General features: G+C 64.6%; 55 protein-coding genes and 1 pseudogene (1 of these 56 only partly in view). 36 read left to right on the top strand and 20 right to left on the bottom strand.

The annotated features are described in order from the left end of the window. Together AC5ZFO_RS38245 and AC5ZFO_RS38250 are read left to right on the top strand one after the other, a co-directional pair. Positions 1 to 261: UDP binding domain-containing protein (locus AC5ZFO_RS38245; protein WP_496123472.1), on the top strand; the 261-nt coding region annotated here is incomplete at its 5' end. Positions 262 to 385: 124 nt separating this feature from the next. Beyond that, positions 386 to 1,270, top strand: a complete 885-nt coding sequence (locus AC5ZFO_RS38250; protein WP_282524461.1) for an aldose 1-epimerase family protein — start codon at positions 386 to 388, stop codon at positions 1,268 to 1,270. A 26-nt stretch (positions 1,271 to 1,296) separates the two neighbouring features. On the opposite strand, the gene AC5ZFO_RS38255 is transcribed toward AC5ZFO_RS38250, so the two are convergent. Together AC5ZFO_RS38255 and AC5ZFO_RS38260 are read right to left on the bottom strand one after the other, a co-directional pair. Further along, positions 1,297 to 2,145: an MBL fold metallo-hydrolase gene (locus tag AC5ZFO_RS38255; protein ID WP_063979729.1), complete on the bottom strand. Its 849-nt coding sequence runs from the start codon at positions 2,143 to 2,145 to the stop codon at positions 1,297 to 1,299. Positions 2,146 to 2,256: 111 nt separating this feature from the next. Beyond that, entirely contained in the window at positions 2,257 to 3,414 is a 1,158-nt protein-coding gene (locus AC5ZFO_RS38260; protein WP_282524460.1) for an acyltransferase family protein, read from the bottom strand. 297 nt (positions 3,415 to 3,711) lie between these two features. Here AC5ZFO_RS38260 and AC5ZFO_RS38265 point away from each other — a divergent pair, with 297 nt between their 5' ends. Continuing rightward, positions 3,712 to 4,527: a response regulator gene (locus tag AC5ZFO_RS38265; protein WP_282524459.1), complete on the top strand. Its 816-nt coding sequence runs from the start codon at positions 3,712 to 3,714 to the stop codon at positions 4,525 to 4,527. Here the strand turns inward: AC5ZFO_RS38265 and AC5ZFO_RS38270 are convergent. Next, positions 4,511 to 5,629 (bottom strand): annotated as a pseudogene (locus AC5ZFO_RS38270) (alpha/beta hydrolase family protein). The gene AC5ZFO_RS38265 and the pseudogene AC5ZFO_RS38270 overlap by 17 nt on opposite strands. 146 nt (positions 5,630 to 5,775) lie before the next feature. On the opposite strand from AC5ZFO_RS38270, the gene pgm reads away from it, so the two are divergent. From pgm to AC5ZFO_RS38295, 5 genes are all read left to right on the top strand, one after another. Then, complete coding sequence (gene pgm / locus AC5ZFO_RS38275) at positions 5,776 to 7,422, top strand: phosphoglucomutase (alpha-D-glucose-1,6-bisphosphate-dependent) (protein WP_496123473.1); 1,647 nt, start codon at positions 5,776 to 5,778, stop codon at positions 7,420 to 7,422. A gap of 289 nt (positions 7,423 to 7,711) precedes the next feature. Then, positions 7,712 to 8,761, top strand: coding sequence for an aromatic ring-hydroxylating dioxygenase subunit alpha (locus tag AC5ZFO_RS38280; RefSeq protein WP_282524456.1), 1,050 nt, complete (start codon positions 7,712 to 7,714; stop codon positions 8,759 to 8,761). 5 nt (positions 8,762 to 8,766) lie between these two features. Further along, a complete protein-coding gene (locus tag AC5ZFO_RS38285; protein WP_282524455.1) occupies positions 8,767 to 9,528 on the top strand; it encodes a GntR family transcriptional regulator in 762 nt (253 codons plus the stop codon). A gap of 10 nt (positions 9,529 to 9,538) precedes the next feature. Then, positions 9,539 to 10,519 (top strand): PDR/VanB family oxidoreductase, encoded by a 981-nt coding sequence (locus AC5ZFO_RS38290; protein ID WP_282524454.1) that lies wholly within the window; start codon positions 9,539 to 9,541, stop codon positions 10,517 to 10,519. Between the two features lie 78 nt (positions 10,520 to 10,597). After that, entirely contained in the window at positions 10,598 to 11,209 is a 612-nt protein-coding gene (locus AC5ZFO_RS38295; protein WP_282524453.1) for a DoxX family protein, read from the top strand. A gap of 6 nt (positions 11,210 to 11,215) precedes the next feature. Here the strand turns inward: AC5ZFO_RS38295 and AC5ZFO_RS38300 are convergent, their stop codons facing one another. The 3 genes from AC5ZFO_RS38300 to AC5ZFO_RS38310 form a co-directional block, all read right to left on the bottom strand. Continuing rightward, on the bottom strand, positions 11,216 to 11,365 hold the full coding sequence (locus AC5ZFO_RS38300) for a hypothetical protein (RefSeq protein ID WP_282524452.1): 150 nt from the start codon (positions 11,363 to 11,365) through the stop codon (positions 11,216 to 11,218). Positions 11,366 to 11,598: 233 nt separating this feature from the next. Beyond that, the gene (locus AC5ZFO_RS38305) at positions 11,599 to 13,560 is read right to left on the bottom strand and encodes a putative bifunctional diguanylate cyclase/phosphodiesterase (protein ID WP_282524451.1); all 1,962 of its coding nucleotides are present in this window, start codon (positions 13,558 to 13,560) and stop codon (positions 11,599 to 11,601) included. Positions 13,561 to 13,766: 206 nt separating this feature from the next. After that, on the bottom strand, positions 13,767 to 14,735 hold the full coding sequence (locus tag AC5ZFO_RS38310) for a GlxA family transcriptional regulator (protein ID WP_282524450.1): 969 nt from the start codon (positions 14,733 to 14,735) through the stop codon (positions 13,767 to 13,769). Positions 14,736 to 14,859: 124 nt separating this feature from the next. Between AC5ZFO_RS38310 and AC5ZFO_RS38315 the strand changes: the two genes are divergently transcribed. Beyond that, positions 14,860 to 15,672, top strand: a complete 813-nt coding sequence (locus AC5ZFO_RS38315; RefSeq protein WP_282524449.1) for an SDR family NAD(P)-dependent oxidoreductase — start codon at positions 14,860 to 14,862, stop codon at positions 15,670 to 15,672. 57 nt (positions 15,673 to 15,729) lie between these two features. Here AC5ZFO_RS38315 and AC5ZFO_RS38320 read toward each other — a convergent pair whose 3' ends face one another. Beyond that, positions 15,730 to 16,095: a nuclear transport factor 2 family protein gene (locus AC5ZFO_RS38320; RefSeq protein ID WP_282524448.1), complete on the bottom strand. Its 366-nt coding sequence runs from the start codon at positions 16,093 to 16,095 to the stop codon at positions 15,730 to 15,732. 100 nt (positions 16,096 to 16,195) lie between these two features. On the opposite strand from AC5ZFO_RS38320, the gene AC5ZFO_RS38325 reads away from it, so the two are divergent. The 3 genes from AC5ZFO_RS38325 to hemC are packed head-to-tail and all read left to right on the top strand — an operon-like array spanning position 16,196 to position 19,470. Next, entirely contained in the window at positions 16,196 to 16,786 is a 591-nt protein-coding gene (locus tag AC5ZFO_RS38325; protein ID WP_282524447.1) for a TetR/AcrR family transcriptional regulator, read from the top strand. Between the two features lie 53 nt (positions 16,787 to 16,839). Then, positions 16,840 to 18,465 carry a GMC family oxidoreductase gene (locus AC5ZFO_RS38330; protein ID WP_282524446.1) on the top strand — a complete coding sequence of 542 codons (1,626 nt, stop codon included), beginning with the start codon at positions 16,840 to 16,842 and terminating at the stop codon, positions 18,463 to 18,465. A gap of 24 nt (positions 18,466 to 18,489) precedes the next feature. Further along, a complete protein-coding gene (gene hemC / locus AC5ZFO_RS38335; RefSeq protein WP_282524445.1) occupies positions 18,490 to 19,470 on the top strand; it encodes a hydroxymethylbilane synthase in 981 nt (326 codons plus the stop codon). Positions 19,471 to 19,588: 118 nt separating this feature from the next. On the opposite strand, the gene hemE is transcribed toward hemC, so the two are convergent. Further along, positions 19,589 to 20,623 (bottom strand): uroporphyrinogen decarboxylase, encoded by a 1,035-nt coding sequence (gene hemE / locus AC5ZFO_RS38340; RefSeq protein WP_282524444.1) that lies wholly within the window; start codon positions 20,621 to 20,623, stop codon positions 19,589 to 19,591. A gap of 108 nt (positions 20,624 to 20,731) precedes the next feature. Between hemE and AC5ZFO_RS38345 the strand changes: the two genes are divergently transcribed. Further along, positions 20,732 to 20,947, top strand: coding sequence for a hypothetical protein (locus tag AC5ZFO_RS38345; protein ID WP_282524443.1), 216 nt, complete (start codon positions 20,732 to 20,734; stop codon positions 20,945 to 20,947). A 187-nt stretch (positions 20,948 to 21,134) separates the two neighbouring features. Next, a complete protein-coding gene (locus AC5ZFO_RS38350; RefSeq protein ID WP_282524442.1) occupies positions 21,135 to 23,039 on the top strand; it encodes a diguanylate cyclase domain-containing protein in 1,905 nt (634 codons plus the stop codon). Between the two features lie 10 nt (positions 23,040 to 23,049). Here the strand turns inward: AC5ZFO_RS38350 and AC5ZFO_RS38355 are convergent, their stop codons facing one another. Both AC5ZFO_RS38355 and trhO read right to left on the bottom strand, forming a co-directional pair. Then, positions 23,050 to 23,268, bottom strand: coding sequence for a SlyX family protein (locus AC5ZFO_RS38355; RefSeq protein ID WP_063985210.1), 219 nt, complete (start codon positions 23,266 to 23,268; stop codon positions 23,050 to 23,052). Then, positions 23,258 to 24,025, bottom strand: a complete 768-nt coding sequence (trhO, locus tag AC5ZFO_RS38360) for an oxygen-dependent tRNA uridine(34) hydroxylase TrhO (protein WP_282524441.1) — start codon at positions 24,023 to 24,025, stop codon at positions 23,258 to 23,260. The genes AC5ZFO_RS38355 and trhO overlap by 11 nt, the downstream gene beginning before the upstream one ends. A gap of 220 nt (positions 24,026 to 24,245) precedes the next feature. Between trhO and ggt the strand changes: the two genes are divergently transcribed. Continuing rightward, positions 24,246 to 25,832 (top strand): gamma-glutamyltransferase, encoded by a 1,587-nt coding sequence (ggt, locus tag AC5ZFO_RS38365; protein WP_282524440.1) that lies wholly within the window; start codon positions 24,246 to 24,248, stop codon positions 25,830 to 25,832. A gap of 71 nt (positions 25,833 to 25,903) precedes the next feature. Beyond that, a complete protein-coding gene (locus tag AC5ZFO_RS38370; protein ID WP_282524439.1) occupies positions 25,904 to 26,368 on the top strand; it encodes an FKBP-type peptidyl-prolyl cis-trans isomerase in 465 nt (154 codons plus the stop codon). A gap of 114 nt (positions 26,369 to 26,482) precedes the next feature. On the opposite strand, the gene AC5ZFO_RS38375 is transcribed toward AC5ZFO_RS38370, so the two are convergent. Further along, complete coding sequence (locus AC5ZFO_RS38375) at positions 26,483 to 26,701, bottom strand: CsbD family protein (RefSeq protein WP_282524438.1); 219 nt, start codon at positions 26,699 to 26,701, stop codon at positions 26,483 to 26,485. A 128-nt stretch (positions 26,702 to 26,829) separates the two neighbouring features. On the opposite strand from AC5ZFO_RS38375, the gene AC5ZFO_RS38380 reads away from it, so the two are divergent. The 3 genes from AC5ZFO_RS38380 to AC5ZFO_RS38390 all read left to right on the top strand — a co-directional run bounded on the left by AC5ZFO_RS38380 (position 26,830) and on the right by AC5ZFO_RS38390 (position 28,436). Next, complete coding sequence (locus tag AC5ZFO_RS38380) at positions 26,830 to 27,342, top strand: cupin domain-containing protein (RefSeq protein ID WP_496123474.1); 513 nt, start codon at positions 26,830 to 26,832, stop codon at positions 27,340 to 27,342. A gap of 133 nt (positions 27,343 to 27,475) precedes the next feature. Then, complete coding sequence (locus tag AC5ZFO_RS38385; protein WP_282524436.1) at positions 27,476 to 27,904, top strand: VOC family protein; 429 nt, start codon at positions 27,476 to 27,478, stop codon at positions 27,902 to 27,904. Positions 27,905 to 27,947: 43 nt separating this feature from the next. Next, entirely contained in the window at positions 27,948 to 28,436 is a 489-nt protein-coding gene (locus tag AC5ZFO_RS38390) for a VOC family protein (protein WP_282524435.1), read from the top strand. 129 nt (positions 28,437 to 28,565) lie between these two features. Here the strand turns inward: AC5ZFO_RS38390 and AC5ZFO_RS38395 are convergent, their stop codons facing one another. Then, positions 28,566 to 29,723 (bottom strand): hypothetical protein, encoded by a 1,158-nt coding sequence (locus tag AC5ZFO_RS38395; protein ID WP_282524434.1) that lies wholly within the window; start codon positions 29,721 to 29,723, stop codon positions 28,566 to 28,568. 2 nt (positions 29,724 to 29,725) lie between these two features. Next, on the bottom strand, positions 29,726 to 30,427 hold the full coding sequence (locus tag AC5ZFO_RS38400) for a FecR family protein (RefSeq protein ID WP_063985207.1): 702 nt from the start codon (positions 30,425 to 30,427) through the stop codon (positions 29,726 to 29,728). 51 nt (positions 30,428 to 30,478) lie between these two features. Between AC5ZFO_RS38400 and AC5ZFO_RS38405 the strand changes: the two genes are divergently transcribed. Continuing rightward, positions 30,479 to 31,909 carry a phospholipid carrier-dependent glycosyltransferase gene (locus AC5ZFO_RS38405; RefSeq protein ID WP_282524433.1) on the top strand — a complete coding sequence of 477 codons (1,431 nt, stop codon included), beginning with the start codon at positions 30,479 to 30,481 and terminating at the stop codon, positions 31,907 to 31,909. Positions 31,910 to 31,966: 57 nt separating this feature from the next. Here AC5ZFO_RS38405 and AC5ZFO_RS38410 read toward each other — a convergent pair whose 3' ends face one another. Next, positions 31,967 to 32,608, bottom strand: a complete 642-nt coding sequence (locus AC5ZFO_RS38410; protein WP_282524432.1) for an OmpA family protein — start codon at positions 32,606 to 32,608, stop codon at positions 31,967 to 31,969. A 467-nt stretch (positions 32,609 to 33,075) separates the two neighbouring features. On the opposite strand from AC5ZFO_RS38410, the gene AC5ZFO_RS38415 reads away from it, so the two are divergent. From AC5ZFO_RS38415 to AC5ZFO_RS38425, 3 genes are all read left to right on the top strand, one after another. Next, positions 33,076 to 34,488, top strand: a complete 1,413-nt coding sequence (locus AC5ZFO_RS38415; RefSeq protein WP_496123475.1) for a caspase family protein — start codon at positions 33,076 to 33,078, stop codon at positions 34,486 to 34,488. 251 nt (positions 34,489 to 34,739) lie between these two features. Further along, a complete protein-coding gene (locus AC5ZFO_RS38420; RefSeq protein ID WP_282524431.1) occupies positions 34,740 to 34,985 on the top strand; it encodes a hypothetical protein in 246 nt (81 codons plus the stop codon). Positions 34,986 to 35,203: 218 nt separating this feature from the next. Then, entirely contained in the window at positions 35,204 to 36,367 is a 1,164-nt protein-coding gene (locus AC5ZFO_RS38425) for a winged helix-turn-helix domain-containing protein (RefSeq protein ID WP_282524430.1), read from the top strand. A 127-nt stretch (positions 36,368 to 36,494) separates the two neighbouring features. Here the strand turns inward: AC5ZFO_RS38425 and AC5ZFO_RS38430 are convergent, their stop codons facing one another. Further along, a complete protein-coding gene (locus AC5ZFO_RS38430; RefSeq protein WP_282524465.1) occupies positions 36,495 to 36,923 on the bottom strand; it encodes a ribosomal maturation YjgA family protein in 429 nt (142 codons plus the stop codon). Between the two features lie 77 nt (positions 36,924 to 37,000). On the opposite strand from AC5ZFO_RS38430, the gene AC5ZFO_RS38435 reads away from it, so the two are divergent. After that, positions 37,001 to 38,332 carry an MFS transporter gene (locus tag AC5ZFO_RS38435; RefSeq protein WP_282524429.1) on the top strand — a complete coding sequence of 444 codons (1,332 nt, stop codon included), beginning with the start codon at positions 37,001 to 37,003 and terminating at the stop codon, positions 38,330 to 38,332. Positions 38,333 to 38,432: 100 nt separating this feature from the next. Here AC5ZFO_RS38435 and AC5ZFO_RS38440 read toward each other — a convergent pair whose 3' ends face one another. Next, positions 38,433 to 38,786 carry a type II toxin-antitoxin system PemK/MazF family toxin gene (locus tag AC5ZFO_RS38440; protein ID WP_282524428.1) on the bottom strand — a complete coding sequence of 118 codons (354 nt, stop codon included), beginning with the start codon at positions 38,784 to 38,786 and terminating at the stop codon, positions 38,433 to 38,435. Next, positions 38,783 to 38,974 (bottom strand): antitoxin MazE family protein, encoded by a 192-nt coding sequence (locus tag AC5ZFO_RS38445; protein ID WP_282524427.1) that lies wholly within the window; start codon positions 38,972 to 38,974, stop codon positions 38,783 to 38,785. The genes AC5ZFO_RS38440 and AC5ZFO_RS38445 overlap by 4 nt, the downstream gene beginning before the upstream one ends. Positions 38,975 to 39,183: 209 nt before the next feature. Here AC5ZFO_RS38445 and AC5ZFO_RS38450 point away from each other — a divergent pair, with 209 nt between their 5' ends. The 9 genes from AC5ZFO_RS38450 (at position 39,184) to AC5ZFO_RS38490 (ending at position 51,789) form a co-directional block, all read left to right on the top strand. After that, entirely contained in the window at positions 39,184 to 40,290 is a 1,107-nt protein-coding gene (locus tag AC5ZFO_RS38450; RefSeq protein WP_282524426.1) for an efflux RND transporter periplasmic adaptor subunit, read from the top strand. A gap of 176 nt (positions 40,291 to 40,466) precedes the next feature. Next, positions 40,467 to 43,604, top strand: coding sequence for an efflux RND transporter permease subunit (locus AC5ZFO_RS38455; protein WP_282524425.1), 3,138 nt, complete (start codon positions 40,467 to 40,469; stop codon positions 43,602 to 43,604). 33 nt (positions 43,605 to 43,637) lie between these two features. Next, a complete protein-coding gene (locus tag AC5ZFO_RS38460; protein WP_282524424.1) occupies positions 43,638 to 44,237 on the top strand; it encodes a TetR/AcrR family transcriptional regulator in 600 nt (199 codons plus the stop codon). A 144-nt stretch (positions 44,238 to 44,381) separates the two neighbouring features. Next, positions 44,382 to 45,005 carry a flavin reductase family protein gene (locus AC5ZFO_RS38465; protein WP_496123476.1) on the top strand — a complete coding sequence of 208 codons (624 nt, stop codon included), beginning with the start codon at positions 44,382 to 44,384 and terminating at the stop codon, positions 45,003 to 45,005. Positions 45,006 to 45,308: 303 nt separating this feature from the next. Beyond that, complete coding sequence (locus tag AC5ZFO_RS38470) at positions 45,309 to 47,576, top strand: acyl-CoA dehydrogenase (protein ID WP_282524422.1); 2,268 nt, start codon at positions 45,309 to 45,311, stop codon at positions 47,574 to 47,576. Continuing rightward, a complete protein-coding gene (locus AC5ZFO_RS38475) occupies positions 47,576 to 48,859 on the top strand; it encodes an acetyl-CoA C-acetyltransferase (protein ID WP_282524421.1) in 1,284 nt (427 codons plus the stop codon). The genes AC5ZFO_RS38470 and AC5ZFO_RS38475 overlap by 1 nt, the downstream gene beginning before the upstream one ends. Before the next feature lie 2 nt (positions 48,860 to 48,861). Beyond that, positions 48,862 to 50,958 (top strand): 3-hydroxyacyl-CoA dehydrogenase NAD-binding domain-containing protein, encoded by a 2,097-nt coding sequence (locus AC5ZFO_RS38480; RefSeq protein WP_282524420.1) that lies wholly within the window; start codon positions 48,862 to 48,864, stop codon positions 50,956 to 50,958. Between the two features lie 7 nt (positions 50,959 to 50,965). Beyond that, on the top strand, positions 50,966 to 51,376 hold the full coding sequence (locus AC5ZFO_RS38485; protein WP_085398536.1) for an acyl-CoA thioesterase: 411 nt from the start codon (positions 50,966 to 50,968) through the stop codon (positions 51,374 to 51,376). Between the two features lie 221 nt (positions 51,377 to 51,597). After that, positions 51,598 to 51,789, top strand: a complete 192-nt coding sequence (locus AC5ZFO_RS38490) for a hypothetical protein (protein WP_282524419.1) — start codon at positions 51,598 to 51,600, stop codon at positions 51,787 to 51,789. 142 nt (positions 51,790 to 51,931) lie between these two features. Here the strand turns inward: AC5ZFO_RS38490 and AC5ZFO_RS38495 are convergent, their stop codons facing one another. Further along, positions 51,932 to 52,396: a nuclear transport factor 2 family protein gene (locus tag AC5ZFO_RS38495; protein WP_282524418.1), complete on the bottom strand. Its 465-nt coding sequence runs from the start codon at positions 52,394 to 52,396 to the stop codon at positions 51,932 to 51,934. 154 nt (positions 52,397 to 52,550) lie between these two features. Here AC5ZFO_RS38495 and AC5ZFO_RS38500 point away from each other — a divergent pair, with 154 nt between their 5' ends. Next, positions 52,551 to 53,249 carry an HAD family hydrolase gene (locus AC5ZFO_RS38500; protein WP_282524417.1) on the top strand — a complete coding sequence of 233 codons (699 nt, stop codon included), beginning with the start codon at positions 52,551 to 52,553 and terminating at the stop codon, positions 53,247 to 53,249. Between the two features lie 91 nt (positions 53,250 to 53,340). After that, positions 53,341 to 54,186: a DeoR/GlpR family DNA-binding transcription regulator gene (locus AC5ZFO_RS38505; protein WP_014497447.1), complete on the top strand. Its 846-nt coding sequence runs from the start codon at positions 53,341 to 53,343 to the stop codon at positions 54,184 to 54,186. A gap of 4 nt (positions 54,187 to 54,190) precedes the next feature. On the opposite strand, the gene AC5ZFO_RS38510 is transcribed toward AC5ZFO_RS38505, so the two are convergent. Then, complete coding sequence (locus AC5ZFO_RS38510) at positions 54,191 to 54,607, bottom strand: type II toxin-antitoxin system VapC family toxin (RefSeq protein ID WP_282524416.1); 417 nt, start codon at positions 54,605 to 54,607, stop codon at positions 54,191 to 54,193. Then, positions 54,607 to 54,855: a type II toxin-antitoxin system prevent-host-death family antitoxin gene (locus AC5ZFO_RS38515; RefSeq protein WP_282524415.1), complete on the bottom strand. Its 249-nt coding sequence runs from the start codon at positions 54,853 to 54,855 to the stop codon at positions 54,607 to 54,609. The genes AC5ZFO_RS38510 and AC5ZFO_RS38515 overlap by 1 nt, the downstream gene beginning before the upstream one ends. Positions 54,856 to 55,118: 263 nt before the next feature. Between AC5ZFO_RS38515 and glpD the strand changes: the two genes are divergently transcribed. Further along, on the top strand, positions 55,119 to 55,302 hold the start of the coding sequence (glpD, locus tag AC5ZFO_RS38520; RefSeq protein ID WP_282524414.1) for a glycerol-3-phosphate dehydrogenase. 1,367 nt of this gene lie beyond the right edge of the window; only the first 184 of its 1,551 coding nucleotides appear in the window; its start codon is at positions 55,119 to 55,121; the stop codon falls past the right edge of the window.

The raw sequence follows: 55,302 nt of genomic DNA on the forward strand, positions 1-55,302 counted from the left end.
TTCGATCCCGTCGGCATGGAGCAGGCCAAGGGCGAGCTGCCGAACATCACCTATTGCGAGGACGCCTATTCCTGCGCGCAAGGCGCCGATGCGCTCGTCATCGTCACCGAATGGGTGCAGTTCCGCGCGCTCGATCTCGGCCGGCTGAAGGCGGCCATGACCCAGCCCGTCGTGGTCGATCTCCGCAACATCTACCCGCCCGAAGAGATGCAAGCCGCCGGCTTCACCTACGAGAGCATCGGGCGATCGTCCCAGGCTTAAGCTAGTCGTTTGAAGTTCGGGTTCGCCCGCCTCATCCTGGGGCGGGCGGAATCGTTTTTGATGCGATATGATCCGGTCGCATCAGGTCGCCGCGTTTGGCCTCGTTGCCGCGATGGAGATTGTCATGACCGACGACACGCACACGATCCGCAGTGGCGGGCTCACCGCGACCATCAAGGCACACGGCGCCGAGCTGTGCTCGCTGAAGGACGACGGCGGTGTCGAATTTGTCTGGCAGGCGGGGCCGGCCTGGCCACGCCACGCGCCGCTGCTGTTTCCGATCGTCGGACGTCTCGCCAATGACGAAATGCGGCACCGGGGCAAGACCTACCGGATGACCCAGCACGGTTTTGCGCGCGACAGCCGGTTCGCGTGGGTAGAGCGCGGCGAGAACCGTTGCACGCTAGCGCTCGAAGACAGCGAGACAACGCGCGCACTCTATCCGTTCGCATTTCGCCTGACGGCCACCTATGCGATCGACGACGCCGGTCTCGATCTCTCGCTCACGGTGGTGAACACCGGCAAGGAGACATTGCCGGTGTCGCTCGGCGGCCATCCCGCCTTCAACTGGCCGCTTCAGCCTGGAATGTCGAAAGAGAGCTACGCGCTGACGTTCACGAACGAGGAGCCGTCTCCGGTTCGCCGTGTCGAGGGCGGACTCCTGCTCGCGGCAACGGATCCGAGCCCCGTCCGAGGCACCGTGCTTCCCTTGTCGGAATCCCTGTTCACCAATGACGCCGTCATCCTCGATCCCGTCAACAGCCATGCGGTCCGCTATGCGGCCGGGCAGGGGGCCGGGCCCTGGCTCAAAATGTCGTGGCGCGGCTTTCGCGAACTCGGCGTCTGGTCGAAACCGACAGGTGCGCCGTTCCTCTGCATCGAGCCCTGGCGCGGCTATGCCAGTCCCGTCGGTTTCGATGGCGAGTTCAGCGACAAGCCGGGTCTGATGCACATCGCGGCCGGCGCGAACGAAGACCTGTCGTACCGGATCGAGGTCGGGTCGTCCTGAAGCCGGCCTTCGCGTGCCTGTGGCTCTCAGACCTCGATCCGCGTGAGGTCCTCGCCGAGCACGACGGGACCCGCGTAGTCTCGGCGGACGTCCGCGAGAAGTGCGTTCAGCATGGAATCGTCAGTGCGCGGCCGGTGATGGGTCAGCGCGAGCTTCTTGACGCCGGCCTTGGCGGCGACCTTGCCGACCGTATCGCCGCAGGCGAGCGTGTATTTCGCGAGCCGGCGGAAGTGATCGTTGGTGATCTCAGGCGTCGCGAGAAAGCAGCACTGGACCAGCAGGTCGGCTCCCTGTGCCAGCCGCTCGAGACCGGGGCAGGGGACCGTGTCGCCGGAGATCGCTATGACCTTGCCCTCGGCTTCGAAGCGGAAGCCGAGACACATCCAGCGCGCGAGAAATGCCGGCGACATGTCGAGACCGTCGCCATGTGAGACGAGCTCGGCGCTGATCTTCCAGCGACCGGTGTCGAGGACGGGGCCGGGAATGATGTCCGTCGCGACGACCGGTTTCCAGCCGCCAAAAGTCGGCTCGCCCTGATCCCGCCAGGCGATGTCCTTGTCGTAGACCTGTGTGATCAGCGTGTTGACGAGCCGTTCGGTGTCGGGCGGACCGTATATGCGCAGATCGTCCTTGCGCCCATGCATCCATGAATTCAACATCACATCGTAGAGGTCGCCGATGTGGTCGAAGTGGTGATGGGTGAGAAAGACCGTGTTGATGGCGCCGAGCGGCACGCCGGCTTTGTGGAGCTGCACCATGACGCCGCGGCCCGCGTCGAACAGGATATTCTCCTCGCCGAGCCTGATCAGCGTGGTCGTCGCCATGCGGCGCGGGTCCGGGCGTGGGCCGCCGGTGCCGAGCAGTATGACTTCCATGGCGCCTACTCCAGCGTGAAGCCGGTCGACCTGATCACGCCGCCCCGGCGTGTCTGAAGATCTTTCGTGGCGTATTTTAGATTCGAAGGCGACAGCTAGACAAGTCGCGCGTTAGGGCAGACCGGCCGCAGTGGCAGCGATGGTCGGCCGGATCGGCGAGCGGTCCGATCCCGCGGACGTCAGGCGATGCGCAAGATCCTGCGCGCGCCGCTCGACCAGATGCCAGGTCGCGCGCGCGACGAGATAGCTGAGCGCGGCGGTGACGGCATAGGCGATCAGCAGCGAGACCAGTCCGTCCGCAAGCGGCCAGACCTGGCGCAGGCCGTAGATCACCGCGAAGTGCGACAGGTACATCGAATAGGAGTTGCGACCGAGCGTCTCGATCGGCCGGCAGCGGATCGCGAGGCGGATGCAACCGGCAACCAGCGCGCCGAGCACGAGGTTGATCATCAGGTAGTTGAATTCATGCGAGCCGGTCGCGCGGTCGGCGATGAAGGCGAGCGCGATGAAGACGGCGAAGATCGCGGCGTCCGACTTCGCAAAGCCGTCGCGCAGCGAGAAGAACAGCGCGCATCCCACGAGGAAGACCGGCAACTGGTTCAGGAAGCTGATGTGCAGCGCATTCCAGACAAAGGCCTCGTGGCCGGGCCCGTAATAGGCCGAGAACAGCGCGAACGCCCACGGCTTGAACAGGCAGACATTGACGAGATGCAGCACGATCGCGAGCGCAAGATAGAGATGGCGGCGCGATCCGAAGGCCGTGATCACCAAGGGGAAGACGAGATAGAACGTCATTTCCGCCGCGATCGACCAGTCGCCCGGCACGACGCTGTTGACGCTGTCCGGCCAGAAGCCGTGCAGGAACGTCGCGGTCAGGATCACCTGGAGCGGCCCGATGCCGTGGGGCGCGTTGTAGCTCGGCCCCGTGCCGTTGACGAGCAGGTAGAGCGGGATCGCGAGCCAGAACAGCGGCGCGATTCGCAAGGCACGCCGGATGTAGAATTTGCGCGTCGGGTCGGTTTCGGTGCGCTGCGTCCACATCAGGCACATCGTCATGGCGCTGACGAAGTAGAATACGTTGACGCCGGTCCAGCCGCACATGAAGGCGAAGTCGATGGCGTGGATCCTTGATGGAAAAGACTGTGAGACGTGGATCGCCATCACGCCGACGATGGCCATGCCGCGCAGGACGTCGAGCGTGTGCGAACGACCGAAAGGCGTTGTACCTTGCTCGGGTCGTTCGGCGGCCAACCGGGCCTGCCCCTGCATCACGCCTGCTCCGTGGTTTCGCATCTGCAAGCGGAGACCATAGAGACGCGACCGGCTTTTCCGAAGCAGAAGCCTTTCTTTACGTTAACCAGCGGTTGAGTCCGATGCCGAATTTACGGGATCGGCGGCGTCGAGGGGGCCGGCCGGCGCTTGCACGAGCCACGCCGGCACAATGATGCGCGCGATGAGAATTGTGGGCCAATTCATACTTAATACGCCAATACCATGACCAATATTGTTCGGGCAGCACAACACGCCTAGTATTCCAGCAGGCAATTTCGGGGGCTCGAATAAGTCGTGAATGGTCGTTCACAGGACAGTGCGCTGCGCGACGACTTGAACTTTCAAGCCGCGCCACAAGCACACAGGACATCCAACAACGTGGTTGATTCCGCACGTCAGGAATTGAGGCCTGCCGGCCGCGAGCGGCTGATCGTCGTCGAAGACGATCCCGTGACGCGGACGATGCTGGTCGGCTATTTCAACGAGAACAATTTCGACGTGGTCGGCGCCGGCTCCTGCGCGGAATGCCGCCAGGCGCTGCGCTCGCGCACCGATCTCGTCTTCCTCGACGTGCAGTTGCCTGACGGCGACGGCTTCGAGCTCGCCAAGGAGATCCAGGCGACCAGCAACGCGGGCATCATCTTCGTGACGCGCCGCGACACCGACGTCGATCGCATCCTCGGCCTCGAGATCGCCGGCGACCATTACGTCACCAAGCCGATCAATCTGCGCGACCTGCTCGCGCGCGCGCGCAGCGTGCTGCGGCGGCGCTCGATCGACCGCAAGGCGGCGCGCAACCACAATTCGATCGCCTTCGGCGACTGGATCATCGACCTGACCCGGCGCGAGCTGCTCGGCAGTGACGGCAAGCCGGTGGCGTTGACGCGCGCCGAGTTCGACCTGCTGGCGGCGCTGGTCGGCGCCGACGGCCGGCCGCTCAGCCGCGATTATCTGATCGAGGTCGTCAGCAACCGCCAGGCCGAGGTCGATATCCGCACGGTCGATGCGCTGGTGGCGCGGCTGCGCCGCAAGCTCGTCGGCAGCGGCACGCCCGTGATCGCGACCGTCACCGGCGTCGGCTACAAGCTCGCGCTCAGCGAGCGGCTCTAGTCGTTCCGGCCAGCTGGTCATCGACCGCATACAGCGTGCAAGTCGGTGACCATTTCATGCAGGCGCCAAGCGAATCGCGCCGGGCCTCGTCGGCGGTGGTGCGCCCCGAGCGCCAGCCGTAACCGCCGTTCGGCGACACCGCAAAAGCCTTGTGCGGCATGGTGCTGGCGAGATAGCGCGAGAATTCGGCGCGCGCGGCCTCGTTGAGCTGGCCCGGCGGCGGCAGCGGATCGGGAAGGCTCAGGATGTCATGGCCGAGCCCGCGCTCGCGTAGGAAGGCGTCGAGATAGGGCGTCCATTGCGGCCGGCCCACCACCGAATAGAGATAGTGGCCGTCGTCGCCGTAAGGCGGCGCCGCAATGAATTTCGCGTGACCGCCATTGCCGCGAAATCCGTCATAGAGGCGGCGCGCGAGATCGGGACCGAAGAACGAGTCGTTGGCCGCATAGACCCACAGCATCGGCACGCGCGAGGTCTTGCCGAACGTGGCGAAGGCCTGCGCCAGCCCATCCTCGTTGCAGACGTCGTCGTCATCCCGCGAGCCGCGGCCGCCGGCAAAGCTGATCGCGGCGACGAGACCACTCGGTGCCTGCGCGGTCAGCGCGACGGTGGCGAGCCCGCCGGCGGAATGGCCGGCTGCGATCATGCCCGATGTCGTGACGTCGGCCCTGCGCCCCATCGCGTCGATCGCGGCGCGCAAGTCCGCGACCGCAACCGCCGCCGCCGGCAGATAGGCGGCATTCGCGCAACCGCCGACGCTGTCGACGCGTCCGCCGGGCGAGGTGCCGTAGCCGCGCCGCATCACGATCAGCGCGGCAAAGCCGCGCCGGGCATATTCGAGCGCGATCCCGTAATATTTGTGCGCCGACATGGTCGCGCGGTCGTCGAAACTGCGCGGCGAGCCGTGGCTGAGCAGCGCGAGCGGATAGCGCTTCGTTCCGGCCGGCCGGACCAGAAAGGCCTCCAGCCCCTACGGCCCGGCCTCCGTCATCGGAATGCGCAGGTCTTCCGTGTAGAACTCCGCGGCCATCGCATCGGGCACGATACCAGCCGTCGCAAGCCAGGCCATCAGAACAACCAAGAGCCTGTGAAACAGCGTCATGCCCCGACTCGAAAAAGCCCCGATCTGAAAGACCATAGCATGATCTCAGGAACGGCCAGCCCGCCGCGGGTGTTGTGCCCTTGGCGGGGGCCCGGCCGATGCTATGGTATTCCACAAACTCTGCACGACAGGACGAGGATATTTCAGTGGCTGATGTTGATCCCGCGGCGGGCAAGCTGGTCTCGCCGGACGCGCTCACCAACGTTCCGCGGCTGGTGACGGCCTATTTCGCCGGCAAGCCCGATGTCGGCGATCCCGCGCAGCGGGTGGCGTTCGGAACCTCCGGCCATCGCGGCACGTCGTTCAAGAACAGCTTCAACGAGGGCCACATCCTCGCGACCACGCAGGCGATTTGTGACTACCGAACAGAAAAGGGCCTGACCGGTCCGCTCTTCATCGGCATCGACACCCATGCGCTGGCCGAGCCGGCGCTGGTCAGCGCCGTCGAGGTGTTCGCCGCCAACGGCGTCGACATCATGATCGACAAGGACGGCGGCTACAGCCCGACGCCTGTCATCTCGCACGCGATCCTGACCTACAACAAGGGCCGGACTAGCGGCCTTGCCGACGGCGTCGTCGTCACGCCCTCGCACAATCCCCCCGAGGACGGCGGCTACAAATACAATCCGCCGCATGGCGGCCCGGCCGACACCGACGCGACCTCCGTCATCGAGAAGCGTGCCAACGCCTATCTCGCCGACGGCCTGAAGGGCGTGAAGCGCATCGACTACGCCAAGGCGCGCAAATCCGCGAACGTGCACGCCTACGACTTCATCACGCCCTACGTCGCCGATCTCGGCAATGTCGTCGATCTCGATCTCGTCAAATCCGCCGGCATCAATATCGGCATCGATCCGCTCGGCGGTGCCGCCGTGCATTACTGGCATCCGATCATCGAGCGCTACGGCCTGAAGGCCACCGTCGTGAAGGAGGCGATCGATCCGACCTTCCGCTTCATGACGGTCGACTGGGACGGCAAGATACGCATGGATTGCTCCTCGCCCTACGCGATGGCGAGCCTGATCGCGATGCGCGACCGCTTCGACGTCGCCTTTGCCAACGACACCGATGCCGACCGCCACGGCATCGTGACGCGCACCGGCGGCCTGATGAATCCGAACCATTACCTTGCGACCGCGATCGCCTATTTGTTCGCGAACCGCCCGAACTGGAGCAAGGATGCCGCGATCGGCAAGACCGTGGTGTCGAGCTCGATCATCGACCGTGTCGCGAAAAAACTCGGCCGCAAGCTGGTCGAAACGCCGGTCGGCTTCAAATGGTTCGTCGACGGCCTCCTCACGGGCGGCTTCGGCTTCGGCGGCGAGGAGAGTGCAGGGGCCTCGTTCCTGCGCCGCGACGGCGGGGTGTGGACCACCGACAAGGACGGCATCATCCTCGGCCTGCTTGCAGCCGAGATCATGGCCAAGACCGGCCGCGATCCCAGCCAGCTCTTCAACGACCTCACCGCGGAGCTCGGCGTGCCGCACTATGCGCGCATCGACGTCGCCGCCACCGTGCCCCAGAAGAACATCCTCAAATCCGTCACGCCCGAGCAGCTCGGCCTCAAGGACCTCGCCGGTGATCCCGTCCGCGCCACGCTGAGCAAGGCGCCGGGCAACGGCCAGCCGTTCGGCGGCATCAAGGTCGAAACCGATTTCGGCTGGTTCGCCGCAAGGCCGTCGGGGACCGAGGACGTCTACAAGATCTACGCGGAAAGTTTCCGCAGCACCGAGCGCCTGAAGCGGATCCAGGAAGAAGCCCAGGCGGGCCTGAAGAAGGTGTTCGGGGTGTAGGGGCCGACGCAGCGCCGTCACGGCCTCTCCAAGGAAGGGCTCGCCGCATCAACAGGTGTCATCACCCGCGAAAGCGGGTGATCCAGTACGCCGCAGCCGAAGTTGTGTGAACCCAATATCTGCCGCGGAGTACTGGATTCCCCGCTTTCGCGGGGAATGACGAGTGGTTAAATCTGTATACATAAATTGATTTGGAGGTAATTAGATACGCAATATTCGGCCTTGAACGATTCTATCCCTTTGCTATTGTATACATAACGTATTCATAAAGCCTTTGGGAGAGCGACCCGTGACAAAACCCTTCCCGATGAACGCCTGGTACGCCGCGGCCTGGGACGCGGACGTCAAGCCGGCGCTGTTGCCGCGGACGATCTGCGGCAAGCACGTCGTGATGTACCGCAAGGCCGACGGCTCGGTGGCCGCGCTGGAGGATGCCTGCTGGCACCGGCTGGTGCCGCTGTCCAAGGGCCGGCTGGAAGGCGACACCGTCGTCTGCGGCTATCACGGCCTGAAATACAATTCGCAGGGGCGCTGCACCTTCATGCCCTCGCAGGAGACCATCAATCCGTCGGCCTGCGTCCGCGCCTATCCCGTGGTCGAGCGTCACCGCTACATCTGGCTCTGGATGGGCGACCCCGCGCTCGCCGATCCCGCGCTCGTTCCTGACATGCACTGGAATCACGATCCGGCCTGGGCCGGCGATGGCAAGACCATCCACGTCAATTGCGACTACCGCCTCGTGCTCGACAATCTCATGGACCTCACCCACGAGACCTTCGTCCATGGTTCCTCGATCGGCAACGATGCGGTCGCCGAGGCGCCGTTCGACGTCACCCATGGCGAGAAGACGGTGACGGTGACGCGCTGGATGCGCGGCATCGAGGCGCCGCCGTTCTGGGCCAAACAGCTCGGCAAGCCCGGCCTCGTCGACCGCTGGCAGATCATCCGCTTCGAAGCCCCGTGCACGATCGCGATCGATGTCGGCGTGGCGCCGACAGGCACCGGCGCGCCGGAAGGCGACCGCTCGCAGGGCGTCAACGGTTTCGTGCTCAACACCATCACGCCGGAGACCGAGAAGACCTGCCACTATTTCTGGGCGTTCGTCCGCAACTATCAGATCGGCGAGCAGCGCATCACCACCGAGATCCGCGACGGTGTCTCCGGCATCTTCCACGAGGATGAGCTGATCCTCGAGGCGCAGCAGCGCGCCATGGACGAGAACCCCGATCGCATCTTCTACAACCTCAACATCGACGCCGGTGCGATGTGGACGCGCAAGCTGATCGACAGGATGGTGGCGAAGGAAAACCCGCCGCAGCAGCTCCAGGCCGCGGAGTAGGCCAGGTGAAAGCAGCGCCCGAGCGAGAGGTCGACCGCTCCGTCTCGCAGACCGTGAAGGCGCAGCTCGCGCTGCGCGACCAGATCCTGTCGGGTCGCTTACGGCCCGGCGAGCGCATCTCCGAGCTCCAGGCGGTGGAGACAACCGGCGCCTCGCGCACCCCGGTGCGCATGGCGCTGGTGCGGCTCGAGGAGGAAGGCTTGCTGGAGGCGATTCCCTCCGGCGGCTTCATGGTGAAGGCGTTTTCCGAGCGCGACATCTCCGATTCCATCGAGCTGCGCGGAACGCTGGAAGGGCTCGCCGCGCGCTTCGCCGCCGAGCGCGGCGTTTCCGCGCGTGAGCTCGAACCGCTCAAGGAATGTCTTGGCGCGATCGACGAATTACTCCGCCAGGTGCCGATCTCGGTCGATGCCTTCTCGTCCTATGTCACGCTGAACGCGCGCTTCCACGCGGTGCTCACGGAATTGTCGCGCAGCCCGCCGCTGATCCGGCAGATCGACCGCGCCTCGGCCCTACCGTTCGCCTCGCCCAGCGGTTTCGTGATGGCGCAATCGGCGCTGCCCGAGGCACAGCAGATTCTGATCATCGGGCAGGAGCACCATCGCGTCGTGATCGACGCCATCGAGAATCGCGAAGGCGCCCGCGCCGAAGCCGTGATGCGCGAGCATGCGCGGCTCGCGGTGCGAAACTTGCGGCTTGCGCTGCGCAACCGCACCCATCTCGACCTCTTGCCGGCGCTCGCGCTGATCAAGACCGCAACCGACTAAGGCCGTCACCATGCGCTTCATCGAAACCTGGATTCCCGCAACGCTCGTCGCGACGCGCGATCTTGCGCCGGGCATCCGCGAATTCCTGATCCTGCCGGATCAGTTCGACGGCACAGCCTATCCGGTCGGCAGCCACATCAATATCAGCGTGACCATCGACGGCCTGCCGGAGACGCGATCCTATTCGCTGGTCGGCGAGGCGTCCTCGCGCGGTTTCAAGATCGCGGTGCGCCGCGCCGATGATTCCCGCGGCGGCTCGCGCTATATGTGGCAGCTCACGCCAGGCGCCCGGCTCGACATCACGCGGCCGGCTTCGCTGCTCGCGGTCGACTGGGCCCGCGAAAACTACTGCCTGGTCGCCGGCGGCATCGGTATCACGCCGATCCTCGGCGCCGCGCAGGCGCTGGCGCGCCGTGGGGCCGATGTCACGCTGCATTATGCCGTGCGCTCGCGCGCTGATGCAGCCTATCTCGACGATCTCGCCAAAATGCTCGGTGAGCGCCTGGTCGTTCACGCGAGCGACGAGGGCCGGCGGCTCGACCTCGATGCGCTGTTCGGATCATTGCCGCAAGGTGCGCTGGCGTTGTTCTGCGGCCCGATGCGGATGCTGGATGCCGCGCGCCACGCCTGGATCGGCGCCGGCCATCCGCTTCCCGATCTTCGCTACGAGACCTTCGGCTCCAGCGGCACGCTGCCGACCGAGACGTTTCGCGTGCGCCTGAAGGGAACCGATGTCGAGCTCGAAATCCCGCGCGAGCGCTCGATGCTTGATGTGCTCAATGCCAGCGGGCATGACGTGATGTACGACTGCAAGCGCGGCGAATGCGGCCTGTGCGCCATCGACGTGGTCGAGGTCGACGGCGAGATCGACCATCGCGACGTCTTCTTCAGCGATCACCAGAAGCAAAGCAACCAGAAGATCTGCGCCTGCGTCTCCCGCGCCCGCGGCACCATCACCGTGGACACGCTGCTGCGGGCGGATGCGGTCTGACCGGGGCTGGAAGGCATACTCGGAAAACGCGATCAGCCTGAGCGCATGCGTATCCGCTCTCCTCTCGGGAGTAGACGGGTGCAGGTCGTCCTGGCGAGGCAGCTAAGGGCGGTGACGAAGCGGGCTTCGTTTGCAGCGTCAACGGGCCGGTTAGAGCGCTTCGTGCGGTCCACCAATCATGATAGGTTTGCTCTCGGCAATAAAAATGTTCAGCCGGTCTTGGACAGCAAGGGTGGAGGTTCTGCCATGAAATCCAATTCTGTCTCGCTGGCAGTCGATGAGTTCGCCACAGGGCAAGCTGACGCGCTGATCTTGATCGGCCGAATTCTCCTCGCGTGGGTATTCGTCGGAAGCGCGTATGGAGCAATATCCAACTTCAACGGCTCTGTGGGTTATTTCAGGTCCCTGAACCTTCCAGCGCCTGAGCTGTTCACGATGACGAACATCGTACTGGAAGTATTGATATCCGTTGGTTTGATATTGGGCGTCGGTACGCGCTACTGCGCAATTCTGACGTTTGTGTTCGTATTGGCGGCAACGGCTATTGCGCACCGCTACTGGGAGTATCCCGCGGGTGCGCAGCAGATCGGTCAATACAACCACTTCTTGAAGAATGTCTCGATCATGGGAGGCGCGATGTTGATCTTCGTCACCGGGGCAGGCCGGTTCAGTTTCGATCGGGCATCGTAGCCGACATCACTCCAAGTCGGGCTTGAAAGCTTCCTCTATCACGCGGCGGATGCCCTTTAAGAGCTGCTTCAGGGTCTTGCTCACGAGGGCGAAGAGAAGCATCAGCCATGTCGCAAGCGCGGCACACCACAGCACGACTTCCAATATCTCAGGCATAATGATGCCCCTCAAAAAATAATTACTCTGAAATGCGGCAAGTGTTGCTTAATGGAGCCGACACGGCAAGTCGTCTTGAGAGTGGTGGCGCGCCGAAACACTCGGAAAACGCACTCAGAACAGCGGGTGGCTTTAGGTCAGGGAAGCAGACCAACCCTATGACCGCGAAGACTGGCGCGGGGTGCAGAACCTGCCTGGCCGCGATGACCGCCTCACATTTGCGAGTATATGCCCTACGCCGCGTAGGTCGCCCGCAGCTTCTTCGTGGTCAACAGCGCCAGAACGCCATCGGCCGACACCGGCCGGCTGATCAGATAGCCCTGCGCTTCGTCGCAACCGAACTGGCGCAGAAACTCGAGCTGGTCGGCGGTCTCGACGCCTTCCGCAACCACGCCGATGCGCAGGTCGCGCGCCAGCGAGATCACAGACTTCACGATCGCGGCGCAGTCGGGCTGCACCAGCATGTCGCGGATGAAGGACTGGTCGATCTTGATCCGGCTGAACGGCAGCTTGCGCAGATAGGTCAGCGAGGAGAAGCCGGTGCCGAAATCGTCCAGGGCCACCGTGATGCCGAGCTCGAGCAGCGCGTTCAGGATTGATGCCGCCGAGCCGTATTTCGACAGCAGCATCGATTCCGTGATCTCGACCTCGAGCCGGTGCGGGGCGACCTTCGCGTCCGCGAGCGCCTGCACGATGGTCTGGAGGATACCGGTGCTGTGAAACTGCGCGGCAGAGAAGTTCACGGCGACCCTGATGTCTTCCGGCCAGTCCGAAAGCGTCGCGCAGGCGCGCCGGATCACCCATTCGCCGATCTCGTGGATCAGCCCGGTCTCCTCGGCGATCGGAATGAATTCGCTCGGCGGCACCAGTCCACGCCGGGGATGCTGCCAGCGCAGCAGCGCCTCGAAGCCGGTGATGCGGTTCGCTGCCAGGTCGAGGAACGGCTGGAACACCAGGAACAGCTCGCCCCTGGCGATGGCGCCTTCGAGGTCCGCTTGCAGCGCCTTGCGATCGCGTGACACCCTGTCATCGGCTTCCTCGAAGAAGCAGACCGTGCCGGGACCCGCCTTCTTGGCGCGATACAGCGCGGCGTCGGCATTCTTCATGATGTCGAGTTGCGTGGTGCCGTCGCGCGGCGCCAGCACGATGCCGACGCTGGTCGCGCCGACGATCTGGCGGCCCTCGATCTGGAACGGTTCGTCGAAGGCCGCGACGAAGCGTTCGGCGATCTCGAGCGCATCCTCGGGCCGCGCCAGATTGGCCATCACCAGCGCGAACTCGTCGCCGCCAATTCGTGCGGCGTGCTCGGCGGCGCGCGTGCAACGTTGCAGCCGGCTTGCGACCTGGACCAGGAATTCGTCGCCGGCGGGGTGGCCGAACTTGTCGTTGACCTCCTTGAAGCGGTCGAGATCGAGCAGGAGCACCGCGAACTCCTCGCCGGACAGGGCCATCCGCCTGAGTGCTGCTTCGAGCGTCTCGTTAAAGGCGAAGCGGTTGGGCAACAGCGTGAGGGGATCCTGCCGGACCGTGCGCTCGGCCTCGATCTGGCGGATCACGCGCCGCGCGAACGCGAATGAATTGACGAACACCGCGCGCAGCAGCACGCTGCCGTAAACCACCACCAGGATGGCCATCAGCACATAGGCGGGATCGCCGTCGCGGCCGAGGCAGATGGCGATGCCGACGAAGATCGGGCTGGTGAAGGCGATGGCCGCAATCGGGATCGTGGCGAAGGCCAGCGCGCCGCCGGCCAGCATTCCCGAGCAAAGGCAGGTGATGACGAGCTGGCCGCCGGTCGCGGCATTCGCGAAGAAGGCGACCGGGACGATGCCCCAGGCAACGCCGAGCACGAAGGCGTTGCGCACCAGCCGATGCATCGCGCGGCGCGAAACGAATTGCGGCTTTGTGATCCGGCGCGAGGCGTGGGATTGCAAGCCGAATGCAATCGCGGCGCCGGCCACGATCGCGGCCCAGGCCAACGCAAACTTCCAGTCCGGCGAATGCCAGAGCGCGATGGCGAGCACGGCTGCGTTGCAGGCATTGGCAAGCATGATGCCGACGGAGTAGCCGAGCACCAGTGACATCTGATCGGCGCGGATATGTCCGGCGACGGCTTCATCGGTTGCTGGACCGCCAAAGGCCGACAGATCGCCGGCGAACAGCCGCGCGAAATAGCTGGTCATTTGAGTCCGCATTCGAGGGCCTAGCAGCATGGGCCGTTTGTCCGGCTCGATCAGGAGGATTCGCTGCAAACCTTTGACGAAATATGAATTATCCCCGCTGGCCACGATCGCCGTGGCCACTTCTGCGTGTTCAAGCGAGGGTATCGATAACAAATCGATACAAATGCGGCGCCCCACGTTACGGCTGTAACGGAAGGCCTGTTGCCAGGGCCCGCGTGCTATCCAATTTCGGCAGGCCGCGGATCAGCGATCGCCTCCAGCCGCGCGTGACGCCGCAGCACCTGTGGTGGCTGTCCGAACGCTCTCAGGAAGGCGCGGCGCATGTGGTCGCGGTCACTGAAACCGGTCTGGCGAGCGACGATTTCGATCGAATGACGACTCTGCTCCATCAGGTCGCGCGCGGCCTCGACCCTCAAATTTTCGATCGCCTTGGCGGGCGACTGACCGGTCTCGGCGTGGAATGCCCGGCTGAATTGGCGTGGGCTGAGATGAGCCGCATTGGCGAGCTCGGGGACCGTCAGCGGCTTGTGCAAATTTTCCCGCGCGTAGGCGAGTGCCGTTTGAATGCGATCCGACTTCGGCGACAGTTCGAGCAGCGCGGAAAATTGCGACTGTCCGCCGCCACGGCGATGATAGACGACCAGCTTGCGAGCCACGGATTTCGCGAGTTCCGCTCCAAGGTCGTTCTCGATCAGCGCGAGGCCGAGGTCGATGCCGGCTGTCATCCCTGCCGACGTCCAGATCGCCCCGTCGTTGATGAAGATCCGGTCCTCATCCATCTTCACGTCCGGAAATCGCTTTTGCAGATCCCGCGCATGCATCCAGTGCGTCGTGGCGCGCCGTCCGTTGAGCAGGCCGGCTTCCGCGAGCACGAATGCTCCGGTGCAGACCGCGGCGATGCGGCGGTGCCGCTTGGGCGCGTCTTTCGTGAACGCGACCAGACCCGGTGTCGACGGCACCGAGGTGTCGCCACCGCCGATCACGAGCGTGTCGAACGGCTTGTCGGTAAAGGGCTCGCTGTCGAGCATCAAGCCGGCCGAGGTTCTGACCTTTCCCCCGTGCTCGGAGACGAAGTGGAGGTCGTAAAGCGGCTCGTCCGCCAGCATGTTGGCGACCTCGAAACCCGTGACCACGGCCAGCGCCATCACGGAATAGCCGGGGTACACAACGAACGCGATGTCACGCATGGGGCGGCGATGTCCGAATTGGATGTCCTAAATCGCCGCTTATATGACATTTGAGACGCGAAGATTCAACCGTATCTGTCCTCCCGAGCGCTCGATCCTGAGCGGCTACGGAAGGAAGACATCCATGAGCAGTCCCAAAGGTACCGCCCTGATCACCGGGGCATCGTCCGGCATCGGCGCGGTCTATGCCGATCGCCTCGCCAGGCGCGGCTACGACCTGATCCTGGTCGCGCGCAACCAGCAGCGGCTGAATGCGGTCGCCGACAAGCTTCGCGGCGAGACCGGCCGCCAGATTGCGGTGTTGCCGGCTGATTTGAACGAGAAGGCCGGCCTCGCCAAGGTCGAGGCGGTGCTGCGCGACGACCCCGGCATCACCATGCTCGTCAACAATGCCGGCATCGGCTCCGTCGCGTCGATCCTGCAGGCCAACGTCGACACGATGGAGGCGATGATCGATCTGAACGTCACTGCGCTCACCCGCCTGACCTATGCAGCCGCCCCGGCATTCGTCGCGCGCGGCACAGGCACGATCATCAACATCTCCTCGGTGGTCGGCATCGCGGTCGAGGCGCTCAACGGCGTCTACAGCGCGTCGAAATCGTACGTCCTCAGCTTCGGTCATTCGCTGCAGAAGGATCTGGCAGAGAAGGGCGTGCGCGTGCAGACGGTGCTGCCCGGCGCGACCGCGACCGAGTTCTGGGACATCGCCGGCTATGCGCCGCAGAAGACGTCCGAGATCACCATGTCGGCCGAAGACTGCGTCGATGCGGCGCTGGTCGGCCTCGACGCCGGCGAGCTCGTGACCATTCCCGGCCTGCACGAGGAGGCGTTGTGGACCCGCTGGGAAGCGGACCGTCGGGACATCTCCCCGAAATTCCGGAATGCGAAACCCGCGCCGCGTTATGGCCTTGCATCGCGCAGTGCCAGCGCCCGCTAACGTTTGCGGAGAGTTGGCCCGCAAGCAATTGCGGGCCAGCATCATCAATTACCCGGCTCACCGCCCCAGCTGCTTCGGATCGTAATAGAACCTCTCTTCGATCAACTGATCGCCCCGCCAGGTCTGCCACGCGATCTCATCCAGCGTTCGGATGACGCCTTCCGCGTTGGTGAAGCTGAACGTCCAGCGCGTCGCGACATTGTCACCCTCGATCAGGCTCGGCCCGATGCGGACCGCCTTCACCTCCCTGGAGGCCGCCAGCACGCCGCGCTCCTTGGCGACGAGCTTGTCGCGGCCGATCGTCGGGGCGGCGTTGTTCTCATAGGTCGCGGCATCCGGCGTGTAGTACTGCTCGATCGCTTCGACAAACTCCCCATCTTCCAGCCGCTTGGCAAAGGCTTCGACGACGTCACGGCTCGGCATGGCGCACCTCACGATTAAAACCGACTGATAGTCGGTAAATACCGACCGGTAGTCGAAAAGTCAACTGGCCGCCAGTTCCCGATTGGATTAGACGAGGGACATGGCGAAGCAGGCGGAACGGCGGGCGGCAACGACGGAGGCGATCCTGACGGCGGCGCGCCGCCTGTTCGGGACGCAAGGATTTTCCGCCACCACCATGGACGAGATCGCGGAGGCAGCCCTCATCGCCAAGGGCGCGGTCTATCACCACTTCAAGACCAAGGAGGCGGTGTTCGAAGCCGTGTTCGATCAGGTCTCGCGTGACCTCGTTGCCGAGATCGATGGCGCAGCGCGTGCCGAGAAGGACGTGCTGGCCGCGATGGTCGCCGGCACGCAGCACTATTTTGCCGCGACCGCCAAGGGTCCGACCGGCCAGATCATCTTGCGCGATGGACCCGCCGTGCTCGGCTGGGAGCGGTGGCGCGAAATCGACGCAAAACACTTTGGCGGCAAGATGCCGCGCGCACTCGCGGTGGCCATGGAGGCGGGGCTGATCGCAAAGCAGCCGGTCGAGCCGCTGGCGCGGCTGCTGCTCGGCGCGGTGACGGAGGCTGCGGTCGCCTGCGCCGGGCGCGCGGATATCGCAAGGGCTGGGGCGGAATATGCCCGTGCGTTCAAGTCGCTGGTCGAGGCGCTGCGTCTGCGCGCATGATTGTGCTAAGTCACGACAACGGAAACGCTCACCAACAAAAAGAATCGTAGCGCATGAACGCAAATTCCTCCCTCGCTCCGTCCGATCCAGAATTCGATTACATCATCGTCGGCGCCGGCTCCGCCGGTTGCGTGCTCGCCAACCGGCTCTCCGCGAACGGCAAGCACAGCGTGCTGCTGCTCGAGGCGGGCCCAAAAGATTCCAACATCTGGATCCACGTGCCGCTCGGCTACGGAAAGCTGTTCAAGGAAAAGACTGTCAACTGGATGTATCAGACCGAGCCGGAGCCCGAGCTGAAGGGCCGGCAGGTGTTTCAGCCGCGCGGAAAAACGTTGGGCGGTTCGAGCTCGATCAACGGCCTGCTCTATGTCCGCGGCCAGCACGAGGATTACGATCGCTGGCGTCAGCACGGCAATGCCGGCTGGGGCTATGACGACGTGCTGCCTTATTTCAAGAAGGCCGAGAACCAGACGCGCGGCGCCGATCAATATCACGGCAGCGGGGGACCGCTGCCGGTCTCCAACATGGTCGTGACCGATCCGCTGTCGAAGGCGTTCATGGACGCCGCGGTCGAGACCGGTCTGCCCTACAATCCCGATTTCAACGGCGCCACGCAGGAGGGCGTCGGCCTGTTCCAGACCACGACGCGCAACGGCCGGCGTGCCTCGACGGCGGTGGCCTATCTCGGACCCGCGAAGACGCGCGGCAATCTCAAGGTCGAGACCGAGGCGCTCGGCCAGCGCGTGCTGTTCGAGGGACGCCGCGCGGTCGGCGTCGAATACCGGCAAGGCGCAACCGTGCGCCGCGCCCGCGCGCGCAAGGAGGTCGTGCTGTCGAGCGGTGCCTACAACTCGCCGCAGCTTCTTCAGCTCTCCGGCGTCGGCCCGGCCGATCTCTTGCGCAAGCACGGCATCGATGTCGTGCTGGACGCGCCGGGCGTCGGCCACGATCTCCAGGACCACATGCAGGTCCGCATCGTGATGCGCTGCTCGCAGAAGATCACGCTCAACGACACCGTCAATAATCCGTTCCGCCGCACGCTGGCCGGCGCGCGCTATGCGCTGTTCCGGAAGGGGTGGCTGACGATCGCGGCCGGCACGGCCGGCGCCTTCTTCAAGACGAACCCGCGCCTCGCTTCGCCCGACATCCAGGTGCACTTCCTGCCGTTCTCGACCGACAAGATGGGGGAGAAGCTGCATGATTTTTCCGGCTTCACGGCGTCGGTGTGCCAGCTCCGGCCCGAAAGCCGCGGGACCTTGCGCATCAAAAGTGCGGATCCGACCGTGCCGCCGGAGATCCGCATCAACTACATGTCCTCCGAGACCGATCGCACCACCAACGTCGAAGGCCTGAAGATCCTGCGCAAGATCCTGAACGCGCCGGCGCTGAAGCCGTTCGTTGTCAACGAGTACGATCCCGGGGCGAAGGTATCCACGGACGGAGAGCTGCTCGATTATTGCCGCGACCGCGGCAGCACCATCTACCATCCGACCTCGACCTGTCGTATGGGCAATGACGCGCTCGCGGTGGTGGACCAGCGGCTGAAGGTGAGGGGGATCGAAGGCCTTCGCATCGTCGACGGTTCGATCATGCCGGACCTCGTGTCGGGGAACACCAACGCGCCGATCATCATGATCGCCGAAAAGGCCTCCGACATGATATTGGAGGATGCGCGCTAAATCCGCGCGAGAAGGAGCAGACGGTTGGCTACGCGACTGAAGATCGGCACACGCAAGAGCGCGATGGCGCTGGCGCAGACGGAAGAGATCGCGCGCCGCCTGACCGCCGCCATGCCCGATCTCGAAGTCGAGATCGTCAAGTTCGACACCACGGGCGATCTCGACCAGACCAGCAAGCTGCTGCCGCATGGCGGCAAGGGCGGCGCCTTCGTGGCGCAGATCCGCGCTGCCGTGTTGTCGGGCGAATTGCAGGCGGCGATGCATTCGCTGAAGGACATGCCCGGCAACGAGGACACGCCCGGCCTCGTCATCGGCGCTACGCTATCGCGCGATCCCCCGAGTGACGCACTGGTGCTGCGCGATGGCGTGACGCTGGAAGCGCTGCGGCAGTCGCGCGGCAAGGGTTTCAAGATCGGCACCAACGCCGTGCGCCGCGCCGCCTATGCGCGGAGATTATTCCCCGAGATCGAGGTGATCCACTTCCGCGGCGCCGCCGATACGCGCGTGCGCAAGCTGGACAATGGCGAGATGCAGCGCCTGCCGGATGGCGGCGCGGTGGGACCGGCAGATGCGCTGATCATGGCGCGCTCGGGTCTCGATCGCGTTGGCCTTTCCAGTCGCATGGCCTACGAGTTCACCGCAGCGGAAATGCTGCCTGCCGCAGGGCAGGGCATCGTCGCCGTGGAATGCGCCGCGCAGGACTGGCAGACACGGCAGATCCTGGCATCGATCGACGATCCCTCTGCGCACGCTTCTGCCGATGCCGAGCGCGAGGTGCTGTGGGTGCTCAACGGCCATTGCAATTCGCCGGTGGCGGGTTTTTCGACCATCGCAGGCGATCAGATGTCGCTGACGGCGTCCGTACTCGACCTCTCCGGCAACACCATCATCGAAGCCTCGCGCACCGGCCCCGCCAACCACCCGCGCGAGCTCGGCCGTGCGGTAGGATTGGATCTGCTGACGAAGGGCGCCGCCGAGATCATCGAGCGCAGCCGGCCGTGCTAAATTTTGAGAGCGCAGTACCTGCAGCACCCGTCATTGCGAGCGTAGCGAAGCAATCCAGGCTGTCACCGCGGAGAGATTCTGGATTGCTTCGCTGCGCTCGCAATGACGGCGCGGAGCCTCAGCCCCGCACGCGCTTCAGCATCTGCTCGACATGGGCGATCGGCGTTTCCGGCTGGATGCCGTGGCCGAGATTGAAGATGAAGCGCCCTTGCGCAAAGTTCGCCAGCACGTTGTCCACCGCGCGATCGAGCGCGGCGCCGCCTGTGATCAGCACCAGCGGATCGAGATTGCCCTGCACGGCGACGCGGCTCTGCACACGCTCGCGGATGAAGGCCGACTCGGCGGTCCAGTCGATGCTGACGGCATTCACGCCGGTCGCCTCGACGTAACCGGGCAATTGCGCGCCGGCCCCGCGCGGGAAGCCGATGATCTTCGCATCGGGCACTTTGGCGCGCACGCCCTCCACGATCCGCCGGGTCGGCTCGACCGACCAGCGCGCGAACTCGGCCGGCGGCAGCACGCCGGCCCAGGTGTCGAAGATCTGCAACGCATCGGCACCAGCTGCGAGCTGCGCCAGCAGATATTCGATCGAGTTGTCCACGAGCACGTCGATGATTTGCGCAAACGCCTCCGGATGCCGGTAAGCCATCATCCGCGCCGGCGCCTGGTCGGGCGTGCCCTGGCCGGCGACCATGTAGGTCGCCACCGTCCACGGCGCACCGCAGAAGCCGATCAGTGCGGTCTGGGGATCGAGCGCGCCGCGCACGAGCCTGAGCGCCTCGAACACCGGTTTGAGCTTGCTGAAGTCGCCGTGTGCGGCGAGCGTCGCGACTTTTGCGGGATCATCCAGCGGCTCCAGCCGCGGACCCTCGCCCACCTCGAACCGCACGGAACGGCCGAGCGCATAGGGGATCACCAGGATGTCGGAGAAGATGATCGCCGCATCGAAGCCGAACCTGCGGATCGGTTGAAGCGTCACTTCGGCGGCAAGCTCCGGATTGAAGCAGAGATCGAGGAAGCCGCCGGCCTTGGCGCGCACCTCGCGATATTCCGGCAGATATCGCCCGGCCTGCCGCATCATCCACATGGGCGGGGTAGCCTGGCGCTGGCCGGAGAGCACGTCGATGAAGGGCTTTGTCGCAGACTGGGGCACGGACGGTCCTATCAAGATTGAAGTTCCTGATACACTGCCGAGGGCCTGAGCGGAACAGTGGAACCAGCGCAAATGCGCCGCGTTGACCTCCCAATCGAGGAGGACTCCATGGCTGAGACATTCAATCCCGCGCCGCACGACAAGCACGCCGATGATCTTGGCAAGGCGCTGGCCGCCGATCGCCATACCAAGCTTGAAGCCGGGCTGGAGGACAGTTTCCCTGCGTCCGATCCCGTCAGCGCTGCACAGCCGACACCATCGAAGGCCGATGCGGATGCCGACAATCCTTCGCTCTGGGACAAGGTTAAGTCGATCTTCAGCTAAGGCCGATGTTCGGCGAGCGCAGCGGCGCCGGTTTCCGATAGGGTCGCTAACGCATTTTTAGCGATCCAGCGACGCTCCAGTCCGTAGGAGTACGGGAAAACCCGCATAACGCTGCGAATGTCGGCAAGCGTTTCAGGGTTCAATAACAGAAGCGGTGGAAGTTCCGGCGATCGGAGATTTCTGCCGCATGACCGTCGCCTCACAAAGAGCCGGATGGAGCCGCCTGCCGTTGCGCGCGGCGGCGTTCGTCGTGCTCACTTGCGCGACCATCCTCGGCGTCAGCGGCTGGCGCGAGTGGGCCGCGCGCGATGCCGTGCTCAAGGGCGCCGAGACCGAGATGGCGAATGTTGCGCGCTCGTTGACGCAGCATGCGGAGGACAGCCTCGACCTGCTGGATTCCGGCGTCGTCGGCGTCGTCAGCCGGCTGGAGATGGACGGCGCCGAACCCGCCACGATCGCCAAGCTCAGGAATTTGCTGGAGGCACGCAAGAAGGCGATCGCGCGCATTCACAGCCTTGCCATCATCGACGACCAGGGCAACTGGTTGACCTCGCCGGGCACGATCGGCTCGACGCTCAGCGACGACGCTTTCTTCCGTCATCACCAGCTGTCCCCGAAACGGGAGCCTCATGTCGGCCATCCGGTGCGGAGCCAGCTCGATGGCGAATGGGTCGTCACCCTGTCGCGCCGCTTCAACAAGCAGGACGGCAGCTTCGGCGGCGTCGTGCTTGCGACCATCAGCGCGAACTATCTCGCGCATTTCTACGAGCAGTTCGAGCTCGGCCGCAACAGCTCCGTGGCGCTCGTGCATGGCGACGGCATGATCATCGCGCGCAATCCAAGCAACGACAGGTTCGTCGGCCGCAGCGTCGCCGACACCCCGCTATTCCGCGACGCGAGCCTGCAGCAGCCGGGCGGCGCATACCATTTCAGGTCGCCGCTGGACGGCGCCGAGCGCGTCAGCTTCTTCAAGCGCTCTGGCCGTTATCCGCTCGTCCTGCTTGCCATGGTCGACAAGGCCGAGCTGCTGGCGCCCTGGCGCGCCGCGGCGATCTCCCGCATGCTCTACGTGCTCGCGCTGGTCGTGCTGATCGCGGTCATCGGCGCGGTGCTGGTGCGGCATTTGCAGCGGGGCCAGCGCATGGCCGCGGCCCTGGTCGAGAAAGAGGCGCATTTCCGTCTGCTCGCGGAAGGCTCCAGCGACATGGTGACCCGCATCGGGCTCGACGAGCGGCTGCGCTATGTCTCGCCCTCGTCGGTCCGCGTCGTCGGCTGGCGGCCCAATCAGCTGATCGGAACGCCGGCGCTCGCCGGCATCCATGCGGATGATCGCCCGCAGGTCCAGGCGCTCGTCGATGCCTTGAAGCGTGGCGAAAAGGACGAGGCGCGCGTCACCTATCGCAACGCGCACCGGCAAAACTCGGAAGTCTGGCTCGAATCGACCATGCGGGTGACGCGCAAGGAAAATGGCAACGTCGACGGCGTGGTCGCGATCTCGCGCGACATCACCGAGCAGAAGAAGCTGGAGACCAGGCTCGAGACGCTCGCGATCGAGGACAGCCTCACCGGGCTCGCCAACCGCCGCCGCTTCGACGAACGGTTGAAGGAGGAATGGGCGCGCGCCTATCGCGACCGCTCCAGCCTCGCTTTGCTGATGATCGACGTCGACCACTTCAAGGCCTACAACGACGAATACGGTCACCCTGCGGGCGATGCCTGTCTGCGCGTGGTGGCGAAGGTCATCGCGGCCGAGATGCAGCGCGCCGGAGATCTGGCTGCGCGCTATGGCGGTGAGGAATTCGCCATGCTGCTGCCGAACACCGATGCCGCCGGCTGCGCGCGGATCGGCGAGCGGATCCGCCGGGCGATCCGCGAGGCGGGCCTCGTCCACAGCACCAATCACGCGTCGGGCTGCGTCACCGCTTCGCTCGGCGGCGCGGCCTGCCGGCCCGCGCTGGAACGCACCGCCGGTGTGGGCTCGCTCATCGAGGCTGCCGATCAGGCGCTCTACGCGGCGAAGCAGGGTGGGCGCGACCGCCTGATGATGTCGGTCGAGGTGGCGAGCCTGCTGCCGAAGGCGGCAGGGCTGTAGCTCATCATCCTCAATAATGCGGCGGCGGCTCGTTGGCGGGGCCCGGCGCATTCGTCTCGGCTTCCTGAAGTCGCTCGCCGAGCTCTGCGATCTTCCGCGTCAGCGCGTCGATTTGCTTCCACTGCGCGGTGATCGTCTGGTTGAGCGTCTCGATCGTATCGTCCTGATAGGCGATGCGTGTCTCCAGCGTGTCGATCCGCTCGCCCAGCGTCTTGATGTCACTCGTCACGGCCGTGCCCCAATGCTTGTTCGCGGTGGCCCCGTTCGCGCAAGCCATGACCGAGTGCGACGCGCTCGTCGAATACAAAACATTCACCGCGCCAGCGGCTCTGCGCCTCCGGCACCTCTTCCAGATATTTGAGAATACCGCCCTTGAGGTGATAGACCTCGGCAAAGCCGCGCGCGAGCAGATGCGCGCTCGCCTTCTCGCAGCGGATGCCGCCGGTGCAGAACATCGCGATCCTGCGGTGCTTTGCCGGATCGAGCTGCTCGGCGGCAAAATCCTTGAACTGGCCAAAGCTCTTGATTTCAGGGTCGACCGCACCCTCGAACGTGCCCATCGCGACCTCGAAGGCGTTGCGCGTGTCGAGCACCAGCGTGTCGGGTGCTGCGATCAGCGCGTTCCATTCGGAGGCCTCGACGTAGGTGCCGACCTGCCGCGTCGGATCGGCGGCCTCGTCGCCGAGCGTGACGATCTCCTTCTTCAGCCGCACCTTGAGCCGGCCGAACGGCATCGCCTCGGCGGTCGAGAATTTCAGCTCGAGATTGTTCAGCCGGCCGCCGAACAAGGCGCCGTGCGCGAGCTCGTGGACGAAGGCGTCGATCGCCTCGGGCGCACCCGCAATCGTGCCGTTGATACCTTCCTGGGCGAGCAGCACGCTGCCCTTGAGCGCGAGGCCCGCGCAGAACGCGCGCAACGGCTCGCGCAACGCGCGGTAATCGGGCAGGGCGGCGAATTGGTAAAAGGCGGCGACCTTGTGGATCATGGCGGCTCGTTTAGCAGGCGGCCGCCGCCCAGAAAACCCGCATGGCCCCGGACAGCCAAAGGTCTATACGCCCAGCGGATGGCAGCCATTTCGCTGGTATGCCAGCATTGCCCCGGCGGGCCGGAATGTGTCATGTAGGCCCGGTTTTTCCGAGACGGCGCGACCTCCCCGTCGACGGCCCAAGAGCGCCTTGAGCGAGCCCTGAGAAAGCAAAACTTCGATGAGAAACTTCCATTTCCCCGGCAGGTCCACCGTCCACGCCACCAACGCGATGGTCGCGACCTCGCATCCGCAGGCCTCCCTGGCCGCGATCGAGGTGCTGCGCGAGGGTGGCACGGCGGTGGACGCGGCGGTGGCGGGTTCGGCGCTGCTCGGCGTGATCGAGCCGCAATCGACCGGCATCGGCGGCGACTGCTTTGCGCTGATCCAGCCGCGCGGCGAGGGCAAGATCATCGCCTATAACGGCTCCGGCCGGGCGCCGAAGGCGGCGAACGCCGACTGGTATCTCGAGCGCAAGATCAACTCCGTGCCGCTGACCTCGGCGCATGCGGTCTCGATCCCCGGCGTGATCGACGCCTTCGCGACCGTGCTGCGCGATCACGGCAAGTTCGGCTTCGACCGCCTGCTCCAGCCCGCGATCAAGGCCGCGGAAGAGGGCTACGTCGTCGCCCCCCGCATCGCCTTCGACTGGAAGAACCAGTTCGAGAAGCTGAAGGGTGGCACCAACACCGTGCGTTACCTGTTGCCGGGCGGCAAGCCGCCCGTCGCCGGCGACGTCATCCGCCAGGCCGAGCTCGGCAAGACGCTGCGCGCGATCGCCAAGGACGGCCGCGATGCCTTCTACAAGGGCGCGATCGCGGAGGACATGGTCGAGACCCTCAGGGGGATCGGCGGCCTGCACACACTCGACGATTTCGCCGCCCACACCACCGAGACGACGACGCCGATCGGCACCAATTACAAGGGCTATGACGTCTGGCAGTGCCCGCCGAACGGCCCGGGCGTCACCGCGCTCTTGATGCTCAACATCCTGTCGCGATTCGACCTGACCAAGTACGCGCCGCTCAGCATCGAGCGCTTCCATCTCGAAGCCGAGGCCGCGCGCATCGCCTACATGAATCGCGAGATGCATGTCGCCGATCCCGAGCATATGAAGATCGACATCGCCGAAATGCTCGCGAAGGGCTTTGCCGACGAATACATCAGCAAGATCCGCATGGACGGCATGCTCGACCTGCCGAACGTCGCGCCGCCGATGAATCCCTCGACCATCTACATCACGGTCGTGGACAAGGACCGCAACGTCTGCTCGTTCATCAATTCGATCGCGCATTCCTTCGGCTCGGCGATCGTCTCGAACAAGACCGGCGTGCTGTTGCAGAACCGCGCCGGCGGCTTCCGCATCCAGCCCGGCCATCCCAATTGCATCGCCGGCGGCAAGCGTCCGCTGCACACGATCATGCCGAGCCTCCTCAGCAAGGGCGGCCGCTCCGTGATGCCGTTCGCGGTGATGGGCGGACAATATCAGCCAGTCGGCCAGACCCACGTCGTGACCAACATCCTCGACTATGGCTGCGACGTGCAGGAGGCGATCGACATGCCGCGCGGTCTGCACTACGAGGGCCAGTACCAGCTCGAGGACAGCGTGCCTGCCGATATCGTCGAAGGCCTGAAGAAGCTCGGCCACAAGACCACCAGCGTGGTCGGCCCGCTCGGCGGCGCGCAGGCGATCTGGATCGACTGGGACAAGGGCACGCTCACCGGCGGTTCCGATCCGCGCAAGGACGGCTGCGCGCTGGGCTATTGAGCGGGGTCTGAGGGCTGGAAACGATTGCTTCGTTGCGCTAGACACCTTCCGCCTCAAACGGAAGGTCTCTTATGCAGCGTTTCCAGCGCGCACTCCTCGCCATCATGTCGGCACTTGCGATCACCGTGATCGGCAGCGTGTCGACATTCGTTTCCACCACGGCCTCGGCCCAGACCGCAGGAAAGACCATGACCACAGCTTCAGGCTTGCAGACCATTGATAGCGTTGTCGGCACCGGCGCCTCGCCGAAACCCGGCCAGATCTGCGTGATGCACTACACCGGCTGGCTCTACGAGAACGGCCAGAAGGGCAAGAAATTCGACTCGTCGGTCGACCGTAACGAGCCGTTCGAGTTTCCGATCGGCAAGGGCCGCGTCATCGCCGGCTGGGACGAGGGCGTTGGCACGATGAAGGTCGGCGGCAAGCGCACGCTGATCATCCCGCCGCAGCTGGGCTACGGCGCCCGCGGCGCCGGTGGCGTGATCCCGCCGAACGCGACTTTGATGTTCGACGTGGAATTGCTCGCGGTGAAGTGAGCGAAGGTGATTCCGGGTCTGGTGCTTACGCACCATCCCGGAATGACGGTGCGAATGGACAAAACAAAAAGACCGGCCTTGCGGCCGGTCTTTTCGCTTTCAGATTGACGTGCGTCACTCCGCCGCGCGCTTTGCCGCAGCGGCGGCGCGATCGACTGCTTCCTTCGCAGCGTCCTTGGCGTCGCCCATGGCCTGCTGGCCCTTGCCCTTCACTTCCTGGACCGCACCTTCGCCCTTCAGGCGATCGGAACCGGTGGCTTCACCGATGCCCTGCTTGGCCTTGCCGATGGCCTCGTTGGCGTTGCCCTTGATCTTGTCGCTCGTGCTTCCCATGAAACTCTCCTTCCAGTTGGCTCGCGAAAACAACGCCTGCCGACTACGAGAGTTCCGATTTTGGGTATGGCTTGATTGGCCCGCTTTGGTTAGCTTGCCGCGCACGGAACCAACAGAAAGCAAGTCCCATGACCGGCCATGACCAGACGCATTCCCACCATGACCACGATCATGAGGATCGCTGGAAACATGACGGCGTGCGCGTCATTCCCGGCAATCAGCTCGATACCAACGTGCCGTCGACGGCTGGCATGGACCGCGCGGCCGCGATCAATTTCGCGCGCGTCGGCGCGCAGAAATTGTGGGCGGGCACGGTCAGCATCAAGCCGGACGCCAAGACCGGTGCGCATCACCACGGCCATCTCGAAAGCATCATCTACGTGGTGAAGGGCAAGGCGCGAATGCGCTGGGGCGAGAGCCTGCAATTCACCGCGGAGGCCGGCCCCGGCGATTTCATTTTCGTCCCGCCCTACGTGCCGCATCAGGAGATCAATGCCAGCCCGGACGAGGTGCTGGAATGCGTGCTGGTGCGCAGCGACGGCGAGGCGGTCGCGATCAATCTCGACATCGAGCCGGTCGAGAAGCCCGAGACCGTGCTGTGGATCGACCCCGTGCACCGGGATCCCAACGAGAAGAAGTAAAGCTGCCCGGGGCCACCACGGGGTTCGGTGCGACAGAACCTCGCAGATCAGGGTCTGAAAAATATCCGGAAGCCGTGTCGGATGGCCGCCGGGCCATCCGTCCTTGGGCAGAACCCGCCCCAAGGAGCTTTCGATGCCCAGGATGATCTTCCTCAATCTGCCGGTGACCGACCTCAAGCGCGCGACTGCCTTCTACGAGGCGATCGGTGCCGTCAGGAACCCGCAATTCAGCGACGACACGGCGAGCTGCATGGTCTTCTCCGAGACCATCTTCGCCATGCTGACGACCCACGACAAGTTCCGGCAGTTCACGCCGAAGCCGATCGCGGATGCAAAGATCTCGAACCAGGCGCTGTTCTGCCTGTCCGCGGACAGCCGCGACGAGGTCGACGATATCGTCGGCAAGGCCGAAATGGCGGGCGGGGTGGCCGATCCCAGCCCGAAGGATGAGTACAGCTTCATGTACGGCCGCAGCTTCGAGGATCCGGATGGTCACATGTGGGGTGTGAACTGGATGGACATGGCAGCCTTTGCCGCGCAGTCCGACATGGCGAACGCCTGATCGAAGCCCCCGAACATCGACAATCTGAAGAGGAGCATTCACGATGTCCAAGCTCGTGCCCTGCATGTGGTTCAACGGCGATGCCGAGGAAGCCGCGAAGTTCTACGTCTCGCTCGTTCCGAACTCGGAGATCTCCCACGTCCAGCGCAACGTTTCGGACGGCCCGTCCGGCAAGGAGGGCTCCGTGCTCGTCGTCGAGTTCACGGTGGCCGGGCAGCCGCTGGTCGCGCTCAACGGCGGCATGAAGATGGAGTACACCCACGCGCTCTCGCTGATGATCCATTGCGACGATCAGGCCCAGGTCGACAGCGTCTGGAGCGCGTTCCTTGCTCATGGCGGCAAGGAGCAGCAGTGCGGCTGGATCAGTGATCGCTGGGGCGTATCCTGGCAGGTGGTGCCGAAGGTGATGTTCGAATTCCTGTCGAGCCCAGACAAGGCTGCGGCTGCGCGCGCGATGCAGGCCATGATGAAGATGGTCAAGCTCGATGTGGATGTCTTGCGTCGCGCGTTCGAGGGCAAGTCGGCGGCGTGACGTCAACACAGGTGCCGTAGGGTGGGCAAAGGCGCGTAGCGCCGTGCCCACCATCTTGCGATACCGAGAGAATAGGTGGGCACGCTGTCGCTTTGCCCACCCTACGAGACTGTGTCTCGTCGAGGCGTCTTAGTAATTAATCCTTAGCCCCACGCCGCCATGGATGGTGTTCCCCACCGGCTGCGGGCCCAGCGTGCCGTTGGCGAACAGGTCGACGATCCAGCCCTTCTGCACGCGGAAGCCGAGGCGGCCGCCATATTCGAACCAGCCCTGGTCGCCCATGGTCGGCACCACCACGCCGTCGCCGGTCACGGTGGCGACGATGCCGCTATGGCTGGCGAAGGACTGCACCCAGCCGCCATTGATGTTGGTCTCGATGTTGCTGCCGAAGAGGTGCGTCCACTGGCCGCCGATCTTGACCAGGCTGGTACGGTCGGTGCCGGTCGCAATGGTGGCGTCGAACGGATTGAACGCCACGGCGCTGTCCGAATAGCCGGAGACGCGCTGCCAGAGCTGCCAGACTTCGATCGAGGCCGCGAATTCGTCGCGCGGGGACACGCGGCTCATCCAGCCGGCACGGCCAAAGACGGCGTAGTTCGACGCGTTGGTCGAGCCCGTGACGCTCACCGGCCCGAGGCTGGTGTTGTAGCTGCGGGTGTAGCGCGCCTTCTCCCACGGCGTCAGGATGGTGCCGACGTCGAAGAACGGACGCGACGAGCCCCAGTCGGTGAAGTCATAACGCAGAGCGAAGGCGCCGATCGGCGCGCTGGTGATGTTGTAGCCGCCCTCGCTGTATTGCGTGTAGGCGATGCCGGCGAGCAGCGACAGGTTGTTGGTCAGCTCCTTGCGGCCGTGAATGCCGGCCGAGAACGAGCCGGCCGAGCCGAATGCGCTGATGCAGTCGCTGCAATTGACCTGCTCGTTGACGCCGAGCAGCACCGTGCCGAGCACCCGGTTGGTGATCATCTGGTTGAAGCGCTGGTTGGCGAGGCCGCCGATCGAATTGCCGCTGGAGTCCGCGCCGGTCGGGCCCGACGGTGGAGGCGGTGGATAGGGGCTCGGCGAGGACGACGGATAGGGGCTTGGCGAAGGCGAGGGGGTCGGTGTGGGTGTCGGCGACGGCGACGGTGAATAGGTCGGGGACGGAGAGGGCGTCGGCTCACCGCACGCGGACTCGCAAGTCGCCTGCGCTGCCGCCGCTCGCGCATTGAACGCGAAGAACGCAAACGCAGCGGTTGCGGTCAGCGCGGCGGCGAGGACGAGACGTCTGACGTTTAGTTTCGCCATCATCACCGCCCGCACAGCATGCCGTCGTCGTGGACGGCAGGCGTGATGGTCGGCGAGGCGTCCGCGTACTGGTTGACCGAGCACAGCCCGGCGCTTGCGGCGCAGTTGGCGGCAAAGGTCCAGGGCGGCGTGTTGGTCTTGGTGATGCTGACCTTGCCGCCGGCCGAGGTGATGATTGCGGTGTCGCCGGGCTGGGTGAGCTGCACGCACTGGGAGCTCGTCGTGCAGACGCTGGCGGCGCCGTCCTGGAGCACGACGACGGAGCGGCCGCGCTGGGAGAGAATGTCGAGCGTGGTGCCGCGCACGCCGATGGTCGCGAGCGGTGTCGTGATCTTGTAGGCGGTCTTTTCCGAATGTCCGGTGACGAAACGGAATGCGCCTGTGGTCATGCGGATCGCGACGTCGCGATAGCTGTGCTCGTCGTTGAAGACGGTGCGGTCGAGCTTCAGCGTCGCGCTGGGACCGAGCGAGAGGTTGGTGCTGTCGGCCATGACGAAGCGCGCGGCGCTGTCGGCGCCGGTGCGTACGGTCTCGTCGCGCAGCATGCTGTCGCCGACACTGATCGGCGTCGTGGTCGTGGCCACGCGCACCACGTCGTTCTGGATCACGACGGCTTCGCCGACGCGCGTCTGCGCCTGCGCGCAAGGCGCCGCGCAGACGAGTGCCGACAACAGAGTTGGGAAAAGCCAGAAACGCAAATTCATTTCGCAACCGATCGATATGTCCCTGATCGTACCGGATCGCGCGCGCTTCTGTTGTGGCGAAATTATCACAAGCGGCGCTGGACGTGCGTTATGCTTAGTGACAGTTGCGGCAGAATGCGTTCAATGAAAAGTGCCGTCTTTGTTTTTCTCCGCGGTGAAGCAGATTTGCCACGCAAAATAGCCCCACAGCAGCCGTTCGAATTGCCCGCGGTTCCGAAGGTGTCGCAGAGCGCAGTGATCGCTGTCGCGATTTTCCTGGTCGCGCATCTCGCGCTGCTGATCGGCCTGACGGCGCCGGAGAAGTTCGTCTTCGACGAGGTGCATTACGTGCCCGCTGCACGGCAGATGCTGGCACCCTCGCTGTCGCAACCGATGCTCAACCCGATGCATCCGCCGCTGGCCAAGGAGCTGATCGCGGCATCGATCGCAGCCTTCGGCGACAATGCGCTGGGCTGGCGCTATCCGTCGACCTTGTTCGGCGCGCTCGCGATCGTTGCGATCTATCTGTGCGGGCTCGCGCTGTTCTCCGCGCAAGCGCCCGCGATCGCCGCTGCGGCGATCGCCGGCTTCAACCAGATGCTTTACGTGCAGGCGCGCATTGCCATGCTCGACATTTACGCGCTCGGGTTCGGCCTGCTCGCGATTGCCGCCTTCATGCACGGCTTTCGAAGAGAGCGCCCGCATGCGTTGTTCGCGCTCGCGGGCGCTTTGTTTGGCTTCGCCGCGGCTTGCAAATGGAGCGGCCTGTTTCCGCTCGGCATCTGCATCGTTGTGGTTGCGGTGGTCCGGCTGATGCAGGGCTGGCGCACGCTGTTCGCCGACGCGAAGCCGACCGACTGGTATCGGCCCGATCTCTGGCCCGATCTTCGCGTGCAGCATGTCGCGCTCTGCTTCGCCGTGCTTCCGGCGATGGCATATCTTGCCGCTTTCGTGCCGCTTTACGGAGCGTCGCTGCCGGATCTGATCGAGGCGCAGCGCCGGATATTCGCCGACAACACCACGACCGCGATCGCCGGCCATACCTATATGAGCGCGTGGCCATCCTGGCCGCTGCTCGCGCGCCCGGTGTGGTTCCTGTTCGACAAGACCTCGGAGAACAATGTCTCGGCAATCGTCTTCCTTGGCAATCCGCTGGTCGCGTGGCCGGCGCTGCTCGCGCTCGCCATCGTGCTGCGCGACTTCATCGTCGCGCGCCGCTGGGATGCGTTCCTGATCGCGGCGTTCTATTTCGGCTCCTGGCTCGCCTGGGCTTTGCTGCCGCGCACGCTCGGCTTCCTCTACTATTATCTGCCGGCCGCAACCGTGGCGTCGCTTGCGCTGGTCTATGTGCTGCGACGAGAGGGACTGCCGCGTTGGCTGCTGTGGGCCTATGTCGGGGTCGCGGCGATCGGCTTTGCGGTGATGCTGCCGATCTCGGCGGCCTTCATCGGCACGTCCATGCAGACGTTCAACCGGTTGATGCTGTTCCAGAGCTGGATATGACATCGCCGCCTGCCGGGGTACGGCAGGCGGCGAATGTCGCGCGACGATGAAGCAGTATTACTTGGATGCCGTCGTCTTGGCTTCCATGTTGACAACCTGGACGCGGCGGTTGATCGGGTCGGCGCCGTTGGCGGTGTCCTTCAGCTTGGACTTGCCGTAGCCGACGGTGACGAGATCAGTGCCGTTGAGACCATAGTTCTGCACCAGGTACTTCTTGATGGTGTCGGCGCGCCGTTCGGAGAGGCCTTGATTGTACTCCTCGCCGCCGATCGCATCGGTGTGGCCGGCAACCACGAAGGTCGAGCCCTTCAGCGACGGATCGGACAGCGCCTTGCCGAGCGCCTGCACCGACGGCACCGACGTCTTGGCGATGTCGGCCGAGTTGTAGTCGAACTGGATCTCCAGATCGATCTTCGGCTTGGTCGCGGCGAGCTCGGCGATCTGCTCGCGCTCGCCCGTCGAGAGCGACCGGGTCGAGCGGTTGCGCACGGTGTTCAGGAACGTCGCTTCCTTGGCCTGCGCGGTCGGATCGGCCTGCGGACCGACGGACAGGCCGCGGGTCGCCGGCTTCGGCTTCAGCGCATCCAGGATCTGGTTGGCGGAGACGTTATCGCCGGCGAAAGCCAGGCCCGCGGTCATCGACAGCGCGGCCGTGAGGGTAATCGCCTTCAGTCCAAAAAATTTATCAAAACGGGTCATTGTCGTATCCTCGCTGTTACGCCTGATGGCGATTTGATGTTGCGAGGGTAGGGAAGGTTCAAAGGCCTCGATGTGATGCGGGTCACATTCCAGATGGCCGAAATTGCCCGTGCATCCTAGCGTCGGCGCCGATCGGCATCCATGGCCTGTCGCGCCAGGGCGGTGCCCTGCCACCGGGAAGAACCGCCGTCTCATTCAGCATCGACAGCGGAATGCTGAACCGGCTGGACTCGCCGCCTGAGCAGGTACAATCTTTCGGCCATTGTTCGTGACCAGCCGTATTGCCCGCTGCGTCAGCAGTCCGAAAAGCGACCTTCGCAGCGACTCTCAGCTCGGTTCGAGCAGCAGAAATCCCCGAGTGATCCAGATCACAGTGCGTCGTTGTGAACTGGATCAGATTGCTCTCATCGGATCGGCTCAGGCCGAACCGAGAGCAGCGAGGAAGTTTGGATCAGGGGAGAATGATCATGCGCTTCTTGATCGCAGCAGTTTCAATCGCAGTATTTCTCGTCAGCGGCAACGCGGCGTTCGCGGACAAGCGCGTCGCCTTCGTGGTCGGCAACGCCGCCTACAAGAATGTCCCGCAGCTTCCCAACCCCGCGATCGATTCCAAGGCGATGGCCAGGGTGCTGCGCAATGTCGGCTTCGACGTCGTCGAGGGCGCCAACCTCACCCGCGATGCCATGACGGCGAAGCTTCTGGAGTTCGGCAAGAAGAGCGAAGGCGCCGACGTCGCTGTGTTCTTCTATGCCGGCCACGGCATCGCCGTGAACGGCGTCAACTACCTGTTGCCGGTCGACGCCGACCTGAAATCCGAGATGGACGTCAAGCTCGGTGCGGCGATCAATGTCGACCTCACGCTCGATCAGACCATGTCGGACGCGAAGGTGAAGCTCGTGTTCCTGGACGCCTGCCGCGACAATCCGTTCGCGGCAAAGATCCGCTCGGCCAAGGCCACCCGCTCCGTCAACGTCCAGACCGGTCTTGCCGAGATGAAGTCGGGCGAGGGCACGCTGATTGCCTTTGCCACCGGCCCCGGCCAGACCGCGCTCGACGGCGAGGCCGGCACCAACAGCCCCTTCACCCGCGCCCTCGTCGCCAACATTGCCCAGCCCGGGATCGAGATCCAGCAGGCGATGACCAAGGTCCGTGCCCAGGTCAGTGACGAGACCAGCAAGGGGCAATTGCCCTGGGGGCACACCAACCTGACCGGAAACGTCTATCTCAATCCGGTTGGCGTGCCGGCCGCGGCCACGACCGATCCGTCGAACGCGCCGGCGTTGGCGGCGGGCAAGCAAGGCTCCGACGTCGAGCTCGAGTTCTGGCGCTCGATCAGGGACTCCAACAAGGTCGAGGAGCTCAACGCCTATCTCACCAGCTATCCCAACGGCACGTTCAAATCGATCGCACTCGCCCGCATCGCGGCGTTGCAGGATGGTCCATCCATCACCACCCGCAACCTCTCGGCCGGGATCGATCCCGCGACCTTTACCGAAGAAGCCAACCAGGTGTCTGAAGACCAGATCGGTCTGCACAAGAACCAGCGCCGCGACGTGCAGCGCCGCCTCACCGGGCTCGGCTTCGACGTCAAGGCGACGGGCAAGTTCGACGATGAGACCCGTTCCGTGATGAGGCGGTGGCAGGCTGCCCGTGGCTATCCCTCGACCGGTTATCTCAACAAGCTCCAGCACAAGGCCCTGCTGTCGGAGATTGTCTCGACCCGCGCGGCCTCCTCCGAACAGGCAGACGACGAGCCGGCGCGTCGCCGGTCCTCCGGCGGTGGCGGCCGGCGCCATTACGGCGGTGGCGGTGCCGGTCCGCCGGGCGGCCCCGGCGGTCTGTTCGGCGGTATGATGGGCGGGTTGTTCGGCCGCCGCTGAGCCGGCAGGCAAGCAACAGGCGGCCCGATCCGGGCCGCCAATTTGTTCCGGAAGCCCTTGCTCACCGATCGTCGCAATGCCGTCGCGCGATGGCCTGCGTGCGAACAAGAATTCGGCCAGTTGCGCGCCTAGCAGGACTCCGCGTCCAATAACCGCCGAGGAAGGGAGCCGAGTTCAGTCCAGTGCCCAGGCCGAGTGATTACCAGTTCTATCGTGGCGGCCCGCCGGATCGAACAGTCTTTCTGAGCTCAATGCCCATCTATGTCGGTGCGGCGATGATCGCGGTGGCGATCCTGCTGTCGACGCTGATCACCGGGCTGACCAGCCGTTACGTCGGCCTCGACGGTCCGAACGACGAGAACATGTGGCTGGTCGACCGCCTCACCGGCAGCGTCTATCGCTGCCAGGCGGAGGGGCGTGGAAGGGCAACCTGCGAGCCTGACGTTGCCACCGGCAGCCTCGGTGACCGGCCCAAGCCGCAAAAGACTGGCCCGTGAGGAAATGGCCATGGCCAACACCAACATGAGCAATGGCAAGATGAAGTGTGCCTGCATGCACTACATGAAGTCGCAGAAGGCCATGTCGATGAAGTAAGGCGCGCGGCGCGCACGGTTCGGCCGCGCTGTCAGCAGTTGGCAGTGCGGCTTTTTCTTGCGAAAGCTTCTTTGGCGTCTCTCTTTTTCCTGGCGCGAATCCGGCTACATTGCCTTCTGCAATGTCACGCGCGCCCAAACCCTTTCCGATCCCAACGACACAGGCCCGGCAGATCTGGCTGCATGCCCAGCGGCTGGACGAGCGTGCGCCGTTCGGGGAGGGGGCGCGCGCGGTGGCGGATGCGATCGCCCATCTCGGTTATGTGCAGATCGACACCATCAACGTCATCGAGCGCAGCCACCACCACATCCTGTTCAGCCGCATCCCGTCCTACCGGCGTGCCGATCTGCGCCAGGCCCAGAGCGTCGACAGGAGCGTGTTCGAATACTGGACCCATGCGCTGTCCTACGTGCCGGCGAACGATTTTCGCTTCTTCCTGCCGGCGATGCGCGAGCACCGGCGCGAGGGGCACAAATGGTACGCCTCGGTCACGCCGGCCGATACGGGCAAGGTGATGCGGCTGCTGCGCGCCGGTCCGCTGACGATCCGCGACATCGAGGACGACGTGCTCACCGAGAAGGAGCATCTCTGGCAGAGCCGAAAGCCCTCGAAGCGGGCTTTGCAACTCGCCTTCTACACCGGCGTCGCGACCGTCAGCGCGCGCCAGGGCATGCTCAAGACCTATGAGCTGATGACGCGGCACTTCGGCTGGGACAAGCTGCCGAAGCCGGCGTCGGCAAGGGACATCACGGCCCATCTGCTCGACCGCGCGCTGCGGTCGCAGGGCGTGGTCAGTCTGGATTCGATCTGCCACCTCGATGCGCCGAGCAAGAAGGCAATCGCTCAGCTGGTCGCCTCACGCGTCCGCCGCGGTGAGCTCGTGCCCGTTGCGATCGAGGGCGCCGGCAAGCAGGAGCATTGGGCCGCGCCTGCGGCGCTGGAGCCGGGTGAGGACGCCTCGCCCGATCTCGTTCACATCCTCTCGCCGTTCGATCCCCTGATCATCCAGCGCAAGCGCACCAATCTGTTCTTCGGCTACAACCATCTGTTCGAAGCCTATGTGCCGAAGGCCAAGCGCAAGCTCGGCTATTTCGCGTTGCCCGTGCTGGTGGGCGACGAGATCGTCGCGGCGCTTGATCTCAAGACCGATAGGCAGGCGAAAAAGCTGTTGATGCAGAAATGGACCTGGGTCGGGCAGGGGAAGAAGACGGCGGGGCGCAAGGAGCTGAAGCGCGTGATCGAGGAGGAGCTCGACCGTTTCGAGCGGTTTCAATTGGCGGAGTGAGGGGCGCTCGCCGTGGCGCCGGTCTCGCAGGATGGGCAAAGCGACTTGTCCGCCGTAGCTCGAAGAGCGAAGGCGGAAGTGTGCCCACCGCTCTCGTTTGCAAAACGGCAAGATGGTGGGCACGGCGCTAGCGCGCCTTTGCCCACCCTACAAGACCATCGACCCAAACGCCGAACGCAATCCCCACCCCATACGCCACCAGATTCCACAGCGAGAATATCCGTCCTAACAGCAGCGCGCCCGCGGTGGTGAGGCGAAACGCGTCGAGCCAGGGCACATGCACCAGCCGGGAGAACTCGACGGCGATCGCGATCGCCACGGCGATGGCTGCAAGTCGGCTCCGTGACATCCCCGGCAGCAACACCCCAACCAGCAGAAACACCATCGTCGCCCACAGCAGCGAGCCGCCATACTTCACGACGAAGGCGGGAAGCCCGAGTGGAAAGCCGTACCAGCGCAACGACAGCCCGCAGGCGATCACGACCAGCGCAAGGGCGGCGCGGATCAGCGATCGCTGCCGCAGCGCAATGGTGTTGACCGGCTGCGACACCTGCATTGCTTCCATTGACTCTTTGCCCACGATGCTGAAAACCGCTCATTAGCCCATAAAAGCAACAACCCCGGGGGGAAGCCATGAGCCAGACCACGACCTATGCCGGTTCCACCGGCTCAGCCAAGTCGGAAATCGAGACCTCGACGATCCGCGCCATCTCCTGGCGCCTGATTCCGTTCCTGGTGCTGGCCTACTTCTTCTCCTATCTCGACCGCGTCAATCTCGGCTTCGCCGCGCTGACCATGAACGCCGAGCTGAAGTTCACGCCGCTGATCTTCTCCTGGGGCGCCGGCATCTTCTTCATCGGCTATTTCATTTTCGAGGTGCCGAGCAATCTGGCGCTGGAAAAGTTCGGCGCGAGCCGCTGGATCGCTCGCATCATGGTGACCTGGGGCATCATCTCGGCGCTGATGGCGCTGGTCAGCGGCGTGACGAGCTTCTACGTGCTGCGCTTCCTGCTCGGCGTCGCCGAAGCCGGCTTCTTCCCCGGCATCATCCTCTATCTCACCTATTGGTACCCGGCCGAGTATCGCGCCCGCTTCCTCGCCGCCTTCGCCATCGCCGTCCCGGTCTCCACCGTGATCGGCGCGCCGGTCTCGGGCCTGCTGCTCGGGCTCGACGGCGCGATGGGGCTGAAGGGCTGGCAGTGGCTGTTCATCATCGAGGGCATCCCCTCGGTGCTGCTGGGCATCGTCACCTGGTTCTATCTCACCGACAAGCCGGAGAAGGCGGACTGGCTCTCGGCCGATCAGAAGGCCTGGCTCAAGTCCAGGCTCGATTCGGAAATCGCGGCCAAGCAGGCGGTGAAGCATCTGTCGCTCGGCGAGGCGCTGTCGTCGCCGAAGGTGATCATGCTGAGCCTGGTCTATTTCGGCTTCGTCGGCGCGCTCTATGGCATGCAGTTCTGGCTGCCGCAGATCGTCAAGGCGTTCGGCCTCACCAACGCCCAGACCGGCTTCGTCACCGCGATCCCGTACCTGTTCGGCACCATCGCGATGATCCTGTGGGCGCGGCATTCGGATGCGACGCGCGAGCGCGTGATGCATGTCGGCGCGCCGCTGCTGCTCACCGCCGTCGCGCTTGCCGCCTCCTCCTATCTCACCGATCCCACCATGACGATGGTGGTGCTCACCGTCGCGGCGATCGGCGTGTTCTGCTGCTTCGGCGTGTTCTGGACCCTGCCGACCGCCTGGCTCTCGGGCACGGCCGCGGCCGGCGCCATCGCGCTGATCAACTCGATCGGCAATCTCGCCGGCTTCGGTGGGCCCTACCTGATCGGCTGGGTCAAGGAAGCCACCGGCCAGACCTCGACCGGCTTGCTGGTGCTGGCCGTCCTGCCCCTGATCGCCGGCATCCTAGTGTTTGTCGGCGGCCATGAGAGCAAGCACGAGTTCGCCGGGCAGGGGCGATAGGCCGCCCGCACCGCTGCGTAGCCCGGATGGAGCGAAGCGAAATCCGGGAGCGCTCGAGCTACAGCCTGCAGGCCCCGGATTGAGCTGCGCTCCATCCGGGCTAATCTGCGCTGGCGCTTCTCTGCGAACCAGCCAGTCCAAGGAACACCAGCACAGCGCGGTTGAGACGCAAGAGGTCGTCATCGTCTAGGCGTCCCACCAACGTTCCTATCTTGGCTTTCGGCACTGTAGTAATCTTGTCGACCATAAGTCGAGACGGAGTTCGAAGGCCGTTGCCGTCGTTTGGCTCGACCTTGAGCCGGAAAAGTGGCGCCTCGGTTTCGCCGGTCGTGAAGGCGCAGACAGTGATGGAGTTCGTGGCGTCAAAGCTGTCGTCCTGCACGATGACGACGGGGCGCGGCTTGCCCGCATAGTCCTTGCCGCCTGCCACCGTCCAGACCTCACCTCGCTTCATTCATCGGTCCAATCGGATACGGCATCGATGAAGCCTTGGTCTTCGGCTTCATGTGAGCTCGTTGCGACCGCAAGTGATTGGCGATGGGCTTCTGATCGGAAGGAGGGCGAGCGGATATCCGGCACCCAGATCTGGATCGGCCGCAGGCCTTGTGCACGCAATCGATCGCGGTGGGCCTGCACCTTCATACGAGACGGCTTGGGCTTTGAAGGGCTCATACGTATTTCCGCTGGTTACATGTAACCCTATCAAGAGATGGTGCGCATTACCAGCGCACAAGGCTCACCCAATCCTTACCACCCCTTAACGATCACGCTTTCCTGATGACTGACGATTATTGACTTTTATCAGTGATTAGTCGACATTCCTCTTATCGCAGTCGCGGGAGTGTCCTCCGATGTTCGTCCGGTCAGTTTTGTCCAGCTATTCCAAGCTCTTGGCGGGTGTGTCGCTGGCCCTGATGGCCGCGGCGCTGGCCGGGTGCAATGACACCGTCGCTGAAAAGGCCGAGCCGCCGCGGCCGGTTCTGGTCGCGACCGCCCATTATGATGCCGAGACGCCGGAGCGCAGCTTCGTCGGCACTGTCAGGCCCCGGATCGAGAGCGATCTCGGTTTCCGCGTGGCCGGCAAGGTTGCCAAGCGTCTGGTCGAGGTCGGCCAGACCGTCGAAATCGGCCAGCCGCTCGCGACCCTCGACGAGGTCGATCTAAAACTCCAGGCCGAGCAGTCCGTCGCCGAGCAGACTGCCGCGACCGGCGTTCTGGCCCAGGCCGCCGCGGCCGAGCAGCGCGCCAAGGATTTGAAGGCCAAGGGCTGGACTACGGATGCGGCGATGGATTCGAGCCGCGCCGCCGCCGATGAGGCCCGCGCGCGTCTTGACCGGGCCGTGCGCTCGGTCGAGCTGACCAAGAATTCTCTTTCCTACGCGACGCTCAACGCCGACGCCCGTGGCGTCGTCACCGCAACGCTGATCGAGCCCGGCCAGGTGGTTGCCGCAGGCCAGACTTCGATCCGTGTCGCCCGCTTTGCCGAGAAGGAAGCGGTTGTCGCGATCCCTGAGACGCTGGTTGGGCGTGCCAAGTCGGGCGCCGCCAGCGTCACTCTTTGGTCGGAGCCGGACAAGAAATATGCGGCCAAGCTGCGCGAGATCGCGCCGACGGCCGATCCGTCGACGCGCACCTATCTTGCAAAGTTCTCGCTGCCCGAGGCCGGCGACAAGGTTTCGCTCGGCATGACCGCGACGTTGACACTGTCGGATGCCGCGACCGAGCGGGTCGCACGGCTGCCGCTGTCGGCGCTGTTCAACGAAGGCGGCAAGCCCTCCTTCTACGTCGTCGACGACAATGGCAGCGTCACGCTCAAGCCGGTCGTGGTGAAGTCCTACGAGAGCAACGACGTCATCATCACCAGCGGTGTCGACGAGGGCGCCAAGATCGTGGCGCTCGGCGTGCAGAAGCTCGATCCGAGCCAGCGGGTGCGGATCGTCTCGTCGCTGTCCTTCTAGAGCTTACGAGTTACGTCGTGTGAGGTGAGTTTCGGCCCAAGCGCAAATGCTGGGGCTGAAGCGGCGAAGCGATCCAGAATCTGCCCAGCCCCCTGGATTGCTTCGCTGCCTCGCGACGACGGTTTGAACAGAGTGGCTGTGGTTTTTTTGCAATCGGACCATCTTTGGAGAGTGCGATGAAGCGCTTCAATCTTTCGGCCTGGGCCGTCAGCCATCCGACGCTGGTCCTGTTCCTGATGATCATACTCGGCGTCGCCGGCTTCTTCTCCTACCAGAAGCTCGGGCGAGCCGAGGATCCGTTCTTCACGGTGAAGGTGGTCAACGTCTCCGTGATCTGGCCGGGCGCGACCGCGCAGGAGATGCAGACGCAGGTCGCCGATCCCATCGAGAAGAAGATCCAGGAGCTGCCCTATTTCGAGAAGGTGCAGACCTATTCCAAGCCGGCCTTCACCGCGCTCCAGGTGACCTTCCGCGATTCCACGCCGCCGAAGGACGTGCCGTATCTGTTTTATCTGCTGCGCAAGAAGCTCGCCGACGTGCAGGGCCAGTTGCCTTCGGGCATTCTTGGACCCGTCGTCAACGACGAGTTCTCCGACGTCGATTCCATCCTCTACATGATGACCGGCGACGGCGCCGACTATGCCCAGCTCAAGAAGGTCTCGGAAGGCTTCCGCCAGCGCCTGCTGAAGGTGCCTGGTGTGACCAAGGTCGACGTCTACGGCAACCAGGACGAGCGCATCTTCGTCGAATTCTCGCACGCCAAGCTCGCCACTCTCGGTATCACGCCGCAGGCGCTGTTCGATTCGCTCGCCAAGCAGAACAACGTGACTCCGGCCGGCACGGTCGAGACCTCGTCGCAGCGCGTGCCGCTGCGCGTCACCGGCGCGCTCGATGGCGCCAAGGCCGTCGCCGAAACGCCGGTCGAGAGCAACGGCCGCGTGTTCCGTTTGGGTGATATCGCCACCGTCACCCACGGCTATGTCGACCCGCCGAGCTTCATCGTGCGCCAGGAAGGCAAGGCCGCGATCGGCATCGGTGTCGTCACCGCCAAGGGCGCCAACATCCTCGATCTCGGCAAGGAGGTCGAGAAGGCCACCGCCGAGTTCATGAAGGCGGTGCCGCAGGGCATCGACGTCAAGCTCATCGCCGACCAGCCCAAGGTGGTCGAGCACGCCGTCGGCGAGTTCGTGCACTCCTTCATGGAAGCGCTCGTCATCGTGCTGTTCGTGTCGTTCCTGGCGCTCGGCTGGCGCACCGGCATCGTGGTCGCGCTGTCGGTGCCGCTGGTGCTCGGCATCGTCTTCGTCGTCATGAACACGATGTCGCTCGATCTGCACCGCATCACGCTCGGCGCGCTGATCATCGCGCTCGGCCTGCTGGTGGATGACGCCATCATCGCGGTCGAGATGATGGTGGTGAAGATGGAGCAGGGCTGGGACCGTTTTCGCGCGGCCTCCTTTGCCTGGGAATCCACTGCGTTTCCGATGCTCACGGGAACGCTGGTCACGGCCGCTGGCTTCCTCCCCATCGGCTTTGCCAATTCCGCGGTCGGCGAATATGCCGGCAGCATCTTCTGGATCGTGGCGATCGCGCTGGTCGCCTCCTGGTTCGTGGCGGTGATCTTCACGCCCTATATCGGCGTCATGCTGCTGCCCAACATCAAGGTGCACCACAATCACGATCCGCACGCGGTCTACGAAACCCGCATGTACCGCGGCCTGCGCGCCATCGTGCAATGGTGCGTCAACCACCGCATCACCGTGGTGGCCGCGACCGTCGGCGTCTTCATCGCCTCGATCGTCGGCTTCGGCCATGTCCAGCAGCAGTTCTTCCCGCTGTCGGAGCGGCCCGAGCTGTTCCTCCAGCTCCGCCTGCCCGAGGGCACGGCCTTCAACGTTACCGAGAAGGCGGTGAAGAAGGCCGAGACGCTGCTCAAGGACGACAAGGACATCGAGACCTATACGTCCTATATCGGCCAGGGCTCGCCGCGCTTCTGGCTCGGCCTCAATCCGCAGCTTCCGAACGAGGCCTTTGCCGAGATCGTCATCGTCGCCAAGGGCGTCGAGGCGCGCGAGCGCATCAAGGCCAAGATCGAGAACGCGGCTGCGGAGGGCATGCTGACCGAGGCGCGTGTGCGCGTCGACCGCTTCAACTTCGGTCCGCCGGTCGGCTTCCCCGTCCAGTTCCGCGTGATCGGCCCCGACGCCAACAAGGTGCGCGAGATCGCCTACCAGGTCCGCGACGTCATGCGGCAGAACAAGAGCGTCAAGGACGTCCAGCTCGACTGGAACGAGCAGTCGCCCTACCTCAAGCTCGTCGTCGACCAGGATCGTGCCCGCGCCATGGGCCTGACGCCGCAGGACGTCTCGCAGGCGTTGTCGATGCTGATCTCGGGTGCGCCGGTCACGACTATTCGCGACGGCATCGAGAAGGTGGGCGTGGTCGCTCGTGCGGTCCCGTCCGAACGCCTTGATCTCGGCGGCGTCGGCGATCTGACCATCACCTCGAAGAACGGCGTCGCCGTGCCGCTCCAGCAGATCGCCAAGATCGAGTATGCCCATGAGGAGCCGATCATGTGGCGGCGTAACCGCGACATGGCGATCACCGTGCGCTCCGACGTCGTCGACGGCGTGCAGGCGCCCGACGTCACCAGCCAGATCACGCCGAAGCTGAAGGCGATCAAGGACAATCTCGAGCCGGCCTACCGCATCGAGCCGGGCGGGGCGTTCGAGGAATCCGCCAAGGGCAACGCCTCGATCTTCATCCTCTTCCCGCTGATGGTGATGGTGATGCTGACGCTGCTGATGTTCCAGCTGCAGAGCTTCTCGCGCCTGATCCTGGTGTTCCTCACCGCGCCGCTCGGCATCGTCGGTGCCTCGTTCGGCCTCAACGTCGCCAATGCCCCGTTCGGCTTCGTGGCGCTGCTCGGCCTGATCGCGCTCGCCGGCATGATCATGCGCAACGCCGTCATCCTGGTCGACCAGATCGAGACCGACGTTTCCCACGGCCTGACCCGCCGTGAGGCGATCGTGGAGGCAACCGTCCGCCGCGCCCGGCCGGTGGTGCTGACGGCGCTCGCCGCGATCCTGGCCATGATCCCGTTGTCGCGCTCGGCGTTCTGGGGCCCGATGGCGATCACGATCATGGGAGGCCTGTTCGTCGCGACCTTCCTGACGCTGCTCTACCTTCCGGGCCTCTACGCCCTGTGGTTCAGGAAGAGCCTGGACGAGGCGGGCACCCCCGAGCAACCTGCCGCGCCGCAGCATGGGAGCGATGACCAGCACGCAATTCCGCTTGCTGAAGCGGCTGAATAAATGAGAAGACTGCTGACGGACGAGTCCTGACACATGACACTGGTTGCGGAACATATCGAAGGCGACACCCGGGATCGTATCCTCGAGGTGGCCGAGCGGCTGTTCCGCCAGATCGGCTACCAGAAGACCACGGTCGGGGACATCGCCAAGGAGCTCAGGATGAGCCCCGCCAACGTCTATCGCTTCTTCGAATCGAAGAAGGCGATTCACCAGTCGGTGGCGCGGGCCTTGATGGGCGAGGTCGAGATCGAAGCGCAGCGGATCGTGGCGCGGCCCGGTCCGGTGCTCCCGCGCTTCCGCGAACTGCTGACCACCATCCATCGCATGAACACCGAGCGCTATGTCGGCGATAACAAGCTGCATGAGATGGTCGAGATCGCGATGCAGGAGGACTGGGACGTCTGCGTCGCCCATATGGAGTGCATTGCCGGCGTCATCGGCCAGGTGATCGCGCAGGGAGCCGCGTCCGGCGAGTTCGAGGCGCCGGACCTGCAACTGGCGTCGCTGTGCGCCTGCACCGCGATGATGCGCTTTTTCCACCCCCAGATGATCGCCCAGTGCGCCACCAAGCCGGGCCCAACCATCGACCAGATGATCGATTTCGTCATCGCGGGTCTGTCCCCGCGCCACTGACGGGCGCTGGAATTTCCCCCTATAAGCTGGCCGACGTAGCCCGGATGGAGCGAAGCGCAATCCGGGATGGTTCAGCGTCGCGCTGGCGGACCCGGATTACGCTTCGCTCCATCCGGGCTACCAGGATCAGGGGAAGACCTCGCCGTGACCGACAAAGACCTCTATTTCTACGAGCCCTCCAAGGGCCACGGCCTCAAGCACGATCCCGTCAACGCCATCATCGCGCCGCGGCCGATCGGCTGGATCTCCTCCCGCGACACCAAGGGCCACGTCAACCTCGCGCCCTACAGCTTCTTCAACGCGTTCTGCTACGTGCCGCCGATCATCGGCTTCTCCTCCACCAACTGGAAGGACACGGTCTCGAACATGGAGCAGACCGGCGAGTTCGTCTGGAATCTCGCCACCATGGACCTCGCCAGGCACATGAACGCGACTGCCGCGCATGTGGCCCCCGAGGTCGACGAGTTCGAGATCGCCGGCCTCACCGCCGTGCCCGGCAAGCTCGTCAACGTGCCGCGGGTGGCTGAGAGCCCCGTCGCCTTCGAGTGCAAGGTCTCCGACATCGTCCGCCTCAAGGGCGCCGACGGCAAGGAGGCCGACGCCTGGCTGACGCTGGGCGAGGTCGTCGCCGTCCATATCGACAAGGCCATGATCAAGGACGGCGTCTACCAGACCGCCGCCGCCCGCCCCATCGTCCGCGCCGGCCGTCGCGGCGACTATTTCGAGATCAAGCCGGAGAACATGTTCGAGATGGTGCGGCCGGATTAGGCCAAGCCGCCGTTCTCTCCACACGTCATTCCGGGGCGACGCGTGGCGTCGAGCCCGGAATCCATAACCACCATCGGGAGTATGGATTCCGGGCTCGCGCCAAGAGGCGCGCCCCGGAATGACGATGTGGCGACGTCCCTCCCTATTTTCCCTCCCCGGAACTGCCCCACGCCCCGGCCGTTATGGCCCCCGGGGCGGCCGCCCGGCCGCGTCAATTCGCTTCTTTTTGCTCGCGAAGTGTTCACTTACCCCGGCCACTTTCCGCTAAAATGCCGATAACCGCGCCGATGCATGAGGTCAGCCATGAGCTTCCGCCGCGACAAAATCACAAAGCCGATCTTCTCCTGGGCGCGCGGCGTGCTGCCGGCGATGTCCGACACCGAGCGCGAGGCGCTGGAGGCCGGTGACGTCTGGTGGGATGCCGACCTCTTCACCGGCAACCCCGACTGGACAAAATTGCTGAAGGTGCCTCAGGCGACGCTGACCCCCGAGGAGCAGGCCTTCCTCAACGGCCCGGTCGAGGCGCTCTGCGCCATGCTCGACGAGTGGAAGATCTTCTGGGAATGGCGCGACCTGCCGCCGGAGGTCTGGCATTTCGTCAAGCGCGAAAAATTCTTCGGCATGATCATTCCGAAGGAGTTTGGCGGTCTCGGCTTTTCGCCCTATGCTCATTCGGAAGTGGTGCGCAAGATCTCGACCCGGTCGATTGCGGCGGCCGTCACCGTGATGGTGCCGAACTCGCTCGGGCCCGGCGAGCTGTTGATGCGCTTCGGCACGAAAGAGCAGCAGGAGCGCTGGCTGCCGCGCCTCGCCGACGGCCGCGACATTCCCTGCTTCGGCCTGACCAGCCCCGAAGCCGGCTCCGACGCCGCCTCGATGATCGACACCGGCATCATCTGCAAGGGCGATTTCGAGGGCCGCGAGGTCATTGGCCTCAGGCTCAACTGGCACAAGCGCTACATCACGCTCGGCCCGGTGGCGACGCTGCTCGGTCTCGCCTTCAAGGCCTATGACCCCGACCACCTCGTGGGCAGCCAGGACGAGCTCGGCATCACCGTCGCGCTGATCCCGACCAATCTGCCCGGCGTCAAGATCGGCCATCGTCATCTGCCGTCGATGCAGGTGTTCCAGAATGGCCCGAATTGGGGCCGCGACGTCTTCATCCCGCTCGACTATGTCATCGGCGGCAAGGAGAAACTCGGGCAGGGCTGGAAGATGCTGATGACGGCGCTTGCCGCCGGCCGCGGCATCTCGCTGCCGTCGTTGTCGGCGGCCGGCGCCGCCTATGCCGCCCGCACCACCGGCGCCTATGCCCGCATCCGCGAGCAGTTCGGCATCTCCATTTCCAAATTCGAGGGCGTCGAGGAGCCGCTCGCGCGCATCGTCGCGACCGCCTACCAGCTCGACGCGGCGCGCCGGCTGACCTGCGCGGCGCTGAATGCCGGCATCCATCCCGCCGTCATCTCCGGGATCATGAAGTTGCACGCGACCGAGCGGATGCGCACCGCAGTCGACGACGCCATGGACATCCATGGCGGCAAGGCCGTGATCGACGGTCCGCAAAACTATCTCGGCAATCTGCACCGCGCCGTGCCTGTCGGTATCACGGTCGAGGGTGCCAACATCCTGACGCGCAACCTCATCGTGTTCGGGCAGGGCGCCATCCGCGCGCATCCCTATCTGCTCGACGAGATGAACGCGTTGGCCGACACCGATCGCGAGCGCGGGCTCGCCGCGTTCGACAAGGCGTTCTGGAAACATGTCAGCCATAGCTCCCAGACGCTGTTGCGTGCATTCGGCCGGAGCTGGAGCTTCGGCGCCTTCGCGCTTGCGCCGGATGCGGGCGATGCCACGCCATTCTATCGCCAGCTCGCGCGCTACTCCGCGGCCTTTGCGCTCTGCGCCGACATGGCGCTGCTCACGCTTGGCGGCGCGCTCAAGCGCAAGGAGATGCTGTCGGCGCGCTTCGGCGACATCCTCTCCGAGCTCTACCTGCTTTCGGCGGCGCTGAAGCGCTGGCAGGACGAAGGCCGGCAGAAGGAGGATTTTGCTGCGCTCGAATGGTGCATGGCGACCGGCTTCAAGACCATCGAGAACCGGCTCGCCGAGATCCTCGCCAATCTGCCCAATCGTTTTGTCGCTGTCATCCTCAAGCTCATCGTCCAACCCTTCGGCGCGCGGGTGCTCGGCCCGTCCGACCGGGTCGTGCACCAATGCGCCAGCCTCGTGCTGGAGCCGTCGGCCGCGCGCGAGCGTCTCACGCCGGATCTCGCTTATGTCGACGACGACGGCGGCTTTGCCCGGCTGGAGCGCGCATTCAAGCTGGTTGCGGGCACCGATGCCATCGCCAAGCGCATGCGCGCGGCGCACATGCGCGACTGGAAGGACGCCGTCACCAAGGGCGTGATCACGCAGGCCGAGGGTGAGCAGCTTGCCGCCGCTCACGAAGCCGTCACAAAAGTGATCGAGGTCGATGATTTTGCGCCGGAAGCGCTGTCGCCGATTTACAAGAAAACCGGAGATGTGCATCAGTTCTTCCAGGAACTCGGTGAACAGAGGGCGGCGAGCTGATGGCACGACCGGTTTTCATCGTCGACGGCAGCCGGACGCCGTTTCTCAAAGCGCGTTCGGGGCCGGGACCGTTCACGCCGGTCGATCTCGCTGTGCAATGCGGCCGGCCGCTGCTGGCGCGCCAGCCGTTTTCGCCAACGGATTTCGACCGGGTCATCCTCGGCTGCGTCAACGTGATCGCGGACGAGATGAACCCGGCCCGCGTCGCCGCGCTCCGGCTCGGCATGGGCGAGGACATGGTCGCCTTCACCGTGCAGATCAATTGCGGCTCCGGCATGCAGTCGATCGACACGGCCTACCGCTACATTCGCGAGGGCCATGCCGACATGATCCTCGCCGGCGGCACCGAGGCGCTGAGCCACGCGCCGCTGGTCTGGCCAAACTCCGGCGTGCGCTGGTTCGCCGGCCTTGCCACCGCCAAGGGCGTGGCCGCGAAGCTCGCTGCCGCCTTCAGGCTGCGGCCGCGCTATCTCAAGCCGATCATCGGCCTCGAGCGTGGCCTCACCGATCCCATCACCGACTTGAACATGGGCCAGACCGCCGAGGTCGTCGGCCATCTCTTCGGCATCACGCGGGCACAGTCCGACGCCTATGCCGCCGAGAGTCATCGCCGGCTCGCGCAGGCGCAGGCCGAAGGTTTCCTCAAGGGCGAGGTCGAGACCGCGTTCTCCCGCGACGGAAAATTCTTCGACCATGACGACGGTGTGCGGCCTGACTCGACGGCCGAGACGCTGGCAAAGCTCCGGCCGGTGTTCGAACGCCCCTGGGGCCAGGTCACCGCCGGCAATTCGTCGCAGATCACCGACGGCGCCTCCTGGGTGATCCTCGCCTCCGACGCGGCGGTGGCCAAGCACAGACTGACGCCGAAGGCCGTCATCGTCGACAGCCACTGGGCTGCGCTTGATCCCAGCATTATGGGGCTTGGACCCGTGATGTCCGCGACGCCGCTGCTCCAGCGCAACGACCTCACCGTCAAGGACGTCGAGACCTGGGAGCTGAACGAGGCCTTCGCGACGCAGGTGCTTGGCTGTCTCGCCGCCTGGAACGACGACAAATTCTGTCGCGAGATCTTGGGCCTCGATGGCGCGGCCGGAGAGATCGACCGTGACAAGCTCAACGTCGATGGCGGCGCCATCTCGCTCGGCCATCCCGTCGGCACGTCCGGCAACCGCATCGTGCTGCATCTCGTCAACGCGATGAAGCGGCTCGGCACGCGCCGCGGCGTTGCGACCGAATGCATCGGCGGCGGGCTCGGCGGCGCCATGCTGATCGAGGCGGTGTGACCATGGATTCCAGGATCATGACCGCGCTTGGCGACCGCGTGCTGGAGCTTGGGCCGAAGCCCGCGACCGACAGCCCCTACAAGCACTTCAAGCTGACGCGCGATGCCGACGGCGTCGCCTGGCTGCTGTTCGACCGCGCAGATGGCAGCGCCAACACGCTGTCCTCGGACGTGATGGAGGAGTTCGATGCCGTGCTCGCGGCGATCGAGACCGAACGTCCCGCGGGCCTCGTGATCCGCTCGGCAAAGCCGTCCGGCTTCATTGCCGGCGCCGACGTCAACGAATTCCGCGGCGCCCGCGATCCCGAGATGGTCGAGACACGCATCCGTGCGGCGCATGCCGTGGTCGATCACCTGGAAGCGCTGAAGCTGCCCACAGTCGCGGTCATCCACGGCTTCTGCCTCGGCGGCGGGCTGGAGGTCGCGCTGGCCTGCCAGTCGCGCATTGCGATCGATGGCGCGCGCTTCGGCTTCCCGGAGGTGATGCTCGGCCTGCATCCCGGCCTCGGCGGCACCGCGCGCTTCACCGCGCTGGTGAATCCGACCCAGTCGATGGCGCTGATGCTGACCGGCCGCACCATCGATGCGCGCCGCGCCAGATCGCTCGGCCTTGTCGATACCGTGACGCAGGAGCGGCACGTCCGTAACGCGGTGAAGGATGCGCTGTTCGGCCGTCTGAAGCGGGCGCGTCCGGGCGTTCTGACGCACGCGGCGAATTTCGGTCCCGTGCGCGGGCTGCTGGCCAGGCGCATGCGCTCGGAGGCGGCGAAGGCCGCGCCACGCGAGCATTATCCGGCGCCCTACGCGCTGATCGATCTCTGGGAGACCCATGGCGGCAGCAAGGCCGCGATGCTGAAGGCCGAGCAGGCCTCGTTCGCCAGGCTGATGGTGACGCCGACCGCGCAGAATTTGATCCGCGTGTTCTTCCTGCGCGAGCAGATGAAGAAGACGGCCGGTGGCGGCAACACGATCAAGCACGTCCATGTCATCGGCGCCGGCGCCATGGGTGGTGATATCGCGGCCTGGTGTGCGGGGCAGGGGCTGCGCGTCTCGCTCGCGGACATGAAGGCGGAGCCGGTCGCCGGCGCGGTGAAGCGCGCGGCCGAGCTTTACGGCAAGATCATCCGCAAGCCGACCGAAGTGCGCGATGCGCTGGATCGTCTGATCCCCGACATGGACGGCGAGGGCGTCCGCAACGCCGACCTCATCATCGAGGCGGTGCCGGAAAAGCTCGAGCTGAAGCAGAAGGTCTATGCGGGCCTCGAGCCGAAGCTGAAGCCGGACGCGATCCTCGCGACCAACACGTCGAGCATTCCGCTCCAGGATCTGCGCACCACGCTGGCGCGGCCCGAGCGCCTCGTCGGCCTGCATTTCTTCAACCCGGTGTCGCGGCTGCAGCTGGTCGAAGTCGTCAGCCATGACGGCAACGATGCGCAGGTGCTGAAGGAGGCGCTCGCCTTCGTCGGCGCGATCGACCGTCTGCCGCTCTCCGTGAAGAGCTCGCCCGGCTTCCTCGTCAACCGTGCGCTGACGCCCTACATGCTGGAGGCGATGGTGATGCTGGACGAGAAGATCGACCAGCGCCTGATCGACGCGGCGGCCGAGCAGTTCGGCATGCCGATGGGGCCGATCGAGCTCGCCGACCAGGTCGGGCTCGACATCTGCCTCGACGTCGGCGACATGCTGCGTACCAAGTTCGGCGATCTGCTCCCGCCGACGCCGGCCTGGTTGCGCGAGAAGGTCGCCAAGGGCGAACTCGGCCGCAAGACGGGCAAGGGTTTTTACACCTGGAAGGACGGCAAGGCGGAGAAGGCGCCGCTGCCCGAGACCGGCCCGCGGGTCACCGACCAGATGATCGACCGCCTGGTGCTGCCGATGTCAAACGTCTGCGTCGCGGCACTCCGCGAAGGCATCGTCGACGATGCCGATGCGGTCGACGGCGCCATGATCTTCGGCACTGGATATGCACCGTTCCGCGGCGGTCCGCTGAACTACGCGCGCACGCGCGGCGTGGAAAATGTCGTATCCACCTTGCGCGCGCTGGCCGAGCGATTCGGCGGGCGCTTTGCGCCCGATCCGGGCTGGGACAATTTCAAGTGAGACCGACATGACCGAAACGTCCGACACCGAGCCGCGCGGCGATCTCTGCATCCGCACGCTGGCAATGCCCGCCGACACCAATGCCAACGGCGACATCTTCGGCGGTTGGTTGCTCAGCCAGATGGATGTCGGCGGCGGCGTGTTCGCATCGAAGCTCGCGAGGTCGCGTACGGTCACCGTGGCGATCGAGGCGATGAATTTTCGCAAGGCGGTCTATGTCGGCGATCTCGTTTCAGTTTACGCCAATCTCGTCCGCGTGGGCCGCACCTCGATGACCGTGCATCTCGAGGCCTGGGCGCTGCGGCGCAGGGAGCTCCAGCCGATCCTCGTCACCGACGGTCATTTCACCTACGTCTCGATCGATGATGACGGCCGTCCGCAAGCGATCCAGCGCAACGATCCGCCGATCGCGACGTAATCGCGCGCGACGCTCTGCCCATCTCACGAGAACTTGCGGCACGCCAAACGCGGCGCGACTGAGTCACCGCGTCGCGGCTTCGCCAAGAACAAGTCATAAAACGGATGAGGTCCCGGCGTACTCAATTGCGTGTCGATTCGGGGTGGAAACGGCCACAAAATGCTCAGGAACCTTTGGGCAGGACTGCCGTTATTTGCCCGCACTGAGGGAATCCACGGACCATGTCGGACAGCTACATTATCGAAGTCGACTCGCAAACCGCAGGTATCGTCGTTCGTTCTCAGGGAGGCTATTGTTTCTTCGCCTCGTCCCATCGCTTCAATCGCCTTGAAGGCCAGCTTTTCCGCAACGCCCGCGAAGCCGAGCGTGCCGCGCGCAAGCTGGTTAACGGCGATGTGAAGGAAGCGGCGTAATAGTCCCTCTGATCATTCCGGGGCACGCATAGCGCGTGGTCGGAATTTTTTGCCTAGCACATCGCTGCTCTGCCTTCTCTTCTTGCGGGGAGGAGGCCGCCCTATGCCGCCCTCTCCCGCAAGGGGAGAGGGCAAGAACTCATCACAACTTCGTCGCAGCCCGCGACAGCAGCTTCCAATCGTCGCCCTGCTTCTGCCAGTTCATCAGGATGTGAAGATTGGTCGATACTTTTTTCCCATCGGCTGCCATTTCCTGTTCGCCCATCCAGTGGAAGCGCACGATCGCGGCGGGGCCGACGACCTTGATGGTCGGGTCCTTGTACTCGATCGACAGGAATTTTGATTTGCCGTCGGTAGCGTTGGCGACGAAGGTCGCCTTGTCCTCGACCTTGCCGTTGGAATGGCTGTAGCTCACATCGTCGGCGCAGAGCGCGCCGAGCGCCTTGGGATCGGCCGCGATCTGGGCAAGGCGGAAGGCCTCGACCTTTTTGGCCACGGCTTCCTCGTCCGCCGAAGCGGCCAGCGCCGGTGTGAGAGCAAGCGCAGAGGCCGCAAGGGTTGAGACGGCAAGAGTCGAGAGAGCCAGATCGCGTCGGTTGATCGTCATCGTTTCCTCCTTTTTGATCTTGCGCGGAGTGTTGCAGCCGCGCGCGACTTTGTCGAGTGTCGCGTGGCGAGCATGTCGATGCGTCATTGCGTGATCGGGGCTGCATTGATACGTGTTTCGTATTGATGCATCGTGCATTCGGGAAAGTACGGAAATGATCGAGGCCAAAGGGCAGGCGCAGGGGCAAGTGACGGGCAGGGCGCTGCTGTTCGACATCGACGGCACACTGGCCAACACCGACCCGCTGCACCTCAAGGCGTTCAACCAGGTGCTTGGGCCGCGCGGCCATCTGTTCGATCACGCGCGCTTCTCAAGGGAGCTGCAAGGCTTCGCCAATGCGTCGATCGGCGAGCGCTTTCTGCCCGACGAAACCGTGGAACAGCGTGTCGCGATCCTCGGAGAGAAGGAGATCGTCTTCCGCACACTCGTCGCCGGACAGATCGAGCCGCTTCCGGGGCTGATGGCGCTGCTCGACCGCGCGGATGCCGCCGGCATTCCCATGGTCGCCGTAACCAACGCGCCGCGTCTGAATGCCGAGCTGTTGCTCTCCGGTCTCGGCATCACGCACCGCTTCAGGGCGCTTGTGATCGGCGACGAGCTGCCTCACGGCAAGCCGCACCCGCTGCCCTATCAGGAGGGGCTGCGTTTCGTCGGCGGCAGCGCGACGGCTTCGATCGCGTTCGAGGATTCCCGCTCCGGCGTGCAGTCGGCGACGGCCGCCGGCATTCCGACCATCGGCATCCGGACGAGCCTCAGCCATGCCGACCTTGTTGGCGCCGGCGCGGTCGCCTCCGCCGGCGCGTTCGACGATCCGGAACTGCTCGCGCGTCTCGCCGCCGCGATGGCATGGTGAGAGGCTTCGTCCGTTAACCGTGATCGCTGAGCGCATTGACCGAACGTGCGAACCGCCGCACCATGCGCCTTCCTGATTTGAGGCCATCGCCGTGACCGGATTGACCCATCGCCAAGCCGAAATCCTCAACATCGCGCGCGCCTCGGGGCGCGTCATGGTCGAGGAGCTCGCGCGGCGGTTCGAGGTCTCGGCGCAGACGATCCGCAAGGATCTCAACGATCTCTGCGAGCGCCGCTCGCTGACCCGTATCCACGGCGGCGCCATCATCGCCTCCGGCGTCGAAAACCTCGCCTACGAGGCGAGGCGGTTCGTCGCCGCCGACGAAAAGAAGGCGATCGGGGCTGCGGCCGCCTCGTTGATCCCGAACGGCTGCTCGCTCTTCATCAATATCGGCACCACGACCGAGGAGGTGGCGAGCGCGCTGACCTCGCACGAGGACCTCCTCGTCATCACCAACAATCTCAACGTCGCGATGCTGCTCTACCGCCATCCCCGCATCGAGGTGGTGGTCGCCGGCGGCACGGTGCGGCGTGCCGACGGCGCCGTGGTCGGCTCGACCGCGACTCAGCTCATCGGCCAGTTCAAGGTCGACTACGCCATCATCGGGGCGTCCGCGATCGACGAGGAGGGCGCGCTGCTCGACTTCGACTATCGCGAGGTGCAGGTGGCGCAGGCCATCATCGCCAATGCCCGCAGCGTCATGCTGGTTGCCGACTCCACCAAGCTGCGCCGCAGCGCGCCGGTGCGCATCGCCCATATCACCCAGATCCAGACCTTCGTGACCGACCAGGAGCTGCCCGAGCGTCTCGCCACCATCTGCCACAGCAAGGGCATCGAGGTGATGGCGGCGATGCCGAAGGGGGCGGATATCGATGATGCGACGGCCGATGCTCAGGATGCGGCACCGGAAGCCGCGCCGGTGGTGCGGCTGAGATAGCGGCCTAGGCGCCGCTCCATGGGTTGAGCAGCGGAACGCCTGTTGGTTCGAAATCCCCCACGTTGCGCGTAACAACGGTCAAGGCGTGAACAAGCGCGGTCGCTGCGATGAGGGCATCGCGTTCGGCCCGCGGGTTGGGAACGTGAAGTTGGGCACGGCGCTGTGCCACGACCGTATCGATAGCCAGGATCCGCCCCTCGAAGCGGGCAAGAATGTGATCGTCGATCCACGTGCGCAAGACTGTACTTTGGACCGCGTCTTTGCGCTCGATCAGGCGCGCGCCCAGTTCGATTTCGAGAATCGAGATCACGGATATGAAAAAATTCGCCGCGGGAATTGCATTGGCCCAGGCGACGACATTGCGATCAGCTTTGTTCGGTCGCCTCAGTTCGGAAATGACATTGGTGTCCAGCAGAAACATCAGTCGAGATCGGCAGTCTTGATCCCGCCTGTCATGCGAGGCGGATCGAAATCGAAGTCCGCGTTCGCCTGCGCCAGAGCTTCGGCAAGGCTCATGTGCCCGCCGCTCAGGCGCAAATAATCCTCGATGGTCAGCAGGACGTGGGCAGGGCGGCCGCGATCCGTAATGAAGACGGGCCCCTGCGAGGCTGCTTTCTTGGCGCCGCTTGTATCCTGGTTGAATTCCCGGCTGGTCAGGGTGGTCACCATCGTAAGAGCCTTCTCGCCGTGGCAATGCCTTGCTAACCAAAATTATATGTAGGCATGTTGCTACATTCAAGTCCTGCGGTGCTGTTCGATCAAGCCTTTTGCCTCCAAACTTGGCCGTTCTCCTGCCGATTTCTCCGCCGCATTGGCGTTAAAAAAGTTCCTCTTTCACTTCCTTTCGCCTCTCTTTCATCTTGCTTTCGTTTTTCGGTATGATCTAATCAAAAACGAAAGTAGTCGCTCGAAGGAACGAGCGGTCCCGGGGGATGCGTCTGTTGGAGCGTATTTTCGACCTCGCCATTATCGGAGGCGGTGTTAACGGCTGCGGCATCGCGCGCGACGCGGTGGGCCGTGGCAACACGGTTTTCCTGTGCGAAATGAACGATTTGGCGAGCGGGACCTCGTCCTGGTCGACCAAGCTGGTGCATGGCGGCCTGCGCTATCTCGAAT

The organism is Bradyrhizobium sp. Unk1, assembly GCF_059512345.1.

What these genes read in the sequence shown, in the direction of transcription:
- AC5ZFO_RS38250 (WP_282524461.1), top strand. Translation starts at nt 386, where the DNA reads ATGACCGACGACACGCACACGATCCGCAGTGGCGGGCTCACCGCGACC.
- AC5ZFO_RS38255 (WP_063979729.1), bottom strand. Translation starts at nt 2,145, where the DNA reads ATGGAAGTCATACTGCTCGGCACCGGCGGCCCACGCCCGGACCCGCGC.
- AC5ZFO_RS38260 (WP_282524460.1), bottom strand. Translation starts at nt 3,414, where the DNA reads ATGCAGGGGCAGGCCCGGTTGGCCGCCGAACGACCCGAGCAAGGTACA.
- AC5ZFO_RS38290 (WP_282524454.1), top strand. Translation starts at nt 9,539, where the DNA reads ATGCGCTTCATCGAAACCTGGATTCCCGCAACGCTCGTCGCGACGCGC.
- AC5ZFO_RS38300 (WP_282524452.1), bottom strand. Translation starts at nt 11,365, where the DNA reads ATGCCTGAGATATTGGAAGTCGTGCTGTGGTGTGCCGCGCTTGCGACA.
- AC5ZFO_RS38305 (WP_282524451.1), bottom strand. Translation starts at nt 13,560, where the DNA reads ATGCGGACTCAAATGACCAGCTATTTCGCGCGGCTGTTCGCCGGCGAT.
- AC5ZFO_RS38310 (WP_282524450.1), bottom strand. Translation starts at nt 14,735, where the DNA reads ATGCGTGACATCGCGTTCGTTGTGTACCCCGGCTATTCCGTGATGGCG.
- AC5ZFO_RS38315 (WP_282524449.1), top strand. Translation starts at nt 14,860, where the DNA reads ATGAGCAGTCCCAAAGGTACCGCCCTGATCACCGGGGCATCGTCCGGC.
- AC5ZFO_RS38320 (WP_282524448.1), bottom strand. Translation starts at nt 16,095, where the DNA reads ATGCCGAGCCGTGACGTCGTCGAAGCCTTTGCCAAGCGGCTGGAAGAT.
- AC5ZFO_RS38325 (WP_282524447.1), top strand. Translation starts at nt 16,196, where the DNA reads ATGGCGAAGCAGGCGGAACGGCGGGCGGCAACGACGGAGGCGATCCTG.
- AC5ZFO_RS38330 (WP_282524446.1), top strand. Translation starts at nt 16,840, where the DNA reads ATGAACGCAAATTCCTCCCTCGCTCCGTCCGATCCAGAATTCGATTAC.
- AC5ZFO_RS38345 (WP_282524443.1), top strand. Translation starts at nt 20,732, where the DNA reads ATGGCTGAGACATTCAATCCCGCGCCGCACGACAAGCACGCCGATGAT.
- AC5ZFO_RS38350 (WP_282524442.1), top strand. Translation starts at nt 21,135, where the DNA reads ATGACCGTCGCCTCACAAAGAGCCGGATGGAGCCGCCTGCCGTTGCGC.
- trhO (WP_282524441.1), bottom strand. Translation starts at nt 24,025, where the DNA reads ATGATCCACAAGGTCGCCGCCTTTTACCAATTCGCCGCCCTGCCCGAT.
- ggt (WP_282524440.1), top strand. Translation starts at nt 24,246, where the DNA reads ATGAGAAACTTCCATTTCCCCGGCAGGTCCACCGTCCACGCCACCAAC.
- AC5ZFO_RS38370 (WP_282524439.1), top strand. Translation starts at nt 25,904, where the DNA reads ATGCAGCGTTTCCAGCGCGCACTCCTCGCCATCATGTCGGCACTTGCG.
- AC5ZFO_RS38375 (WP_282524438.1), bottom strand. Translation starts at nt 26,701, where the DNA reads ATGGGAAGCACGAGCGACAAGATCAAGGGCAACGCCAACGAGGCCATC.
- AC5ZFO_RS38380 (WP_496123474.1), top strand. Translation starts at nt 26,830, where the DNA reads ATGACCGGCCATGACCAGACGCATTCCCACCATGACCACGATCATGAG.
- AC5ZFO_RS38385 (WP_282524436.1), top strand. Translation starts at nt 27,476, where the DNA reads ATGCCCAGGATGATCTTCCTCAATCTGCCGGTGACCGACCTCAAGCGC.
- AC5ZFO_RS38390 (WP_282524435.1), top strand. Translation starts at nt 27,948, where the DNA reads ATGTCCAAGCTCGTGCCCTGCATGTGGTTCAACGGCGATGCCGAGGAA.
- AC5ZFO_RS38395 (WP_282524434.1), bottom strand. Translation starts at nt 29,723, where the DNA reads ATGGCGAAACTAAACGTCAGACGTCTCGTCCTCGCCGCCGCGCTGACC.
- AC5ZFO_RS38400 (WP_063985207.1), bottom strand. Translation starts at nt 30,427, where the DNA reads ATGAATTTGCGTTTCTGGCTTTTCCCAACTCTGTTGTCGGCACTCGTC.
- AC5ZFO_RS38410 (WP_282524432.1), bottom strand. Translation starts at nt 32,608, where the DNA reads ATGACCCGTTTTGATAAATTTTTTGGACTGAAGGCGATTACCCTCACG.
- AC5ZFO_RS38415 (WP_496123475.1), top strand. Translation starts at nt 33,076, where the DNA reads ATGCGCTTCTTGATCGCAGCAGTTTCAATCGCAGTATTTCTCGTCAGC.
- AC5ZFO_RS38420 (WP_282524431.1), top strand. Translation starts at nt 34,740, where the DNA reads ATGCCCATCTATGTCGGTGCGGCGATGATCGCGGTGGCGATCCTGCTG.
- AC5ZFO_RS38425 (WP_282524430.1), top strand. Translation starts at nt 35,204, where the DNA reads ATGTCACGCGCGCCCAAACCCTTTCCGATCCCAACGACACAGGCCCGG.
- AC5ZFO_RS38430 (WP_282524465.1), bottom strand. Translation starts at nt 36,923, where the DNA reads ATGCAGGTGTCGCAGCCGGTCAACACCATTGCGCTGCGGCAGCGATCG.
- AC5ZFO_RS38435 (WP_282524429.1), top strand. Translation starts at nt 37,001, where the DNA reads ATGAGCCAGACCACGACCTATGCCGGTTCCACCGGCTCAGCCAAGTCG.
- AC5ZFO_RS38440 (WP_282524428.1), bottom strand. Translation starts at nt 38,786, where the DNA reads ATGAAGCGAGGTGAGGTCTGGACGGTGGCAGGCGGCAAGGACTATGCG.
- AC5ZFO_RS38445 (WP_282524427.1), bottom strand. Translation starts at nt 38,974, where the DNA reads ATGAAGGTGCAGGCCCACCGCGATCGATTGCGTGCACAAGGCCTGCGG.
- AC5ZFO_RS38450 (WP_282524426.1), top strand. Translation starts at nt 39,184, where the DNA reads ATGTTCGTCCGGTCAGTTTTGTCCAGCTATTCCAAGCTCTTGGCGGGT.
- AC5ZFO_RS38455 (WP_282524425.1), top strand. Translation starts at nt 40,467, where the DNA reads ATGAAGCGCTTCAATCTTTCGGCCTGGGCCGTCAGCCATCCGACGCTG.
- AC5ZFO_RS38460 (WP_282524424.1), top strand. Translation starts at nt 43,638, where the DNA reads ATGACACTGGTTGCGGAACATATCGAAGGCGACACCCGGGATCGTATC.
- AC5ZFO_RS38470 (WP_282524422.1), top strand. Translation starts at nt 45,309, where the DNA reads ATGAGCTTCCGCCGCGACAAAATCACAAAGCCGATCTTCTCCTGGGCG.
- AC5ZFO_RS38475 (WP_282524421.1), top strand. Translation starts at nt 47,576, where the DNA reads ATGGCACGACCGGTTTTCATCGTCGACGGCAGCCGGACGCCGTTTCTC.
- AC5ZFO_RS38480 (WP_282524420.1), top strand. Translation starts at nt 48,862, where the DNA reads ATGGATTCCAGGATCATGACCGCGCTTGGCGACCGCGTGCTGGAGCTT.
- AC5ZFO_RS38485 (WP_085398536.1), top strand. Translation starts at nt 50,966, where the DNA reads ATGACCGAAACGTCCGACACCGAGCCGCGCGGCGATCTCTGCATCCGC.
- AC5ZFO_RS38490 (WP_282524419.1), top strand. Translation starts at nt 51,598, where the DNA reads ATGTCGGACAGCTACATTATCGAAGTCGACTCGCAAACCGCAGGTATC.
- AC5ZFO_RS38495 (WP_282524418.1), bottom strand. Translation starts at nt 52,396, where the DNA reads ATGACGATCAACCGACGCGATCTGGCTCTCTCGACTCTTGCCGTCTCA.
- AC5ZFO_RS38500 (WP_282524417.1), top strand. Translation starts at nt 52,551, where the DNA reads ATGATCGAGGCCAAAGGGCAGGCGCAGGGGCAAGTGACGGGCAGGGCG.
- AC5ZFO_RS38510 (WP_282524416.1), bottom strand. Translation starts at nt 54,607, where the DNA reads ATGTTTCTGCTGGACACCAATGTCATTTCCGAACTGAGGCGACCGAAC.
- AC5ZFO_RS38515 (WP_282524415.1), bottom strand. Translation starts at nt 54,855, where the DNA reads ATGGTGACCACCCTGACCAGCCGGGAATTCAACCAGGATACAAGCGGC.